This is a genomic window from Microbulbifer sp. TYP-18 (assembly GCF_040932045.1).
Lineage (GTDB): Bacteria > Pseudomonadota > Gammaproteobacteria > Pseudomonadales > Cellvibrionaceae > Microbulbifer.
This window is the reverse complement of record NZ_JBFRBC010000005.1, coordinates 1-57,671: the sequence shown is the minus strand read 5'-3', so window position 1 is coordinate 57,671 and position 57,671 is coordinate 1. Positions and strand designations below refer to the sequence as shown.

Annotated in this window: 55 protein-coding genes (1 of these 55 running past the window's edge); 28 read left to right on the top strand and 27 right to left on the bottom strand. The window is 59.5% G+C overall.

Annotation, left to right across the window (positions count from 1 at the left end; translation table 11 throughout):
• From ABVT36_RS06835 to ABVT36_RS06800, 8 genes are all read left to right on the top strand, one after another.
• A protein-coding gene (locus tag ABVT36_RS06835) for a F0F1 ATP synthase subunit B (protein ID WP_368455890.1) crosses the window boundary here: on the top strand, positions 1 to 347 show its 3' portion. 124 nt of this gene lie to the left of the window's left edge; 347 of the gene's 471 nt are visible here — the last part of the coding sequence; its start codon lies off the left edge, out of view; it ends in the stop codon at positions 345 to 347.
• 12 nt (positions 348 to 359) lie between these two features.
• Positions 360 to 896, top strand: coding sequence for a F0F1 ATP synthase subunit delta (locus ABVT36_RS06830; protein WP_367150950.1), 537 nt, complete (start codon positions 360 to 362; stop codon positions 894 to 896).
• Between the two features lie 52 nt (positions 897 to 948).
• Complete coding sequence (gene atpA / locus ABVT36_RS06825; RefSeq protein ID WP_367150951.1) at positions 949 to 2,493, top strand: F0F1 ATP synthase subunit alpha; 1,545 nt, start codon at positions 949 to 951, stop codon at positions 2,491 to 2,493.
• Between the two features lie 62 nt (positions 2,494 to 2,555).
• Positions 2,556 to 3,416 (top strand): F0F1 ATP synthase subunit gamma, encoded by an 861-nt coding sequence (gene atpG / locus ABVT36_RS06820; RefSeq protein WP_368455889.1) that lies wholly within the window; start codon positions 2,556 to 2,558, stop codon positions 3,414 to 3,416.
• A 36-nt stretch (positions 3,417 to 3,452) separates the two neighbouring features.
• Entirely contained in the window at positions 3,453 to 4,853 is a 1,401-nt protein-coding gene (atpD, locus tag ABVT36_RS06815) for a F0F1 ATP synthase subunit beta (RefSeq protein WP_367150953.1), read from the top strand.
• Between the two features lie 74 nt (positions 4,854 to 4,927).
• Positions 4,928 to 5,347, top strand: coding sequence for a F0F1 ATP synthase subunit epsilon (locus ABVT36_RS06810; protein ID WP_367150954.1), 420 nt, complete (start codon positions 4,928 to 4,930; stop codon positions 5,345 to 5,347).
• A 544-nt stretch (positions 5,348 to 5,891) separates the two neighbouring features.
• A complete protein-coding gene (locus tag ABVT36_RS06805; RefSeq protein WP_368455888.1) occupies positions 5,892 to 9,164 on the top strand; it encodes a TonB-dependent receptor in 3,273 nt (1,090 codons plus the stop codon).
• Between the two features lie 95 nt (positions 9,165 to 9,259).
• Complete coding sequence (locus ABVT36_RS06800; protein ID WP_368455887.1) at positions 9,260 to 11,212, top strand: alpha/beta hydrolase family protein; 1,953 nt, start codon at positions 9,260 to 9,262, stop codon at positions 11,210 to 11,212.
• 167 nt (positions 11,213 to 11,379) lie between these two features.
• Here the strand turns inward: ABVT36_RS06800 and ABVT36_RS06795 are convergent, their stop codons facing one another.
• Positions 11,380 to 13,308 carry a di-heme oxidoredictase family protein gene (locus tag ABVT36_RS06795; protein WP_368455885.1) on the bottom strand — a complete coding sequence of 643 codons (1,929 nt, stop codon included), beginning with the start codon at positions 13,306 to 13,308 and terminating at the stop codon, positions 11,380 to 11,382.
• A 1,102-nt stretch (positions 13,309 to 14,410) separates the two neighbouring features.
• On the opposite strand from ABVT36_RS06795, the gene ABVT36_RS06790 reads away from it, so the two are divergent.
• Positions 14,411 to 14,704, top strand: coding sequence for a hypothetical protein (locus ABVT36_RS06790; protein ID WP_368455884.1), 294 nt, complete (start codon positions 14,411 to 14,413; stop codon positions 14,702 to 14,704).
• 113 nt (positions 14,705 to 14,817) lie between these two features.
• Entirely contained in the window at positions 14,818 to 15,384 is a 567-nt protein-coding gene (locus ABVT36_RS06785; RefSeq protein WP_367150959.1) for a CBS domain-containing protein, read from the top strand.
• Positions 15,385 to 15,555: 171 nt separating this feature from the next.
• Here the strand turns inward: ABVT36_RS06785 and ABVT36_RS06780 are convergent, their stop codons facing one another.
• The 7 genes from ABVT36_RS06780 to ABVT36_RS06750 all read right to left on the bottom strand — a co-directional run bounded on the left by ABVT36_RS06780 (position 15,556) and on the right by ABVT36_RS06750 (position 24,614).
• A complete protein-coding gene (locus tag ABVT36_RS06780) occupies positions 15,556 to 16,314 on the bottom strand; it encodes a VIT1/CCC1 transporter family protein (RefSeq protein ID WP_368455882.1) in 759 nt (252 codons plus the stop codon).
• Between the two features lie 172 nt (positions 16,315 to 16,486).
• A complete protein-coding gene (locus ABVT36_RS06775) occupies positions 16,487 to 17,242 on the bottom strand; it encodes a hypothetical protein (protein ID WP_368455881.1) in 756 nt (251 codons plus the stop codon).
• 32 nt (positions 17,243 to 17,274) lie between these two features.
• On the bottom strand, positions 17,275 to 18,417 hold the full coding sequence (locus tag ABVT36_RS06770; RefSeq protein ID WP_368455879.1) for a PQQ-dependent sugar dehydrogenase: 1,143 nt from the start codon (positions 18,415 to 18,417) through the stop codon (positions 17,275 to 17,277).
• 126 nt (positions 18,418 to 18,543) lie between these two features.
• Complete coding sequence (locus tag ABVT36_RS06765; RefSeq protein WP_368455878.1) at positions 18,544 to 20,436, bottom strand: DUF885 family protein; 1,893 nt, start codon at positions 20,434 to 20,436, stop codon at positions 18,544 to 18,546.
• Positions 20,437 to 20,600: 164 nt separating this feature from the next.
• Positions 20,601 to 21,194: a DNA-3-methyladenine glycosylase I gene (locus ABVT36_RS06760; protein ID WP_368455877.1), complete on the bottom strand. Its 594-nt coding sequence runs from the start codon at positions 21,192 to 21,194 to the stop codon at positions 20,601 to 20,603.
• Positions 21,195 to 21,308: 114 nt separating this feature from the next.
• On the bottom strand, positions 21,309 to 22,328 hold the full coding sequence (locus ABVT36_RS06755) for an SDR family oxidoreductase (protein WP_368455876.1): 1,020 nt from the start codon (positions 22,326 to 22,328) through the stop codon (positions 21,309 to 21,311).
• Positions 22,329 to 22,502: 174 nt separating this feature from the next.
• Positions 22,503 to 24,614, bottom strand: coding sequence for a prolyl oligopeptidase family protein (locus ABVT36_RS06750; RefSeq protein WP_368455875.1), 2,112 nt, complete (start codon positions 24,612 to 24,614; stop codon positions 22,503 to 22,505).
• Between the two features lie 100 nt (positions 24,615 to 24,714).
• Between ABVT36_RS06750 and dtd the strand changes: the two genes are divergently transcribed.
• Positions 24,715 to 25,152 (top strand): D-aminoacyl-tRNA deacylase, encoded by a 438-nt coding sequence (dtd, locus tag ABVT36_RS06745; protein WP_368455874.1) that lies wholly within the window; start codon positions 24,715 to 24,717, stop codon positions 25,150 to 25,152.
• On the opposite strand, the gene ABVT36_RS06740 is transcribed toward dtd, so the two are convergent.
• A complete protein-coding gene (locus tag ABVT36_RS06740; protein WP_368455873.1) occupies positions 25,059 to 26,252 on the bottom strand; it encodes an aminopeptidase in 1,194 nt (397 codons plus the stop codon). The genes dtd and ABVT36_RS06740 overlap by 94 nt on opposite strands.
• A 30-nt stretch (positions 26,253 to 26,282) precedes the next feature.
• On the opposite strand from ABVT36_RS06740, the gene ABVT36_RS06735 reads away from it, so the two are divergent.
• Entirely contained in the window at positions 26,283 to 26,540 is a 258-nt protein-coding gene (locus ABVT36_RS06735; protein WP_368455872.1) for a hypothetical protein, read from the top strand.
• Between the two features lie 291 nt (positions 26,541 to 26,831).
• The gene (locus ABVT36_RS06730; RefSeq protein ID WP_368455871.1) at positions 26,832 to 26,966 is read left to right on the top strand and encodes a DUF3149 domain-containing protein; all 135 of its coding nucleotides are present in this window, start codon (positions 26,832 to 26,834) and stop codon (positions 26,964 to 26,966) included.
• A gap of 6 nt (positions 26,967 to 26,972) precedes the next feature.
• Here the strand turns inward: ABVT36_RS06730 and ABVT36_RS06725 are convergent, their stop codons facing one another.
• The 9 genes from ABVT36_RS06725 to ubiE form a co-directional block, all read right to left on the bottom strand.
• The gene (locus ABVT36_RS06725) at positions 26,973 to 27,737 is read right to left on the bottom strand and encodes an esterase/lipase family protein (RefSeq protein ID WP_368455869.1); all 765 of its coding nucleotides are present in this window, start codon (positions 27,735 to 27,737) and stop codon (positions 26,973 to 26,975) included.
• Positions 27,730 to 28,467 carry a twin-arginine translocase subunit TatC gene (gene tatC / locus ABVT36_RS06720; protein WP_367152384.1) on the bottom strand — a complete coding sequence of 246 codons (738 nt, stop codon included), beginning with the start codon at positions 28,465 to 28,467 and terminating at the stop codon, positions 27,730 to 27,732. Before tatC ends, ABVT36_RS06725 begins: the two co-directional genes overlap by 8 nt.
• Positions 28,464 to 28,916, bottom strand: a complete 453-nt coding sequence (gene tatB / locus ABVT36_RS06715) for a Sec-independent protein translocase protein TatB (protein WP_368455868.1) — start codon at positions 28,914 to 28,916, stop codon at positions 28,464 to 28,466. The genes tatC and tatB overlap by 4 nt, the downstream gene beginning before the upstream one ends.
• Positions 28,917 to 28,931: 15 nt before the next feature.
• Complete coding sequence (tatA, locus tag ABVT36_RS06710) at positions 28,932 to 29,186, bottom strand: Sec-independent protein translocase subunit TatA (protein WP_367152398.1); 255 nt, start codon at positions 29,184 to 29,186, stop codon at positions 28,932 to 28,934.
• 69 nt (positions 29,187 to 29,255) lie between these two features.
• Positions 29,256 to 29,591: a phosphoribosyl-ATP diphosphatase gene (locus tag ABVT36_RS06705; RefSeq protein WP_367152382.1), complete on the bottom strand. Its 336-nt coding sequence runs from the start codon at positions 29,589 to 29,591 to the stop codon at positions 29,256 to 29,258.
• Positions 29,584 to 29,985, bottom strand: a complete 402-nt coding sequence (hisI, locus tag ABVT36_RS06700) for a phosphoribosyl-AMP cyclohydrolase (RefSeq protein ID WP_368455867.1) — start codon at positions 29,983 to 29,985, stop codon at positions 29,584 to 29,586. The genes ABVT36_RS06705 and hisI overlap by 8 nt, the downstream gene beginning before the upstream one ends.
• A gap of 71 nt (positions 29,986 to 30,056) precedes the next feature.
• Positions 30,057 to 31,667, bottom strand: a complete 1,611-nt coding sequence (gene ubiB / locus ABVT36_RS06695; RefSeq protein WP_368455865.1) for a ubiquinone biosynthesis regulatory protein kinase UbiB — start codon at positions 31,665 to 31,667, stop codon at positions 30,057 to 30,059.
• Positions 31,668 to 31,669: 2 nt separating this feature from the next.
• Positions 31,670 to 32,296, bottom strand: coding sequence for an SCP2 domain-containing protein (locus ABVT36_RS06690; protein WP_368455864.1), 627 nt, complete (start codon positions 32,294 to 32,296; stop codon positions 31,670 to 31,672).
• A 24-nt stretch (positions 32,297 to 32,320) separates the two neighbouring features.
• Complete coding sequence (gene ubiE / locus ABVT36_RS06685; RefSeq protein ID WP_368455863.1) at positions 32,321 to 33,070, bottom strand: bifunctional demethylmenaquinone methyltransferase/2-methoxy-6-polyprenyl-1,4-benzoquinol methylase UbiE; 750 nt, start codon at positions 33,068 to 33,070, stop codon at positions 32,321 to 32,323.
• A gap of 311 nt (positions 33,071 to 33,381) precedes the next feature.
• On the opposite strand from ubiE, the gene ABVT36_RS06680 reads away from it, so the two are divergent.
• From ABVT36_RS06680 to ABVT36_RS06670, 3 genes are all read left to right on the top strand, one after another.
• Positions 33,382 to 34,275 (top strand): CHAD domain-containing protein, encoded by an 894-nt coding sequence (locus tag ABVT36_RS06680; protein WP_368455862.1) that lies wholly within the window; start codon positions 33,382 to 33,384, stop codon positions 34,273 to 34,275.
• A 131-nt stretch (positions 34,276 to 34,406) separates the two neighbouring features.
• On the top strand, positions 34,407 to 34,868 hold the full coding sequence (locus tag ABVT36_RS06675; protein WP_368455861.1) for an NfeD family protein: 462 nt from the start codon (positions 34,407 to 34,409) through the stop codon (positions 34,866 to 34,868).
• A 167-nt stretch (positions 34,869 to 35,035) separates the two neighbouring features.
• Positions 35,036 to 35,881 (top strand): SPFH domain-containing protein, encoded by an 846-nt coding sequence (locus tag ABVT36_RS06670; RefSeq protein ID WP_368455860.1) that lies wholly within the window; start codon positions 35,036 to 35,038, stop codon positions 35,879 to 35,881.
• Positions 35,882 to 35,958: 77 nt separating this feature from the next.
• On the opposite strand, the gene ABVT36_RS06665 is transcribed toward ABVT36_RS06670, so the two are convergent.
• From ABVT36_RS06665 to ABVT36_RS06635, 7 genes are all read right to left on the bottom strand, one after another.
• A complete protein-coding gene (locus ABVT36_RS06665; protein WP_368455859.1) occupies positions 35,959 to 37,587 on the bottom strand; it encodes an alkaline phosphatase in 1,629 nt (542 codons plus the stop codon).
• Positions 37,588 to 37,604: 17 nt separating this feature from the next.
• Entirely contained in the window at positions 37,605 to 39,140 is a 1,536-nt protein-coding gene (locus tag ABVT36_RS06660) for an alkaline phosphatase (protein ID WP_368455858.1), read from the bottom strand.
• Between the two features lie 224 nt (positions 39,141 to 39,364).
• Positions 39,365 to 39,739 carry a gamma-butyrobetaine hydroxylase-like domain-containing protein gene (locus ABVT36_RS06655; RefSeq protein ID WP_368455856.1) on the bottom strand — a complete coding sequence of 125 codons (375 nt, stop codon included), beginning with the start codon at positions 39,737 to 39,739 and terminating at the stop codon, positions 39,365 to 39,367.
• Entirely contained in the window at positions 39,739 to 41,055 is a 1,317-nt protein-coding gene (gene hslU, locus ABVT36_RS06650; protein ID WP_368455855.1) for an ATP-dependent protease ATPase subunit HslU, read from the bottom strand. The genes ABVT36_RS06655 and hslU overlap by 1 nt, the downstream gene beginning before the upstream one ends.
• 40 nt (positions 41,056 to 41,095) lie before the next feature.
• Positions 41,096 to 41,635 carry an ATP-dependent protease subunit HslV gene (hslV, locus tag ABVT36_RS06645; protein ID WP_367149910.1) on the bottom strand — a complete coding sequence of 180 codons (540 nt, stop codon included), beginning with the start codon at positions 41,633 to 41,635 and terminating at the stop codon, positions 41,096 to 41,098.
• A 158-nt stretch (positions 41,636 to 41,793) separates the two neighbouring features.
• Complete coding sequence (locus ABVT36_RS06640) at positions 41,794 to 42,384, bottom strand: SPOR domain-containing protein (protein WP_368455854.1); 591 nt, start codon at positions 42,382 to 42,384, stop codon at positions 41,794 to 41,796.
• A 118-nt stretch (positions 42,385 to 42,502) separates the two neighbouring features.
• Positions 42,503 to 44,746 (bottom strand): primosomal protein N', encoded by a 2,244-nt coding sequence (locus ABVT36_RS06635; protein WP_368455853.1) that lies wholly within the window; start codon positions 44,744 to 44,746, stop codon positions 42,503 to 42,505.
• A gap of 267 nt (positions 44,747 to 45,013) precedes the next feature.
• Here ABVT36_RS06635 and ABVT36_RS06630 point away from each other — a divergent pair, with 267 nt between their 5' ends.
• The 10 genes from ABVT36_RS06630 (at position 45,014) to rsd (ending at position 52,622) form a co-directional block, all read left to right on the top strand.
• On the top strand, positions 45,014 to 45,586 hold the full coding sequence (locus ABVT36_RS06630; protein WP_368455852.1) for a hypothetical protein: 573 nt from the start codon (positions 45,014 to 45,016) through the stop codon (positions 45,584 to 45,586).
• A complete protein-coding gene (locus tag ABVT36_RS06625; RefSeq protein ID WP_368455851.1) occupies positions 45,583 to 45,879 on the top strand; it encodes a transcriptional regulator in 297 nt (98 codons plus the stop codon). The genes ABVT36_RS06630 and ABVT36_RS06625 overlap by 4 nt, the downstream gene beginning before the upstream one ends.
• A 168-nt stretch (positions 45,880 to 46,047) precedes the next feature.
• The gene (gene rpmE / locus ABVT36_RS06620) at positions 46,048 to 46,260 is read left to right on the top strand and encodes a 50S ribosomal protein L31 (protein WP_367149905.1); all 213 of its coding nucleotides are present in this window, start codon (positions 46,048 to 46,050) and stop codon (positions 46,258 to 46,260) included.
• 28 nt (positions 46,261 to 46,288) lie between these two features.
• Positions 46,289 to 47,110 carry a thermonuclease family protein gene (locus ABVT36_RS06615; protein WP_368455849.1) on the top strand — a complete coding sequence of 274 codons (822 nt, stop codon included), beginning with the start codon at positions 46,289 to 46,291 and terminating at the stop codon, positions 47,108 to 47,110.
• A gap of 129 nt (positions 47,111 to 47,239) precedes the next feature.
• Positions 47,240 to 48,493 carry a malic enzyme-like NAD(P)-binding protein gene (locus ABVT36_RS06610; RefSeq protein ID WP_368455848.1) on the top strand — a complete coding sequence of 418 codons (1,254 nt, stop codon included), beginning with the start codon at positions 47,240 to 47,242 and terminating at the stop codon, positions 48,491 to 48,493.
• A gap of 105 nt (positions 48,494 to 48,598) precedes the next feature.
• The gene (locus ABVT36_RS06605; RefSeq protein ID WP_368455847.1) at positions 48,599 to 49,057 is read left to right on the top strand and encodes a hypothetical protein; all 459 of its coding nucleotides are present in this window, start codon (positions 48,599 to 48,601) and stop codon (positions 49,055 to 49,057) included.
• 62 nt (positions 49,058 to 49,119) lie between these two features.
• Entirely contained in the window at positions 49,120 to 50,706 is a 1,587-nt protein-coding gene (gene gshA, locus ABVT36_RS06600; protein WP_368455846.1) for a glutamate--cysteine ligase, read from the top strand.
• 21 nt (positions 50,707 to 50,727) lie between these two features.
• A complete protein-coding gene (locus ABVT36_RS06595; protein WP_368455845.1) occupies positions 50,728 to 51,330 on the top strand; it encodes an ACP phosphodiesterase in 603 nt (200 codons plus the stop codon).
• Positions 51,327 to 51,842, top strand: coding sequence for a disulfide bond formation protein B (locus tag ABVT36_RS06590; protein WP_368455843.1), 516 nt, complete (start codon positions 51,327 to 51,329; stop codon positions 51,840 to 51,842). Before ABVT36_RS06595 ends, ABVT36_RS06590 begins: the two co-directional genes overlap by 4 nt.
• A 312-nt stretch (positions 51,843 to 52,154) precedes the next feature.
• The gene (rsd, locus tag ABVT36_RS06585; protein ID WP_367149898.1) at positions 52,155 to 52,622 is read left to right on the top strand and encodes a sigma D regulator; all 468 of its coding nucleotides are present in this window, start codon (positions 52,155 to 52,157) and stop codon (positions 52,620 to 52,622) included.
• A 115-nt stretch (positions 52,623 to 52,737) separates the two neighbouring features.
• On the opposite strand, the gene ABVT36_RS06580 is transcribed toward rsd, so the two are convergent.
• A complete protein-coding gene (locus tag ABVT36_RS06580) occupies positions 52,738 to 53,532 on the bottom strand; it encodes an FKBP-type peptidyl-prolyl cis-trans isomerase (RefSeq protein WP_368455842.1) in 795 nt (264 codons plus the stop codon).
• A gap of 464 nt (positions 53,533 to 53,996) precedes the next feature.
• Here ABVT36_RS06580 and ABVT36_RS06575 point away from each other — a divergent pair, with 464 nt between their 5' ends.
• Positions 53,997 to 54,899 (top strand): histidine kinase, encoded by a 903-nt coding sequence (locus tag ABVT36_RS06575; RefSeq protein WP_368455841.1) that lies wholly within the window; start codon positions 53,997 to 53,999, stop codon positions 54,897 to 54,899.
• Positions 54,900 to 55,070: 171 nt separating this feature from the next.
• Here the strand turns inward: ABVT36_RS06575 and ABVT36_RS06570 are convergent, their stop codons facing one another.
• Positions 55,071 to 55,559 (bottom strand): TIGR02444 family protein, encoded by a 489-nt coding sequence (locus tag ABVT36_RS06570; protein WP_368455840.1) that lies wholly within the window; start codon positions 55,557 to 55,559, stop codon positions 55,071 to 55,073.
• A gap of 62 nt (positions 55,560 to 55,621) precedes the next feature.
• Between ABVT36_RS06570 and ABVT36_RS06565 the strand changes: the two genes are divergently transcribed.
• A complete protein-coding gene (locus ABVT36_RS06565; RefSeq protein WP_368455839.1) occupies positions 55,622 to 57,529 on the top strand; it encodes an ABC-F family ATP-binding cassette domain-containing protein in 1,908 nt (635 codons plus the stop codon).
• Positions 57,530 to 57,671: the final 142 nt, after the last annotated feature.

Below are 57,671 nucleotides of genomic sequence, written 5' to 3'. Positions count from 1 at the left end.
CCGGATTGGAAGAGGCCGAGCGCGCGGGCAAAGACCTGGAGTTGGCCCAGCGCAAAGCCGCTGACCAGCTGCGCGAAGCCAAGGAACAGGCGGCGGAAATCATTGAAGGCGCCAACAAGCGTGCCAATCAGATTGTCGATGAAGCCAAACAGGCCGCGCTGGACGAGGGCGACCGCCTGAAAGCTGCCGCCCAGGCGGAGATAGCACAGGAAGTTAACCGTGCCAAAGAACAGTTGCGCAGCCGTGTCGCGGCGCTGTCTGTGGCCGGCGCGGAGAAAATTCTTGCGGTCAATATCGACGCTGCGGCGCACGATGGCCTGATCGAACAACTGGCAGCGGACCTATAACCGAGGAACCCCATGGCGGAACTCAGCACTCTGGCCCGGCCCTATGCCAAAGCCGCGTTTGCCAGCGCCAGTGAAGCCTCCGACCTGAAGGGTTGGAGTGCGGGTCTGGCGACGGCGGCGGCGGTCAGCCAAAGCCACAAGGTTGGCGAACTGTTGGACAATCCACAGCTTACCAGCGAAGCGCGCGCAGACAGTTTTCTGTCTGTCTGTGGCGACAAACTCAGCGAACCCGGCAAGCGCTTCATTCGGCTGCTGGCGGAGAATCACCGCCTGCGGCTGCTGCCGGAAATTTCCTCCCTGTTTGAGGAGCTGAAGGCACAGGCGGAAGCCACCCTGGATGTGGAAGTGGTGTCTGCGCACCCGCTGAGTGAAGCACAGGCACAGCGGCTAACCCGGGCTCTGGGCGAGAAGTTTGCACGGGAAGTGCACCTGCGCAGTTCAGTGGACGAGAGTCTGCTGGGGGGCGCGGTCATCCGCGCCGGTGACACAGTAATCGACGGCACTCTACGCGGTCGTCTGACCAAACTCGCCGAGGCGATGAACTCCTAAATTGCTTTCCCGGACGGCGCATGCCGCTGCCCGGGAGTTTGAGGAACAGAGCATGCAGCAACTGAATCCCTCTGAGATCAGTGAAATTATCAAGAGCCGCATCGACAGTCTCGATGTGAGCACCCAGGCCCAAAATGAGGGCACCATTGTTTCCGTATCGGACGGCATCATCCGTATCCACGGCCTGGCCGAAGCGATGTACGGCGAAATGATCGAGTTCCAGGGCGGTGTCTACGGCATGGCGCTGAACCTGGAGCGGGACTCCGTCGGCGCGGTTATCCTGGGCGACTACAAGTCCCTGGCGGAAGGCCAGAGCTGCCGCTGTACCGGGCGTATCCTGGAGGCGCCGGTCGGTCCGGAACTGCTGGGCCGGGTGGTGGATGCACTGGGCAACCCGATCGATGGCAAGGGGCCTTTGAACAACAAGCTGACCGACGCGGTAGAAAAGGTGGCGCCCGGCGTTATCGCCCGTCAGTCTGTGGATCAGCCGGTGCAAACCGGTCTGAAAGCCGTGGATACCATGATTCCCATCGGCCGCGGCCAGCGCGAGCTGATCATCGGCGACCGCCAGATCGGCAAGACCGCCGTTGCCATCGATGCCATCATCAACCAGAAAGGCACCGGCATTAAGTGTATCTACGTCGCTGTCGGACAGAAGCAATCCTCGATTGCCAACGTGGTGCGCAAGCTGGAAGAGCACGGCGCCATGGAGCACACCATTGTGGTTGCCGCCGGCGCCGCCGATCCGGCCGCCATGCAGTTTCTGGCTCCCTATGTGGGCTGCACCATGGGCGAGTACTTCCGCGACCGCGGCGAGGATGCCCTGATCATCTACGATGATCTCACCAAGCAGGCCTGGGCCTACCGGCAGATTTCCCTGTTGCTGAAGCGCCCGCCGGGTCGGGAAGCCTACCCGGGTGACGTTTTTTACCTGCACTCCCGTCTGCTGGAGCGGGCCGCCCGGGTCAACGCCGAGTATGTGGAAAACTTCACCAAGGGGGAGGTGAAAGGCAAAACCGGCTCTCTGACTGCCCTGCCGATCATCGAAACCCAGGCCGGTGACGTTTCCGCGTTTGTACCCACCAACGTGATTTCCATCACCGATGGCCAGATCTTCCTGGAAACCGATCTGTTCAACTCCGGTATCCGCCCGGCAATCAACCCGGGTATCTCCGTGTCCCGTGTGGGTGGTGCGGCGCAGACCAAGGTCATCAAAAAACTGTCCGGCGGCATTCGTACCGCTCTGGCCCAGTATCGCGAACTGGCGGCCTTCTCCCAGTTCGCCTCGGATCTGGACGAGGCCACCAAGGCCCAGCTGGATCACGGCCAGCGGGTGACCGAGCTGATGAAACAGAAGCAATACTCGCCCATGTCTATCGCCGATATGGCTGTTTCCGTGTACGCCGCCGACAAGGGTTACCTGAAAGATGTGGACGTAGCCAAAGTGCTGGATTTCGAGTCCGCCCTGCTCGCCTACATGAACAGCGAACACGCAGAGCTGATGGCAAAAGTGAACAGCAGTGGCGACTACAACGATGAAATCGAAGCCGGCTTCCGGGCTGCTGTCGAGAAGTTCATCGCCACCGGCAGTTGGTAAACACGACTAACGGTACGGCGTGTCTCCATAAAGACCGCCGTGCCCCGGCAGGGTAATCAACTATGGCAGGCGGAAAAGAAGTACGCACAAAAATTGCCAGCATCAAGAGCACGCAGAAAATCACCTCCGCGATGGAAATGGTTGCTGCCAGCAAGATGCGCAGAGCTCAGGACCGCATGGCACTGGGGCGCCCCTATGCCCAGCGCATTCGCGCAGTCATCGGCCACGTGGCCAACGCCTCGGCGGAATACCAGCATATCTATCTGCAGGAGCGTGAGGCCAAGCGGGTGGGTTACATTCTCGTATCCACCGATCGCGGCCTCTGTGGCGGTCTCAACATCAATATGTTCAAGGCCGCCATCCGCGATATGCAGGCCTGGTCTGAACAGGGTGTGGATGTGGAGATTTGCGCGGTGGGCAACAAGGCCGCCGGATTCTTCAACGCTATCGGCGGCAAAGTGGTGGCTGCACTTCGGGATGTCGGTGATCAGCCCCAGGCAAACAAACTGATCGGCTCGGTGAAGGTCATGATGGACCGTTTCGCCGCCGGTGAGATAGATCGCCTGTTCCTGGTATCCAATGAGTTCGTCAACACCATGTCGCAGAAGCCGCGGGTCGAGCAGCTGCTGCCGCTGCCCAGGGACGAGAGCGAACAGCTCAAGCACGAGTGGGACTATCTCTACGAGCCGGGCCCGGTTGAACTGCTGGACGGACTCCTGGCGCGTTACATTGAGTCCCAGGTCTACCAGGCGGTTGTGGAAAACAAGGCCTGCGAACAGGCCGCGCGCATGATTGCGATGAAAAGCGCCACCGACAATGCCGGTGAACTGATCGACGCACTGCAACTTGTGTACAACAAGGCGCGCCAGGCCGCTATCACCCAGGAACTGTCCGAGATTGTCGGCGGAGCCGCCGCGGTTTAAGAGCGGCCGAAAGAATTTTGATTTGAGGATGCGTAAATGAGTAACGGGCAAATTGTGCAAGTAATCGGAGCGGTTATCGACGTGGAGTTCCCGCGCGATTCTGTGCCGAACGTATACGATGCGCTGGTGTGTGAGGACAAGGATCTCACCATGGAAGTGCAGCAGCAGTTGGGTGACGGCGTGGTTCGCGCCATTGCCATGGGCTCTTCTGAAGGGGTGCGCCGCGGCCTGGCAGTGACCAACACCGGTGCCCCTGTGTCTGTACCTGTGGGCCACGAGACCCTGGGACGCATTATGGACGTGCTCGGCAACCCCATCGATGAGTGCGGCCCTATCGGAGAAAAGGAACGCGCTTCCATCCACCGCCCTGCCCCCACCTATGAAGAGCAGTCCAGCTCCACTGAACTGCTGGAGACCGGCATCAAGGTCATCGACCTGGTGTGCCCCTTCGCCAAGGGCGGCAAGGTAGGCCTGTTCGGCGGCGCCGGTGTGGGCAAGACCGTCAATATGATGGAACTGATCAACAATATCGCCACCGAGCACTCCGGCCTGTCCGTCTTCGCCGGTGTCGGTGAGCGCACCCGCGAGGGCAACGACTTCTACCACGAGATGCAGGAAGCCGGCGTGGTCAACGTGGAGGAATTCTCCAAGTCCAAGGTGGCGATGGTCTATGGGCAGATGAATGAGCCGCCCGGCAACCGCCTGCGCGTGGCACTCACCGGTCTCACCATGGCGGAAAAATTCCGTGACGAAGGCCGCGACGTACTCCTGTTCGTGGACAATATCTACCGTTACACCCTGGCCGGTACTGAAGTGTCCGCACTGCTGGGCCGTATGCCTTCTGCAGTGGGATACCAGCCCACCCTGGCGGAGGAAATGGGGGTTCTGCAGGAGCGTATCACCTCCACCAAGACCGGCTCCATCACCTCTATCCAGGCGGTCTACGTGCCCGCGGACGACCTCACCGACCCCTCGCCGGCCACTACCTTCGCGCATCTGGACTCCACTGTGGTACTGAGTCGCGATATCGCCGCCAAGGGTATCTACCCGGCCGTGGATCCCCTCGACTCCACCTCCCGCCAGCTGGACCCACTGGTAATCGGACAGGAGCACTACGAAGTGGCCCGCGGCGTGCAGTCAGTGCTGCAGCGTTACAAGGAGCTCAAGGACATTATCGCCATCCTGGGGATGGACGAGCTGTCCGAAGAGGACAAGCAGATAGTGGCGCGCGCGCGCAAGATCGAGCGCTTCCTGTCCCAGCCGTTCCATGTCGCCGAGGTATTTACCGGTGCCCCGGGCAAGTATGTGTCCCTGAAGGAAACCATCCGCGGCTTCCGCGGTATTCTCAACGGCGACTATGACCATATGCCAGAGCAGGCTTTCTATATGGTCGGCACCATCGACGAGGCGGTGGAGAAAGCTGAAAAAGCCAAGTAAGCGCAAAGGCCCGCCAGCGATGCTCCGCCCAGGCGGGTCTTTCGAGCCAACTACCACAAAATGAGGTAGCCTAGATGGCTATGACTGTACATTGCGACATTGTAAGCGCTGAGGAATCCCTCTTCTCCGGACTGGTGGAGATGGTGGTCGTAAGCGGTGTCGAGGGCGAGCTGGGCATCTCCTACGGGCACGCCCAGCTGCTGACCATGCTCAAGCCGGGACCGGTGCGCATCATCAAGCAGGGTGGCGAAGAGGAAGTCCTTTTTGTCAGCGGTGGCTACGCAGAGGTGCAGCCGAATATGGTCACCATCCTCGCCGACGTCGCCGAGCGCGAGATCGATGAGCAGGCCGCACAGAAAGCCCGCGAAGAGGCGGCACACGCCCTGCACCAGGCACCGGCAGAAGTGGACTATGCACGGATCTCCGCCCAGCTGGCGGAGGCCGAAGCGCGGCTCCGCACCCTGCAGGCCATCCGCAAGGCCGCCGGCAAGTAAGCCATAATTTTCCCGGTGATGGATTGAATCGCCAGGTGGTAAAAAAGCAGCTTCGGCTGCTTTTTTATTGCACTTAATTTATTAACCGGGCATTCCAATGCAGGATTTCTCATCGACTGGATTGCCATCCCGAAAGGCTGCCCAATTAAGTGGAGTTGATTGCTTTTCACAGCCCGGGGTAGCGATCCAGACCGGAAACCGGCTGCGACACTCCGAGCATTTACACGTTTGATTTGCCCCCCGAACACTCATATTCGAGACGGCGGCCTGCAAGCCCCGGCTAATCAACCTTCAATGTAATCCCCTGCTCTAATTTCACCACCCCTCACCTTACCTTCTGGTCGAATTGCGAATAGAGAAATTCGCGACACAAATTTAAAAATAACACTCTGAAAAGTAATCCGCGCCATTTTGTCAACCCATTATTCAGGTTGTTTTGTCTTTAGGCGTCAAATAATAGTCCCATAAGCGTCACAAAAGTTTTAGAGAGGAGGTTGAAAGGTACCTCTATCACAAAACAAATAAACCAAAGGGGTTGGTGAAAATGATCAGGAAAAAATCAGATAACGACGCAACACTACCGTTTTTGACGAGTGTATCCACAGCGGTGCTTGTGGCGGTGCTCAGTCCATGGGCCTTGTCCCAGGAGACAGAAGGAACCGCGTTAAGTGAAGAGGAGGTGACCGCTGAATCGCAGGGATCGACGGGGGCCGGCACTATACAGGATGGTGATATAGAACAAGTGGTGGTCACAGGTTCCAGGCTGAGGCGCGATACTTTCTCCAGCATTGCGCCGCTTCAGATCATTGATGCGGAGGGGGCCCGGGAGGCCGGAGCCATAGACACCTCCACGATTTTACAATCCAGTGGCGTCGCCACTGGCCAGCAGATAGACCTGACTTTTGCCGGCTTTGTGCTGGATAACGGCCCTGGCGCATCCACGGTAGATCTGCGTGGTCTCGGTGCCGGGCGCACTCTGGTGTTACTGGATGGGCGCCGCTTGGCGCCGGCCGGCGTGGAGGGTGCGCCGGTTGCGCCGGATCTCAACCTCATACCGGCGTCATTGGTACAACAGTACGACCTGCTTCTGGACGGCGCTTCTTCGGTATATGGCTCCGACGCGGTGGCGGGCGTGGTAAATGTGATCCTGAAAAAGGATTTCGAAGGTGTGGATTTCGAGGTGTTTAGTGTTAAGCCGCACCAAAGTGCGGGGGAAGAAAACACTCTCAGTTTTAGTTGGGGTGAGAACTTCGATCGCGGTTTTATCGGAATGGGGCTGGAGTATTTTCGCGCTAATGCAGTGACTTTGGCCGACCGCGAGTGGACTGACGGCTGTAGTGTCAACCGTGAAATCGGCACCGATGGCAGAATCTATACCGACGAGGCCTTCGATAGGGAGGTCTATGGTATGGAGACCGGCGGTTGCGGGCGCGGGCTACTGGCTGGAAGGGTGATAGTGCCGACGGTAATTGGAGGTAGTATCTACTCCACACCCGGCAGCAGCAATGGTGGCTGGCCGGGCTTCTCCGAGAGCAACTTCTCGAGCGCGTTTGGCGTGGACGGCGATGGCGACGGGGTCACCGATATCAATTTTCACGACTACGATCTTAACGGCCGGGATCTGTTTTCCCATCTGCTGCCGGAGCGGGAGCGCGGCAGCTTTATGGCCTATGGGGAGTATACTTTCGATGGTGAATTCAACCTGACCCCCTTCTTTGAAACCCTCTACGCCAAGCGCGAGAATTTTATCGATTCCGGACCGCCCCAGCTGTTCCCTTGGGTGCCGGCGGACAACCCCTTCAGCATCTGCAACCCGGATGGGGTGCGGGGCGTCGACTGTGGCCTAGCCTGGGATGCGTTGATGACCAACCCGAATTTTGTTGCCCAGTATGTGGACGCATACGGTGTCACTCCGGAAGAAGACGGCCAATTGGTCGGCGCCGTGGGGCCGCTCCGCATACGGCCGGTAGTGGCGGTACAGGGTGATCGCAATCGGACGAATGTGGAGGTTGCGCAGCTGAGGTTTGTGACTGGCCTCCGCGGTGACCTGCCGATGCTGAACGTGGGCACTCTGTCTGACTGGTCCTTTGAGCTTGCGGCTTCTTTGACCAAGTCGGACGGCAAAGCCAGCCGTATTGGTATTCGCGAAGACCGTCTGGATCAGTCGCTGGAAACCACTATCGAGGACCCGGACAACCCCGGCAATTTTATCTGCACACCCCTGCCTGGCGAGAGCACCTGCGTACCGGTGGATATGTTTGCCGATTCTCTCTACCAGGGGATTCTCGGTGATTTTGCCACCCAGGCAGAGCGGGATTATTTGTTCGATAGCCGGGACTTTGATACCCGCTACTACCAGACGATTTTCAGCGCCTACGCGAGCGGCAAGGTACTGACCCTGCCCGCCGGGGATGTGATCCTCGGTTTGGGCCTGGAACATCGGAATGACCGCATCAAGTCCCTGCCGGACGATATAGCGCGGGATGGCCTGTTTTTTGGTTTCTTTTCCGATGGTGGCGCCACCGGCAACAAGGATACCAGTGAAGCCTATGTGGAGATAGAGGTTCCAGTACTGGCGGGCAGGTTTTTGGCTGAGGAGTTAAAAACCAACGTGTCTGCCCGCTATACCAAAGATGAGCTTTACGGCGGCGCCTGGACCAATACCACCAAGCTGGCCTATCGCCCGGTAGATTCATTGCTGTTGCGCTCTACCTATGGCACCTCCTACCGCGCACCGAATCTGCGGGAAAATTTTCTGCGAAACCAGACCGGCTTTGGTGGGGTCTTCGATCCCTGTTTAATTCCAGATAGAGCGCTGGATCCGCGTACGGGAGGCTATATACCTGAACTGGACAACCGAGCGGACTATGTATTGGCAAATTGTCGCGCCAGCGGAGTTGACCCCACCAGCTTTGAAAACAGCGGTTTTAACACATATAGCGTAGAAGTGGGGGAAGGGGGAAGTCTCGACCTGGAAGAGGAAACCTCCGAATCCTTTACCGTCGGCTTTTCCTATGAGCAGCCGTTTTTTGATGATTTTAATCTGACATTTGGCATGACCTACTATGATATAGAGATTGAAAACTCCATTATCGAGCCTTCGGCCCAATTCCTGATTAATGACTGTTATAACGATGTGCAAGGAACCAGTGCTTTCTGCTCCCAGCTGGTGCGTGGTGCTGATGGCTTCCTTGACTTCATTGATGCGGCATTTGTTAACCGCGACAGTGAAATCGCACGGGGCATAGACTACAACCTGCGCTATGAACAACCGGTTACGCTGTTTGGTGCGCCTCTGGATCTGTCCGCCAATTTGATCTTTAACCGGGTTCTGGAGCGTACCCTCACCTATATCGATGATGAAGGGGTAGCGGATATCGACCGATTTACCGGTACATTTGGCTTTCCTCGCTGGCAGGGGCGCGGTGAATTCCGGGTGGAATACGATAACTATCGCTTTACTTGGACTTCCCGATATATCGGTAATGTAGAGCAGGATGACATTGATATCGACGAGTTCAACGATATTTTCGATAGCGCCGATACAGGAGAGCCTTCCGATAGCTGTGTGGGTCCTGCAGAAGGCGGGGTTGACTGCCGGGATATAGGATTTGCCGACGACTATGTGGTTCACTCGGTCTCGCTGTATTATTACGGTGACAACTGGACCGCGGGTTTGGGCCTGAATAATGTGTTCGAAAAGGAACCGCCCCAGGTGGATGGCAATGAGATACTGGCCGTCAACAATACCCCTATCGGCTATGGCTATGACTTGCAGGGGCGCACTCTATTCCTGAACCTGCAAAGAAACTTTTAGTTGACAACAAGTACTGAAGAGCCCGCTTTTGCGGGCTTTTTCGCTAGTTTCTATCGATGGTTGTGATAAACGTCTGGTTTGATTGAGAAAGGATTATGCAACTAGGAAGATACTTTCTGCTGACAGTTGGGGCGTTGCTTGGCTTTACAGCTTTAGCTATGGAGGACAAGCCCTATCCACTGGATTACTGGGCCCTGCGCCATGTGATCAGCAATGTGGCGATTTCCCCCGATGGCAACCATGTCGCCCTGATGAAAATACCCACCAAGGATGGAGACCCGATTATTGAAGTCTATCGGACCGATAAACTCGATGGGGAACCCTACCGAATCAACTCGGATCCCATGGAGATCCAGCAATTCTTCTGGGTGGGCAATGATGTATTGGGGATGCGTTTACGACAAAAGGTACGTGATAAGATAGAGGGTTTTAACCAGGGGGTCTACGAATATTTGCTGGCATCGGTGGATATCAAGCGACAGAAACTAAAAAAGTACGATCAACTTGGTGCGGAAATAGAGAATGTACTGCCGGGCAAAAAAAACCGTATCGTGTTCTCTTATCTCCCCGGCGGTGAAAAAAGCAAACTCAAGGCCGCTTTCCGGCCCCGCACCTACTATGAGTTAAATGTAAAGACGGGGACCAAAAAGCTGTTGCTGCGCGGCAAGCTGGATATGGGACAAATGGAGTTTGACGGCGACGGCGATCCCTGGCTGGCGCGCGGCTTTGATATCGGCGAGGGCGAGTTCGTCTGGTACCAGCGCCTGACGGACCCGGCCAGGTGGAATGAGTTTTATCGCCAGAGCGAAGACTCCTTCGAGACCTTCACGGTATCGGGTTTCGATACCGAGGACCCGTCGATTTTGTTTGTAGTGGCCCACAATGGTGATGACAAGGCGGGTCTGTGGGAATTCGATCTCGATTCCAACAGCTTTGGCGAACTTGTATACCGGCGCGGCGATGTGGATGTATCCGGGGTGCGCTTTCACAGCAACGATTGGCAGCACGCGGACAGTGTAGTCGGTGTGGTTTACCAGGCGGGGAATGTGGAAGTTGAATACTTTGACGAAGTGGAAATGGCGACCCAACAACAGTTGGAACAGGTGGTTCCCAACGCCCACTATGTGCGAATCAACAGCCGCTCCCGGGATGGCAAAAGCCTCACCATCTACAATGTCGGACCCCGGGATCCGGGTACCTATTACCTGCTTCACAGTGGCAAGCTGACCAAACTCGGCAGTCGCCAGCCATTGCTGGAGGCGGACCGGCTGGCGGATGTGCGCTATATCAAATATAAAGCCAGAGACGGCCGCACTATACCCGCCTATATGACTATCCCCAACGGCAAGCCGCCATTCCCGGCCATAGTGATGCCCCATGGGGGCCCTTTTGTGTCTGAACTGGCCCTGTACGACGAATGGGCGCAGATGCTAGCCAACAATGGCTACCTGGTGTTGCAGCCCCAGTATCGTGGCTCCCGCGGCCTGGGTTTGGAGCACTACCAGTCGGCCTTTATGGACGGCGGCCAGGGCGGCAAAAAGATGCAGGATGATAAAGACGACGGTATGCTGTACCTGGTAGACCAGGGTTGGGCTGATCCGGAGAGGTTGGCGATCTTTGGCTGGTCCTACGGTGGCTATGCTGCGCTTGTTGCCGCGAGCAGGGAAGCACAGATTTACCAGTGTGCCATTGCCGGTGCGGCCGTATCCGATAACCAAATGCAGGTCAATTACTATCGCTCGCGGCTACGCGGCGCGGGCAAGATAGAACAGCTGCGCATGTGGGATGACAGCCTGTCCCCCCTGGAGGAGGTGACCAAGGTCAATATACCCATTTTGCTGATACACGGGGATGTGGATCAGAGAGTGCCCCCGGAGCATGCGGAGAAATACCGTCAGGCCCTGGCGAAATCCAACAAGTCGTTTGAATATGTGGAACTGGAGGGGGCGGACCACTTCAGCAACACTCTTTTCTACCGCCATCAAAAAAACCTGTATGAGTCGATGATTGCCTATCTCAAGGGCAGTTGTGGTCCCGACGGACTTTAGAAGTCACCCGGCGGCCAGATAAGTTGCCGGATGAATGGGCACCAGGCAGCCTCATGGGCCCACTAAAGGTCAAGCTGAGCGGGAAGCGGCGGACGCCGCTTCCCGCTCAGCTATTTGACAGCTACCAGGGGGCTGGTAAAAACCCTGCAAAGGAAAATCTTCCCCTACTATTCCGCCCCTTCAGTTGGTATTTGAAACAGTGCCCCCAGGTTAATGGAGCCGTGTTCCGCTGGATCCTGGGGATTATTGGTGCCGGGATTGCCGGGGTTCAGGTTGGAGGCGGTGTCGTCCGGGGGAAACAGCACCAGTGTTTGCAGGAATTCGCGCAATTGTGCCTGCTGGTCCTCCGACAGTCCCACATAGGCGTTTCTGGCCAGCTCCGCTTCACCCCCGTGGCGCCTGATAACCTGGTCCAGGTTGATACTGCGGCCATCATGCCCGTAGGGTGCGGTGGAACCAACGCCCCACAGGGGCTCGGTTACAAAATGGGTTACCTTGGTGCCATCGTATTCCCGCTCGTGGAAGGCCGGGCCGAGATCGTGCCGCTTTAAATCGGAGAAAAAGTTTTCCACCACAAAGGGATTCTCCTCCGGCAGTAGCAGGGGATAGAGGTCGCCGTCATCCACCTGAAAAAACCTGGTGCTTGCGGTGGAGAACAAACTGTTAAAAATGCCCTGGAAGGGGTCGTACTGGGTTTCCACATCGGCCACACGCCGGTCGGCGTCGACGGTGAGTTGTCGTGTATGGCAGCCGGTACAGCCTATATCGTCCATCAGCTGGCTGCCGGCCTGGGTTCTGGCGCTGGTCTTGTACTGGCCGGGTTTGAAGTAATTCAGCAGGTAGAACTCCATATGATCCAGCAGTGCGGCGTCTACCTCGTTGGTTTTGCCATCGCCGTCCGGGTCGGCACCGGTACTGCAGGTTGGGGGTCTCTCAAAAGTGTCTGCGGCGGGATCGTACAGGAAGCCAGACGGACTGAGCATGACCTGGGGATTCGCCGGGTCGGTGACGGCGCAAAGGATCGGGTCCACCGTCTGCATACCCATTTCATCGTTGAAGGCGCCGACAATAAACTCACGCATGGATACGGTGCCGCCCTGGGCAAAGAAGGGGCGGATACGCAGATCGTCGTTGACTCCTACTACACCACTGGTGTCCACACTGCCATCCGCGAAGGCGGTGATGGAGCCGAACTCCACACTTTTCGCCAATAGATCCTTGGTAACGGTGCCGGGGCCGCTGGCGGGGATAGATACCGTTGCCCGGCCATAGCTAATAAAAGTGACTTCGTCATTAAAGGTCTTCTTATTATTGGAGCCACCCAGCACCACCGTATGCTGTCCTGCGGACAGGGTGCGGCTTAGTGATCTGCTTGTGATGCCGGTATTCATGTCCCCGCCGCCATTGCCATTTCCGCTGAAGGAAGCGAGTACCGTCTGCTGTCCGTCAATGGCGATAATTGCGTTGGAGACCTCATCGCTTTCATATTCGGACGACTGGATCAATCGAAAGTCAAAGTCAAAGACCACCTCAGCGGCGGCGGTCAGAGTAAAGGTGGTGGACCAACCACCCGACATACCCGTCACGAACGCATCGTCGATACCGCCCAAGACGGTAACCGCGCGTGTATCGGTGCCGTCGACGGACAGCTGACCGGAACTATATCCAGGTTGGTTGGTGCCAAACGGGTCATCCACGAACTGGAAGCCGTCGGTGCCCCCCTCGAAGTCTGCTTCGACAAAGGTCTCTCCAGGCACGCCGTTGACGGCTTCGTCGATTGCCATGGCTCTTATAGCGCGCAATTCGGCGGTCATTTCATCGGCCAATTGCTCCATAAGTCCAAGTCCAAACAGATGTGGGGCATCGCGGCTGTCCGGCCTGGTGGCCACGTCGCCGCCAAATCCGGCGGCTCCTCTGGGTCTGCCGTGGCAGGCGGCACAGCTGTCGGCCAGCCCGGCGCCCAGTGCCCGCATCTGGGTGACGTCGCCGTTCGATGCCGGGTTGACGCGTGGCCCGATGCCTTCCGCGATGGAGAATTTGCGCTGAAACAGCTGACGCCCCCGCCTGATCGAGCGGGCGGGATCGCGTTTGATCAAATATATGGATGACCCTGGGATATCGACGGCACCCTGGCCTGCGCCAATTTGGCCTTGTAATGATTTTCCGATAGTACCGCCCGGGGCCTTAATGTTGTTGTTTTCATCTACCAGCGATTTGTCGAGCAGTTGGGCGAACGCCGGCTGAGTGATTAGTGCAGCGAAAATCAATGGCGTGAGTTTTCCCATATGCATATAGGATTCTCCTAAATCTGTTCTGGCGGTAGCGCACCACGACAGCGATTGCACGGGTAATACGCGACTGATACAAAGCGATAGATTGCGTACGGCTGGCCCGGAAGCAATAGAGGTATCGCCACCAACCAATATGTTGGGTAATTTAAATGGGGACTGCGTATTGGGTATTTATATTTGCTTTTATTTTAAGTGCGCAGTTCAGATAGCAGCTGCAAGCGGGTTCATTGTTCGGACCTGGCCAGGTGGCCGTTGGTCAAATGATTGAATTTTTATTTGGTGTACGAATCATTAAGGGCGCAACGATTGCGATACGTCTCTTTCGATAGCATTCAGTGCACACTTGTGTCGCTGGCATAGAAAGGCTCAGAAGTTGCCAGCGGACACTACTCGGATTACCCCATACCTGTTACCGGAACTCACAGCTTCCGGCACCACCCTCAATGGAGGGGCATCCAGTCTGTGAAGATAACGGTTGGCGAAATACAAGGGAAGGGCTGCAACTAAAAGTGGCGCTTGCCTTGCTCACTTCGTTGCCACCTATGGTGTGGATGAACTAGTGACCAAGCGAGGACCTGGTCGCCTATCATCAATGACCGACGAGTCATTATCCCGGGAGGGGACGACAAAATTGAAGGAAAGCACTCTGCAGCAAGTTACCGGTCACTATTAACCCGGAAGTTTATAGAGTTGCCGACTTGATGATCTTGTGAAATGACCAAGTCTCCGTTGTTGTTCAAGAAACGCCAGGGGTGGAAACTGGACGGCGGGAAGAAAAAGGCGCAAGATGCTTGTAACTATGAAGCTGATGTCACCGCATCCTGGGTGATGGCCGGACGGGAACCCTGCAAAGGCAATTGCAGTCTACTGTCACAGGTCCCTTCCCCTGCACTGTAGGAAAGCTTTCATGCGAAGTTGGCTCCTTTTACTCCTGGTATCGCAATCGCTGCTGCTGGTTGACGCGGTGCGCGCGGAGACGGGCCTGCTCGACTCGCGGGACACAATCGCTTACACAGGCTCTCAGCAGACCGAAGAGCGGTTTTCCACCCCCCGCAATGAGGGTGTTGAGGACAGCCCTCCGGCCACTGTTTTCAGCTTCCAGCGCCCCTGCAAATTCTGTCCATATACTCTCCCTTATAACCGCCCCACCCTGCCCGCCTCTCGGGGCAGCAAGGCCATCAGGGCTCCTCCCCTGGCGTAACCCCATCTATAGACACAGCAGCCGCGCGGTGGCGTTCCCCACCGTTGGCAACCATTGTGCGCGCTGTCGGAGCGACGCTTAGGTCGCAGAATCGAATGATGTGAGTTAACGCCATGAAAAACTTGGATTTTTTACAACTTGAAGACCTTGATCAACTGGTTTACCCGGAGAATTTCAGCGAACTGTCCCTGGATTCCCCCGCACTCAGCTTTGTCACGGATTTCAAAGATCACCACCCGCCATTGTTGACCCCGTCCGTGGCCGCCGCCGATGCCGCCAAAGTGATGCAGGCCGGGCACCTGAACACCGTGCTGGTGGTTGATAATGAGGGCCGTTTTAGCGGCTTGCTGACTGCGGAGGACATCAGTTCCCAGCGTGTCATGCAATTTGTGGCGGCGGGCATGAAGCGGGATGAGCTGACGGTTGCTGACCTGATGCGTCCCCGCAGTCAACTGAAAATGCTCAGCTACGAACAGGTGTCTAAAAGCAGGATCCGCGAAGTACTGGGGGCTATGCGCCGGGATGGGCAAAAGGACTGCCTGGTGGTGGATACAGAAATGCACCATGTGCGCGGATTGATCAGTGCTGCCGAGACAGGCCAGCGTCTGCACGCGGAGATCAATATCGACGAGGCGCCCACAGTGGCGGGTATTTTGCGCGAATTGGCACCGGTTCACTGATTGCCCTTTCGGCTCCTGGCTGAGGGTTTCAATATAGAGCCGCCCTACAGTTGGCCGTTATTGGTAGGGGGGAATCATACCGACCTGAGGCTGCTAAGGTTCCGTCAAACGCGCCCTGCCAATGGGATCCCAACGGCAGGGAGGGATAGACAGCTAAACCACTGCTGCCGCTCAGATGGGCGCGGGTACCGCCGCGCGTACCAGAAAGCCGACCAGGTAAGCCAACCCAGCCGCCGCGCCGCCCAGTAAAAGCGTCTTGAGGCCGGCGGTAACAACATTGGTTGCGTATACCAGGCTCTTGCACATACCGGTCAGGAAGAACATGGCGGCGGCCAGTACGCAGCTGCTGAGAAACTGTTCCCGTGGTGTTGCTGTGGACAGGAAATAGGGGACCAGCGGCATAGCGCCGACGGTGACAAATGCGAAAAAAGTCACCAGGGCGGAGCCCAGTGGGCTGCTGCGGGAGCGCCCTATTCCGTACTCTTCGCTCAACATGGTATCGATCCACAGGCGCCGGTCAGCGGTGATGGTGGCGACTATTGTTTCCAGGGTGTGACCGTGAAACCCCTTGCCGGCAAAAATCTGCCGGATTTCCTCGCGCTCCCCTTCCGGTACCAGTTGGATATGCTGTTCCTCCGTGCGTCGCGCAGCTTCCGCATGGGCGAGTTCGGCGTCCACCGCTTCGTAATTGCTTACCGCCATACTAAAGCCATCGGCCAGCAGGTTGGCCAGGCCTAGAACCACCACTACGGTCGCGGAGAAACCGGCACCGAAAGCACCGGCGACAATCGCAAAGGTGGTCACGCAGCCGTCGATGGCACCCAGTACCAAGTCGGAGATTTTTGGCGAGGGCGGGGGCTGCCGCAGCCGGGCGGCGATATTTTCAGGTCTGTGAGCGCGTTGCAGGGCCTCCGGGCCCAGTTTTTTCATGGCACTGTTCCGCTGGGGTATGGAGTATCCCCTAAGCCTAGCCAATTACCTGGAGGCCCTCGCTTTCCTGTATCACATTAACCCGCGAATCTATTCAGTTGCCGGGTTAACAGCGGCTTGCCCCGCCCGCCCTGGTGATCGGGCCCGCTGGAAGTATCCTCACTGGGTTGTGCTAGCGCACGATAAAGCTCACCTGGTCGACACCCGTATTGCCGGTTTTCGGGTCATAGGCGTAGACCAGCAATTGATAGACACCGGCGCCATCGGTTTGCAGCGACGCGGTAAAAGTGTTGTCACCGTCCATTTTCATTGGAATTGTGCCGAAAGGGGTTCCATCTTTTTGCACCATCGCCGCGACTTCCAGGGTTTCGCCATTCCACAGTCCCCCGGGCGTGATGGGACATCCGCACATCATTACCACATTGGCGCGAATCTCGAACGGAGCCTCGTCCAGGCTGGTGTACCTGTGGGTCTGCGGGCTCAGCAGATCCACGATCAGGCCCGGCACTTCCACAGTGATGCCATCTCCGTCGATCGGTTTGCCCGGGATCAGCCAGGTTTGGGTCTGGGACAGCACCCGGGCCTGCTTCTTGATATAGGGTGCAGCCACCTCGATGGTTATAAACACTGGCTCACTGATGTCCAGTGTCGCAGTGAAGGACGCCGCGCCCTCGGCAATGGATTCGAAGCGGCGGTGGGGTTGTCGCATGATTTTGTCGGTACTGCCGGTGCTGCCCCGGGTCAGGCCTTCGGCGAGCAGCTCGCCAGTGTCCGCCGCGCGGATACGCACCATGGCCCCACCAATGGAAGTGCCGATAAATTTGGCATCCCTGGCTTTGGCCCGCACCACGATATCCGTGGGCTCCGCGCTGGCAACGCCAGCGACGGCCATTAGCAAACCCAGCAGCAGAAACTGCAGTTTTTTCACAGTTAGCCTCCCTTTGACGGCTGTGGTTTTAATTATTCGACCGGTTCCAGGCGATAGAGACCGCCGTCGGTGCGGTCGGTAAGTAGGTAAATATAACCATCATGGCCCTGGCGCACATCCCGTATACGCCCCAATTGTCCCTGCAGTAGGACTTCGGAGTCTTTTATCTGTTTGCCATCGAGCGCGACCCGCAGCAGCTTTTCACTGCCGAGGCCGCCCGCCAGCAAATCGCCGCTCCAACTGGAAAACTGTTCACTCTCCACCTGGTCCAGACCCGAGGGGGCGAAACGGCCGTCGTAAATGAGTTCCGCATCGCGCACACCTGCCATAGACGGTACGCCAATGGGTTCCCTTGTGCTGTAGTCCTTGCTGCGGGTGACCTTGGGCCAGCCGTAATTGACACCGGCCTGAATCAGGTTCAGCTCGTCTCCGGTCAGGGCCCCGTGCTCACTGGCCCAGATATGCCCGTCGGCGGTTACGGTCAGCCCCTGAATGTTGCGGTTGCCAAAACTGTAGAGTTCATCCGCCCCGGGCACATCGCCGGCAAAAGGGTTGTCATCGGGCACGGCACCGGTTTCGGTCATTCGCAGCACACTGCCGGCGTGGTCGTTGATATCCTGGGCCCGCGGCGGCTCCACGCCGCGATCGCCGATGGTCATCAGCAGGGTGCCGTCCGCAAGCCACGCCAGGCGCGAACCGTAGTGGCGCCCGGGGCTGGAGAAACGATTCTGTACGAAGACCTCCTCAAAATCCGTCAGGGTGCCATCCCCCAGGCGCGCCCGGGCCACGGCGCTGGCGGTACCGCCTTTTCCGGGCTTGGAGAAGGTCATGTATATCCAGTCGTGCTCACCGTCCCCATATTGCGGGTGCAGCACCACGTCCAGCAGTCCGCCCTGGCCCAGTGCGGATACTTCGGGCACACCCTGGAGATACTGCACTTTGTCGCCTTCCATCAGCGCCAGTTTGCCCCGCCGCTCGCTCACCAGAAAGCGGCCATCGGGCAATTGCGCCACTGCCCAGGGGTGGTGCAGGTCGCCGGCCAGGCGCACAACCCGGAACGCCTGCCGGTCACTGTCGATACGGTCCAGGATCACATCGGCCGCGGTTGCGGTGCCGCAGGCGAGCATAAGGATGGCCGCGAAGCCGAATCGCGATAAGGCCAGAGTTTGCTTCATGACAGTGGACTCCATTGTTGATTAATAAGCGGATGCTAACGGCGCACACAATAAAAGACAAAAGGGGGCACAAAAAAAGCCGGAGTGATAAACCCCGGCTTTTTATGCTTGCAGGTATGGGAGGGGTTAGGACTGCTGTACGCTTTCCACCCAGTGGTTTACCCGCTCTTCCAACATCGGCAGCGGCAATGCCCCGCCACCCAGGACGGCGTCGTGGAAACCGCGAATGTCGAACTTGTCGCCGAGGGTTTTCTTGGCCTTGTCGCGCAGTTCGAGAATTTCGAGCATTCCAATCTTGTAGGAGGTGGCCTGGCCGGGCAGAGTCAGGTAACGGCGCACCTCGGACCGCACCGCGCTCTCGGGGACCGCGGCATTGTCGAGGAAGTACTGCACCGCCTGTTCCTGGGACCAGCCTTTTGCGTGCAGACCGGTATCCACCACCAGGCGGATGGCCCGCCACATCTCCGCCGTCAGGCGACCAAAGTCCTTGTAGGGGTCCTGGAATTGACCCATCTCCTTGGCGAGTTTTTCAGAGTAGAGTGCCCAGCCCTCGATGTAGGGTGTGAAGAAGGCCTGGGTGCGGAACTGGGGAATGTCCTCCAGTTCCTGGGCGATGGAAATCTGCATATGGTGACCGGGCAGGCCCTCGTGATAGGCAGTGGTCTCCATATCGTTTTTCGAGTAGGCGCTCATATCCGACATGTGCACATAGTAGACACCGGGACGCGAACCGTCCGGAGTGCCGGGCTGGTAGTGCTGGGCTCCACCGTCCACTTCGCGGAATGGCTCCACCCGCTTAACCTCCAGCTTGGCTTTTGGCAGTATGCCGAAGTAATCCGGCAGCTTGTGCTCTATCTGGCCGAGGAAGGCACGGGTGTCGTTCAGGTAGCCGTTGCGGCCCTCGTCCGTGTTGGGGTAATAGAACTGGTCGTCGTCGCGCACAAAGGTGAAAAATTCCTGCAGGCTGCCCTCGAAGCCCACCTGCTCCTTGATGGCCTCCATCTCCTTGCGGATGCGGGCGACCTCGTCGAGACCAATCTGGTGAACCTGGTCGGCAGTCAGGTCGAGAGTGGTGTAGTTGGCCAGGCGATTATTGTAGAAGGCTTTGCCGTTGGGCAGGCTGGATACGCCTTGGGGTTCCTCGCTGGCATTGTCGCGGTCCTCCTGTACCCAGCTGATATACGCATCGTAAGCCGGCTTAAACCGCTCCATCAGGCTCTTGCGCACCTGGACTTCCAGGTCTTGCGCGGTCTTCTCATCTATCTTGCCGTCTTTTTTCAGCGCTTCGATCTTGCCTTTGGCGTCGGCATACAGCGGCGAATCGCCTTCGCCCTGAAACGGTGCTCCGGTAATGACTTTCTGTGCCCGCTCCATGGCCAGATCGTAGGCGAAGCGCGGCGGACGGATGCCGTCAGCGGCAGCCAGCTTGGCACGCTCCAGCAACTGCTCCATGGCCCGCGAGATACCGTCGAGACGGGACACGTAAGCCCGCATATCCTGTTCGGAATCGACCTTGTGAATATTGATCAGGAAGGTGGGGAGGTCCGCTTCCGGGCCACCCAGCTCACCGGCGAAATAGGAATAGCGTTTAAAAGGTTCCGCGGCTTTGGCCTGCTTGTACTGAAAAATCCACAGATCGTAGGATTCCTTGCCGATGTCCGACAGCTCGTTATAGTCGAAGTCCCGCTTCAGGTCCTCGACGGTCTTGCCATACCAGGCCAGCCGGCGGGCCTCCGCGGCCTCACTCATATCGTCGATCTGGTCGTACTTCTCCTTGCGGCCCAGATAGCTGAGTTGTATGGGGCTGAACTGCAACTGCTCCTCGTAACGCTCGTCCAGCCATTTGGTCAGGCGTTTGCTCTCTGCGGCGGGATTCATCGCAGCGGTGGTCTCGGCGACGAGGGTGCTCTCAGCCGGTACAGCGTTGCTGTTTTGGGCAACCTCATCACCCTGGCATCCACTGAGGATGGCGAGTGCGAGCAGACTGGGGATCAAGGGGCTATGCAGTTCTTTAAGCATGGGTGTATCTCGGTCAAATTGTGCACACGGAAAAACGTGGCTACTCTGACACGAAACAGGGTTGACGTCGACCCAAAGCCGGGGCTGTGCAAGTCACTTGCGTCGAGGCGAAGGAATCCCGGGACCAGCGATTGCCCCCTGTGTTGCGCAGTTCCTGCAGCGACTCAGAGAAGGTTTTTTGCCCTCGCTTCCTCTTTGCAGCGACGGTGACCGGGACAGGTGACCAGGTGATCGTTCACCATACCGGTGGCCTGCATATGGGCGTACATAATGGTGGAGCCGACAAAACTGAAGCCGGCTTTCTTGAGAGCGCGACTCATGGCATCGGATTCCGGGGTGGACGCGGGTACATCCGCAAGGCTGCGAAACCGGTTCACCTTGACGCGCCCGTCGCCAAACTGCCACAGGAAGTCAGCCAGGCTGGTACCAGCATCGCGCAACGCAAGGTAGGCCCTGGCATTCCCAACCGCCGACTCCACTTTGCGACGATTGCGGATGATACGCTGGTCCTGCAGCAATCGCTCTATTTTACGCGGCGTATAGCGTGCGATCTTCTCCGCATCAAAATTGTCGAACAACTTGCGGTAACCCTCCCGCTTGTTGAGCACCGTTATCCAGGATAAACCGGCCTGGGCCCCCTCAAGCAGCAAAAATTCAAACAGAGTGGCATCGTCGGTTACCGGACGGCCCCACTCTTCATCGTGGTACTGCTGATACAGAGGCGTGGACAGACACCAGCCACAGCGTTTATCTGCCAAAGAGTCATCTCCCTTCAGTTGGGTCCGGTCATTGTCCGGCGGAAAAAAAATAGTGCTGGATCAGCTGCAAAACCAGCAGCAGCATTACCAGGACAAAAATGATGTTTCCCCGATTCAATGAGAGGTCTCCTTTACGGTTTCGTTTTCGTCAGACGGCAACAGGCCCCGTGTGAGCAGCCAGTCGCGGCTTTCGCGCAACATGGTTTCGAGAGGCACGTCGCCGCTATAGCCGAGCTCGCGGCGCGCTTTGTCGCAGCGGGCGATAAGACAGCGGTTGACCAGTGCGGCTTTCTCAGGGGTTATCGCCGGTTCGCGGCCGGTAAAGCGCGACACAAGATCGGATAGCCAACCAAGCCCGTAAATTGCGGCGGCAGGTGTGGTGCGTTTTGGTTCCGGCTTGTTCAGCAAACGGGCGATGGTGGCAAAAAACTCCAGAAAGCTGGCGTCGATGCCGGCCAGAATATAATTGTCCCCACAGCGCCCCCGGGCAAAAGCATCGATATGCGCCTGTGCCACTTCCGCCACATGACAGAAAGAGCCACTGCCGGGCGGTACCCCGGGAAGCTGGTTTCCGGCCATCAGGAGAAAAGTCTGCGCCCAGCCGGTCACATCGTACTTGCCCACTATGGCACAGGGGTTCAGGAAAACCGCATCCAGCCCCTGCTCTATCTCCTTGCGAACGGCGATTTCGGCCCTTTTTTTTGTGTAGAGGTAGCCGTGGCGAGGATCATCAGCCAATTGTGGACTCTGCTCATCGATAGGGTTTTTCTGATAGCCATAGGCGGAGATGGAGCTGGTCACTATCATTCGCCCGGCGTTTTTCTGCCGCGCCACCCGCGCCAGAGTGGCCGAGCCCTCCACATTGTCGCGCCACTGCTGGGCCCGCCTGCCCCGCCACATGCTGGTATTGGCGGCCAGGTGAAATACCGCATCGATATTTTCCGGCACCGCCCGCTGCAGGGAACTGATGTCCGCCAAAGAGCCCTCCACCAGCTCCGCGCCAAAATTGTGCGCCAGTCGGGTGTCGGATTCGGGGCGATGCAGGGCTGTGACCTGCCAGCCGCACTCAATCAGCTGTTCAATCAGGTTGGCACCGAGAAAGCCGGTACCGCCTGTCACGAAAGCGTGCTTCATCCTCTTCGCACTCCACTATTTTTCTTATATTTCCCTGCACTCGGGATAGTGGCGTGATAACAGGATGGACGCAAGTGGTGGCATCAGCGAGATACCACCACTGCCTTCATCTCATGGGTGAAGATCATCGTATGTGGAGAAGGCCTTCCTGTCAGATCAACCTAAGATGCTGCTCTAGTCGAGTTTCAACCCCAGTCGGTCTGCCAGAAAACTATACTGGTTGGTAAAATCCTCCACCTGCATCCACACCGGTTTGCCGGCGCCGTGCCCGGCCCGGGTTTCCACCGCCAGGTAGATGGGCTTGTCGCAGCCCTGGTCCCGCTGCAACGCGGCGGCGAACTTGTAGCTGTGCCAGGGCACTACCCGGTCGTCGCGGTCGGCGGTGGTAATAAGAGTGGCTGGATAACACTTGCCCTTATGGGTGTTGTGTACTGGTGAATAGGCGTACAGGGCCTCGAACTCCTTCTCGTTCTCGCTCAGGCCATAGTCGCTGGACCACTGGCGCGCGTTGGCGGAGGCGGTGTGATAGCGCAGCATGTCCAGCACACCCACAATCGGTAGAGCGGCCGCAAACAGGTCGGGTCGCTGCACCAGAGTGGCGCCCACCAGCAGACCGCCGTTGGAGCGCCCCATAATGGCGAGTTTCTGTGGTGAGGTGACCTTCTCGTCAATCAGCCACTCTGCTGCAGCGATAAAGTCGTCGAACACATTCTGCTTTTCGGTCTTGGTACCCGCTTTGTGCCAGGCGGCACCATACTCGCTGCCACCGCGCAGGTTGACCATCGCCAATGTGCCTCCCATATCCAGCCAGCCGGCAAAGCGGGTGTAGAAACGTGGCAACTGTGCGGAGTTAAATCCACCGTAGCCATACAGCAGGGTGGGGTTGCTGCCATCGCGCTTCATACCCTTGCGGTGCACCAGAAACATGGGTACCTGGGTACCGTCTTTGCTGGTGAAGAAGTGCTGGTCCACAGTGAAGCCGGCAAAATCCGTCGGGTAGTCCGGCGCCCTAACTTTTTTGCTTTTTCCGCTTTGCACGTCCAGTTGATAGATGGCGGGCGGCGTGAGGAAGTTGCTGAAGGCGTAGTAGGTCTCCGTATCGTCCGGCTCGCCGTAGAAACCGGTTACAGTGCCCACGCCGGGCAGCTCCAGTTCATACTGCTGTTTGCCGTCGAGGTCGGTCACCAGTACTTTGGACCTGGCATCCTCCAGGTAGTGCAATACCAGTCGCTCACCAATCAGGCTGGCACCCTGCAGGGCATTTTTCTGCTCCTTGACCAGCTCTTTCCAATTGGCTTTTTCCGGCTTGTCGAGGTCAATGGCTACTATGCGGCCATTGGGCGCGTCGACGTTGGTTTCAAAGTAAAAAGTCTTGCCGGTGTTGCCCAGATAAGTATAAAGACCATCCCAGTTATCCAGCAGACGAACGACTTTCGCCTCTTTTTGGCGCAGATCGCGATAGTAGACGCCGTTGCTGTTGTAGCCGTCGAAAATGGTCAGCAACAGGTAGTTGCCATCGTGGCTCAACTCGGCGCCGGGGTTGCGGGTTGGGTGGTCCGTGATCTCGTAGACCAGTGTGTCACTGTCCTGGGGCTGTCCCAGCTTATGGAAGTAAACGGCGACCTGCTGGCTGTCGTCGGCGCTGCCGTCGTCATTGAAGGGGTAGCGGCTGTAATAGAAGCCGGATTCGTCCTCGGCCCAACTGACACCGCTGAACTTGATGCCGGTGAGCAGATCCCTGAGATCCCTGCCGGTGTTGAGGTCACGCACATGGTAGTCGGTCCAGTCGGTACCGCCGTCTGAGGTACCGTAGGCCAGATAGCGCCCCTCGGGACTCACCGCATAGCGCTTGGCGGCGATGGTGCCGTCTTCGCTGAGTTGACGTGGGTCCAGTACCACACGGGCTTCATCCCGCCCCAGGTCCTCGGTACGATAGAAGACATTCTGATCCCAGCTGCCATCGTTGTACTGGTAGAAGACTTTACCGGCTTTTTTGTAGGGTACCCCGTAGCGTTCGTACTGCCAGAGGTCGGTGAGGCGCCGGTTGATTTTCTCCCAGTTGGGCAGTGCCTTGAGGGTGGGCAGTGAAAGCGCATTTTGGGCCCCCACCCAGTCCTTTACCTGTTTCGAATCCTGTTGTTCGAGCCAGCGATAGGGGTCCGCCACCCGGGTGCCAAAATAGTCGTCCTGTTGCGCGACTGTTGCAGTGTCGGGGTACTTCTCGGTGGCGAGCGCCACACCGCACATCAGTGTGCCGGCGGCCAGTGCGACTATTGATTTTTTCATACCATTGGTTCCGGTTTCTTCTCTTTGGACAGTTGGCTAATCTAGGGGATTTGCGCCGCCTGATCCAGAGTGCGTGCGATGGCTAACGGGGAAATTTGCGTTGAGGGGATTGATACAAAGGGTTCAGCACGCGCGGGTGGAAGTGCATGGCGAGGCGGTGGGCGCTATCGAGCGGGGGCTCTTGTTGCTCCTGGGGGTGGAGGCGAAGGACAACCGCGAGAGCGCGGATCGACTGCTGCGGAAGGTACTCTGCTACCGGGTGTTCGGCGACGACAATGGCCGCATGAACCTCAACCTGCAGCAGGCGGGTGGCGGCCTGCTGGTGGTGAGTCAGTTTACCCTGGTGGCGGATACTGACCGGGGCCTGCGCCCCAGTTTCAGTCGCGGCGCCGATCCCGAACAGGCGCGGACTCTGTACGAGTATTTCATCGACCGCGCGCGGACTCAGTTCGCACCGGTGGCCAGCGGTGTATTTGCCGCTGACATGCAGGTGTCGCTGCTGAACGACGGCCCTGTGACCTTCCTGTTGGAGAGCTGATAGGTGGCTCCCAGCGCCTGCAGGCGCGCATCGCGGGCTTTTTTATTCTCCCCACCCAGCCTTTCGACTGCCCGATAGAAGTCCTCCCAGCCCCCGGATTGCAGATACAGCTGGCGAAACGCCGGCACCAGGGAGCGATATTCCTCCACCAGTGCCAGGGTGGCATTGTTGGTCTTGTCGATATAGGTCTGGTAGCGCGCCGGGTTGGGCCAGCTGGCGCTCATTTGGCCATAGCACTGCCGCAGGCGGGCCAGTATGTTGGCTTTTTGCCGCCGTTTGGAGTCGTCACCCATATCTCTGCCGTACAGAAGTTGCAACTGCTTGCGCGCCTGTAGCAGGAGTTGGTTGAGCTGCCGTCGCTCGGCTTCTCCACCGCTAGCGGGACCGGGCAGCCCCCGCTGCCGGCGCCAGTCCGGCAGCGCCAGTTCCGCCACGGCAGTGGCAAAGCTTTCGTTGAAACGCGTGTCACCAGAGATGTACACACGCCGGTGGGCCAGTTCGTGAAACAGCAATCTCGCCAGCCGGTCCGCCGGCCAGGTGATGAAACTCGACAACACCGGGTCGTTGAACCAGCCCAGGGTGCTGTAGGCGGGTACCGGACCCAGGTAGACGTCGTAGTCCTCTTCGGTCAGCTGGCGGGCCTTTTTCAGGGCGTCGTCCCGGTGGAAATAGCCGCGGTAACTGGCGCAACCGGCGATGGGGTAGCACCACTGCCTGGCCTTGAGGGAAAACTCCGGTGCTGCCAGCACGTTCCAGATGGGGTAGGCGCGATCCAGCTGCACATAGGTGGCATAGGCCCGGCCCACGGGCAGGTGGAGCTGGTCGCGGGCATAGGTGCGGATGGACTTTACCAGCCGCAGTTGTCGCTCCAGCTGTTCGTCTGTGTCCGGGGCAGCCAATACCCGGTCGATGGGCTCCCGGGCGGCGAGGATACGCAATTGGCCAGCCACTGCCTGGGAGTAATAGCCCGCCGTCTCGCAACCCTGAGTGAGAATTGAAACCAGGGCTATGACGACCAACCTGCCGGTCAGAGGCCAGGGCAAAAGCCTGGGGCATGGCTGGCTGTTATACACTGTGGATGCCGACCTTTGAATTTTCAATCACTAGCACCGCTCTGGGGAGAAGCCGCCATGGAGCCGGTAACGGGTGCCGCGGGGCTGTCACCGGTCGCCGCAGTACTGACTATCTTTGCACTGATTTTTACCGCTATCGGTTGGCTGCGTCTTCTGCGCACCAGTTTTCACCAAAACCTGCTGCAGGGCTGGCTCGCGATCTTCACACCGCCGCTGGCGCTCTTGTTGCTGGCGCCCCATTGGCGACGGGAAAAGGAGCTGTTTGCGCTCGCCCTGGGGGCACTGGGCTTTTTCAGCATAGCCGCATTTCTCTGACGGCAGAACCCACTGACAGTTTTCTCTGCAGCCGGTTTCCAGCGGGCGCTTGATCTGGGTCAACCCCCTGGCCGGACCTGGCCATAAACTGGGAACCTGACAGGTTGTTGAAAAAGCCCTGCCTGGCTTTCCTCAACCCGGGTTTGCGGTGTGTCCGCAAACCCTCCACGGCAAACCAGGCAGTTACACGCTTGGTTTGCGCCCCGAACAGCCCTGTTCGGCACAACAGGCTGTTGAAAACCACGCCTGCTAAACCAACCGCCAGGATTCGCGCCTGTGGAGGAACCATAAATGACCGCGCTGATCGATTTATTTACCAGCTTTTCCGGCCTCCTGAGCCTGGGCATTATTGGCTTCGTATGTCTGATGGCGGCGTTTTTTATTCGCCTGGTGCTGCGCAACATGGAGCAGAGCGCCACTGAATAATCAGCTTCAGTGGTGGCGCGCCGGGCAGTCGAGCAGCAGCGCGCTCTCACCGGTGAAGTAGCCGTAGCGCAGGAATCGCAGCACTTCCTCCATAGCGGTGTCATTTGCCATGATATTGCCGTGACTCAGCGGCAGAGTCATAAAAGCGCACATGCCTTTTACCTTGGCGCTTTCGACAGTGATGCGCCCGTCGTCGGCACCGCGCAGAATGGCTGAAGCGATGGGATTGCGGGAGCGGTTGCCGGCGATAATACCCAGGTCAAAGCTTACCGGGCTCAACTGCAGGGGGACACTGGTCTTTCCTGTTCCCATCTGACGCCCAGCGGGCCCGTTGACCTGCTTGATCCAGGGAATATGGTCCAGCCAGTCGCCGATACGGCTGCCCTGATTGGGGGGTGCCAGCATCACAACGCGATGGGGTGCCGGTATCTGCTGATGCTCGTAGAAGTACCGCACCAGCAAACCGCCCATGGAGTGGGTAACGAAGTTGACCGGTTGCGCCTGTGCCCGGGCGCACCGGTTGAGCCCGGCCTCTACCGCCAACGAGGCCAGCTCCTGGATGGGTTTTTCCCGCGATGGGTAATCCATATTGGCCACATAGTAGCCGGAAGCGATGAGGCGTTGTTGCAGGGGTTCCAGGCTGCTGGAGTCCTTGGTGAGTCCGTGCAGGAGAATGACGCACTGTGTGCCCGCCAGCGCTGTGGGAGCTTGGATGGCTGCGCCCCACAGCACTATGGCCATCACTATCTGCCGCCATTCCCGGCTAGGCATGCTCGTTGTTGCCGGAAAATTTAAACCAGCGCCCGAACAGAATCCCCACCTCGAATAAAAGCCACATGGGCAGGGCCAGTAGCGACTGGGAAATAACGTCCGGGGGCGTCAGCAACATGCCAATCAGAAAACAACCCACGATCACATAGGGGCGCTTCTGTGCCAGAGTCCCGGCATCTACCGCGCCACTCCCGATCAGCAGCACCGTGGCAATCGGGATTTCAAATGCAAAGCCAAAGGCAAAAAACAGTTTCAGCACCAGGTCCAGATAGCGGCTGATATCCGGCAGGACCTTGATGTCGGCGTGAGCCGAGCTGACAAAGAACTCGAACAACAACGGGAAGACAACATAGTAGGCAAACGCCATGCCCGCATAAAACAGCAATACGCTGGAAACGAGAATGGGAATCGCCAGCCGCCGCTCATTCTGGTACAGACCCGGCGCGATGAAGGCCCAGGCCTGATAGAGGACGAAAGGGATGGCGATAAAAAATGCCAGCACGAAACTGGTCTTAAACGGCGTAAAAAATGGGGACGTTACCTCGGTGGCGATCATACCGGCGTCGCCCACCAGTCGCGCCTGCAGTGGTTCGGCGACGAAGTCGTAAATCTCCGCGGCAAAGGGCACCATGCACAGGAAGATGACTACCACCAACAGCAGTGTCTTGAGCAGCCGGTCGCGCAACTCTACCAGGTGCTCGATAAACGGTTGGGAAGTCTGCTCACTCATTGCGGGCTTTCTTTCTTTTGTGCCGGTGCTTGCTGTTGATCCGATGGATCCTCTTTGAGGTCCGGATCACCGTGGTCGTGCCAGTGCTCCGGGTATTCCGGGTCTGCCAGCTCTTCGCCCGCTTCGTCCTGTTCCGGCATGTATTCTTCGGCTTCGGTACTCGGATCGTGAGACTCGCTGGCGGGGCTTTCTGTTCCGCTCAGGGTCTGCTCCATTTCGCGGCGGCTCTCCTCCAACTCGCGCATAATGCGCTCGTTGTGCAGTTCGCGGCGAATCTCGTCCGCGCCGATTTCGCGTTCCAATTCCTCGCGGGCCTGGGACAGGGACCGCCGAATGCCGGACCACCAGCGGGTACTGGTGCGCACCACATCCGGGAGGCGTTCCGGCCCTATCACCAATAGGCCCACCACTGCCACCAGCAAAAGCTCAAAAAAGCCGATATCAAACACCGCGCAGCACCCGCACTATTTGTCCTGGGACTGCTTCTGTCGTTCGGTCGTTGGGTCTTCTTGCTGTGGCTTGTCGCTCTCCTCGTGGGCGATGCGCTCCTGATTCTCGGGTTTGGTCTCGCGCTCCTCATCTTTCATCGCTTTGCGGAAGCCCTTGATCGCCCCGCCCAGGTCGCCACCGAGATTCTTCAGCCGCTTGGTACCAAACAGCAGCAACACAATCACCAGAATAATCAACAGCTGCCAAATGCTAATGCCGCCAAAACCCATGTTTTTCTCCCGTTTATTGCTGTGGAGCGACCTCCGTCGCACCGGTTCTCTAAATGTTTGCCCCTGCGGTCAGTCACCGCTGCGGGATGCCTTTTCCTCCAGTCCGGACAGGCCGAAACGGCGCCCCAATTCTTGTACAACGTCGTCGGAGCAAGCGTTCAAGTGGGACAGCATCACCAGCGAATGGAACCAGAGATCTGCGGTCTCGGCGATCACAGCCTGTCGGTCGCCGCTGCGTTCGGCATCTTTCGCGGCGAGGATGACTTCAGTAGCTTCTTCGCCCACTTTTTCCAGAATCTTGTTCAGGCCTTTTTTGTGTAGGCTCGCCACATAGGAGGAGTCCGCATCGGCGTCGAGCTTGCGGAGGCGCAATACTCGGTCAAGTTCCCGCAACAGATCATTCATAGATTTGTTCTGGATCTTTAATTATCGGCAGTACAGGCTGCCAGCCGTCATCCTGTAGCACCCGATAGAAGCAGCTGGCGCGTCCGGTATGGCAGGCAATGCCACCTAGCTGCTCCACCAGGAGTAACAGGGTGTCGCCGTCACAATCCAACCGCAGTTCGCGCAGTCGTTGCACATGGCCGGAGGATTCACCCTTGCGCCACAGTTTGCCCCGCGAGCGCGACCAGTATACGGCCTGCCCCTCGTCGATGGTCAGCTGCAGTGATTCCCGGTTCATCCACGCCATCATCAGCACGCGACCGGATTGAAACTCCTGGGCGATGGCCGGTACGAGGCCGTCCGCGTCCCAGCTCACCTGGGCGATCAGGTTGGTATTGGCACTGACTTGTGTCACAGTCTGTTTCCGAATTCCCACTCTATAACTCGGCATAATAGCGCAGCCTGACCGGGCTACCGGGGCAGGCCCTAGGGCCACAGCAGCAATACCAGAGCGGCAAGTCCCATCACCCAACCGGCCGGGGGCAGCTGCGCCAGCCACTGTGGCGATGCCAACGCCAGGGCACCTATGGCTAGCAGTACTCCCGCCCCACGGCGTAGATACTGGCGGCGCCCGCACTGTTGGCCGCGCGCCAACTGCTGCTGAATGCTATGCAATTGTGGTGCTATCTCCCGCGATTGGTCCAGTGCCGCATACACCATTTGCGGTAGCTGGGGGAATTTCTCCAGCCACTCGGGACCGTAGCGCTGGATTTCCCCCAGAAGGGTGCGCGGATGGATACGCTCGCGCATCCAGCGTTCGAGAAATGGATGGGCAGTCTGCCACAGGTCCAGTTGTGGATAAAGCTGTCGGCCGAGTCCCTCTATGTTGAGCAGGGTTTTTTGAAGTAGTACCAGTTGTGGTTGCACTGCCATATCGAAGCGGCGCGCTGTCTGGAACAGGCTGATAAGCACTCGGGCAAAGGAGATTTCCCCCAGGGGCTTCTCGAATACGGGTTCGCACACTGCGCGGATGGCCGCCTCGAAGGTGCTGATGGGGGTATCGGCGCGCACCCAGCCACTCTGCACATGCAGCTCTGCCACCATGCGGTAATCGCGGCGGAACATGGCCAGCAGATTGCGGGCCAGATAGTACTGGTCCTCCCGCGACAGGCTGCCGACGATGGCCGTGTCGATGGCGATATACTGCGGGCGCTGGGGGTGGTCGCGGGACACGAAGATATTGCCCGGATGCATGTCGGCGTGAAAGAAATTGTGCTCGAACACCTGCTTGAAAAAAATTTCCACGCCGCGCTGGGCAAGCAGCGGCATATTGGTGTCCTGGGCCCGCAATTGCGACAGATCCGTTACCGGGATACCGTGGATGCGCTCCAGCACCAGCACATTGGAGCGGGTGTAATCCCAGTACACTTCCGGTACATACAGCAGGGGTGAATTGGAGAAGTTGCGTTTGAGTTGCGTGGCGTTGGCGGCCTCGCGCACCAGGTCCAGCTCTCCCTGGATGGTGTGTCGGTAGTCCTCCACCACCTCCAGCGGCCGCAGTCGGCGGCCGTCGGGCACAAAACGCTCTATCCAGCGGGCTATCCACTGCAGCAGGTGCAGGTCCTGCTCTATGACACCCTCGATGCCCGGGCGCAGCACCTTGACCACCACCGATTCGCCGCTGAACAGCTGTGCCCCGTGAACCTGGGCCACCGAGGCGGACGCCAGGGGTGTGCGCTCGAATTCCGCAAACAGGTTGTCGACACTGTTCCCCAGTGCAGCCTCGACGCGGGCGATGCACTGGTCGGCGGGAAAGGGCGGCACATTGTCCTGCAGGTGGTCCAGTTCTGCGACTACATCCGCGGGCAACAGATCCGGGCGAGTGGACAATAGCTGGCCGAATTTGACGAAAATCGGCCCCAGTTCCTCCAGGGCGCGGCGCAGGCGCTCGCCCCGCGCCATGCGCGGTTGTGGCAGCAGTCTCAATGGTGACCAGGCGATACTCAGCCACAGGGGCCGCCTGGATTTCGGCAACAGCTGGTCCAGTCGGTAGCGCAGGAAAACCCGCGCTATGGTGAAGCTGCGAGTGACCGGCACCTTCAGTGTGCCTCTTGCCTGGAAAATTTATCCCGCAGCAGTTGCAGGCGGGCGTCGAGGCGGTCGCTATCCAACGACAGTTCAGCGATGTCCGCAGCAAAGGCTTCGAATTGTGCCAACGGCGGTGTCAGGTGCCACTCCTCACTCAGCGCTTCGGCAGCGGCGGATGGCGCCGCGCGCAAATTGTCCCGCAACCAGCCGCAGGCGGAGCGCAGTGCCCTGCCGGCCGTATGCGCTGGCAGGTCGCCCACCAGCCGGGCCAGCGGCGCCTCCCAATCCAGGTCCAGATCCCGCAGAATCGACTGCAGCTCCGCCAGCAGCGCGCTGGAGCCGCTAACGCTCACGTCCAGTTTGGCGGGAGTGGCGCCGGGATCGCAGAGCAGGCGCAACATGGCGATGGCGGAGCCGGTCAGGCGCGTGGACACCTCCCCGTCCCACTGCTGGCCCACCCCTACCCGGTCGCCCTCGATCCACAGATACAGCGACAGGCGCGGTGCAGTGAAATCCAGGGCCAGGGCGCGGCCGTCCAGTTGGGCCAGGCGTGCGCGGGTCGCTGGATCGCATGCCAGTGCCCCGTTGACAACGCTTTCCAGCGCGGCGGCAAAGCCGGTGCGGAATGTGGGGTCCAAGTGCTTTCCTTCAGTCCCGGTTAGTCAGGGTTTGATGCCCTTGTGGAGTGCGACAATGCCGCCGGTCATGTTGTGGTACTCGCAATCCACGAAACCGGCGTCACTCAACATCTGTTTGAGGGTTTCCTGGTCCGGGTGCATGCGGATGCTCTCCGCCAGGTAGCGATAGCTGTCGGCATCGTTGGTCACCAGCTTGCCCATGAAGGGCAGCACGCGGAAGGAATATTGATCGTAGATCTTTTCCAGCAGTTTGGACTCAGGCTTGGAAAACTCCAGTACCAGCAGGCGCCCACCGGGCTTGAGCACCCGTAACATGGAACTCAGCGCCAGATCCTTGTCGGTGACGTTGCGCAGGCCGAAGGCGATGGTGATACAGTCGAAGGTGTCGTCCGCAAAGGGCAGATACTGGGCATCTGCCTGCACCGGCACCACATTGCCGGCAATACCCCGGTCCAGCAGTCGGTCGCGGCCGACCCGGAGCATGGACTCGTTGATGTCCGCCAGCACCACCTGGCCCTCAGAGCCGACGATGCGGGCAAAGCGCGCAGTCAGATCCCCGGTGCCGCCAGCGATATCGAGAATCGTCTGCCCCGGGCGGGCGCCGGACAGCTCGATCGTAAAACGCTTCCACAGCCGGTGGATACCCCCGGACATCAAATCGTTCATCATGTCGTAACGCGCCGCGACGGAGTGAAACACTTCCGCCACGCGACCGGCCTTTTCCTCCACCGGAACCTCTTGGTAGCCGAAGTGGGTGGTCTTGCGATCCTTCATGTCCTGCCTGCCGAACCAAAACTGTAGGCACTATTGTACATTGGCAGGGCGAGCCGGGCACTGGCTAAACTGCTAATGTCAACGGGCCCTAGCAGGTTGTTGAAAAAGCCCTCCCTGGCTTTCCTCAACCCGGGTTAGCGGCGCATGTCCGCAAACCCTCCACGACAAATCAAGCAGTTACATGCTTGATTTGCGGCCCGAACATCCCTGTTCGGGACAGCAGGCTGCTGAAAAACACTTTTTCAACAGCCTGCTAGTGCGGCCGCCGGCGGCCGAAAAGCTGGCGGGGACGAGCAGGTGCAGAGATTATTGTGCCGGCTTCCGGTTTGTTACCGGCCCGCTGGATTCGTGGGCACGGATTGGGCAACAGCGAATACATGGCTTATCGACTGAACAGCAGGGAGACATTTGCTGCCGCCATCAAGGCCGCGGCCCAGGCCGAGGTAACCGCTGCCGCCACGGCTTCCGGGGAACTGCCGGAACCGGAGGCGGTGCACGAGCTGCGCAAGCATTGCAAGAAGATGCGCGCCCTGCTGCGCCTGATACGGGGCGGGCATGAGGCGCTGTACCGGCGCGAGAATGCCCACTACCGCACCCTGGCCCGCCGTCTGGCCGCCAATCGCGATATGGTGTCGGTTTGCGACGCCTATGCCGCCATTGCCACACCGCAGGATTTTCCCCGGATCCACACTTTTATTGCCGCGCGCAGCGGGCGGCGGGACAGGGCGGCATTGGCGCAGGCCGCTGAGTCGCTACGCCGGGGGGCCGGGCGGATACCGGACTGGCCCTTGGCGGATTTGCGCTGGAGACAGGGCAAACGCGGATTTTTCCGCGCCTATGAGCGTGCCCACAAATTAAAAGCCAGGGCGATTCCCCGGGGGGCTGCCGGGGCGCTGCACGAATATCGCAAGCGGACCAAAGACCACTGGTACCACTGCCGCCTGTTGCAAGAGCGCTATCCATCCCTGGCTGGCCGCTGTGCCCCGTTGGAAGCGCTTTCCCAGATGCTGGGGGACTGGCGCGACCTGCACCTGCTGTGCGAGCTGCTGGCAGCGGAGAGGGAGATACCGCCGGGTGAACTGGTGCCATTGCTGGAGATTGCCGGACAGCGCGGGGCCACCCTGTACCGAGGGATTCAGCGGCTGAGTGCGGATCTGTTTCCGGTTGGAAAAACCGCACTGCCATTAACCCGGGGGCACAAATAGGTCGCGGGTTGATGCGGGTGTGCCCGGTGGGTAGCGTGCACCCCCAAGCAGCAGCCACAGGCCAATGCATCGGCCGTCGATAATTTTTGGCATAATAAGCGCCACGAATAAATAACAGGGTGAAACAGGCCATGCTGGACTGGTTGAATACACATATCGCCTACTGGCACTGGCTGGTACTGGGACTGCTGTTGGTAACTGCCGAAATCTTCGTGTCCGGATTCGTTTTGTTTTGGTTCGGGCTGGCGGCGCTGTTGATGGGGGTGCTGCTGCTGGTGGTGGATATGCCTATCGCCCTGCAACTGTTGCTGTGGGCCGCAGCTTCCATAGCCGCGCTGCTGCTGTGGCTGAAGTTTATCAAGCCCAAATGGCGCGATCGCACCACTGCCGGCATGGCCGCGGAGGCGCTGTATGGGCAGGTGGGTATGGTGATTGAATCCAACGCGGGCAAAAGCCGCGGCAAGCTGAAATTCCCGGCGCCCATTCTCGGCGAAGAAGAATGGCTGTTTATTTGCAGCGACGATATAGCGGTCGGCGAGCGGGTGAAGGTCGGCAAAATTTCCGGCAATACGCTGATTGTTACGGCTGCCTGACTATTTATGACTTTTCTTAGCCGGGGTTTGCGGCCCAGGTCCGCAAACCCTGCGCGACAAATCAAGCCGTTACACGTTTGATTTGCAACCAAAAAGTCCCAGTTTGGGGCAGCGGCCCGTCAGGGGCCCATACAAAAATCGCTTTAGCATCCGGGGAGGAGAAACTGGTGGAAGGTTTATATGTTGTTCTGGCGCTGGTGGCACTGGTGGTCATCACCATCGCCAAGGGGGTACGTATTGTGCCGCAGGGTTTCAAACACATCGTTCAAAGGCTGGGTAAATACCACAAGACGCTGCCTCCGGGCATGAATGTGGTTATCCCCTATATCGATCAGATTCCCTTCAAGGTCACCACCAAGGACATAGTGCTGGATATACCGTCCCAGGAGGTTATCACCCAGGACAACGCCACCATCATCGCCAACGCGGTAGCCTACATCAACATCATCTCGCCGGAAAAAGCGGTTTACGGTGTAGAGGACTACACTATCGCCATCCAGAATCTGGTGCAGACGGCACTGCGTTCCATCGTTGGCGAAATGTCCCTGGATGCGGCGCTGTCGTCGCGGGAGCTGATCAAGGCGAAACTCAAGGAGGGGATCTCCGATGATATCGCCGACTGGGGTATCAATCTGAAAACCGTGGAAATCCAGGATATCAACCCCTCGTCAACCATGCAGACGGCGATGGAGGAGCAGGCGGCGGCGGAGCGCCAGCGCCGCGCGACCGTGACCCGGGCCGAGGGGGAAAAGCAGGCGGCGATTCTGGAGGCGGACGGCCGCCTGGAGGCCTCCAGACGCGACGCCAAGGCCCAGGTGGTGTTGGCTGACGCCAGCCGCGAGGCCATCGAGCGGGTGACCCAGGCCATTGGGGAGCAGGAAATGCCGGTGATGTATCTGCTCGGTGAGCGCTATATCGGCGCCCTGTCCGAACTCTCCCAATCCGACAATGCCAAGAACGTGATTTTCCCGGCGGATCTGCCCCAAGCGGTGAAGGGGCTGTTGAACCGCTAGTGCAAACGATACCGGCGGCGGACTATCCACCGCCGGTGTTACAGGAAGCTGGTAGAACAGGTTGACCAAAGCCCCGTTTAGTTGGCAGCTCCCTCCAGCAAACCACCGGCACGGGCCATTACGTGGAACAGGTAGCTCTGCTCGTTGGTGCCGCTGACCAGGTGGGCTCCGGGACCCCGCGCCCAGACACCCACGTCCTCGCCCGCATGGGATTCACTGCCCAGAGGCACCAGGGCATCCTGGCGGTAGTCCACGGCGGTAGTATCAATGCTGGTCAGGTCTTTGCGCCCGCCGTTGTCGTCGGAGCTGTAGCCGGGACCATTGGCGTAAGTCAGCGTGGTGTAGGGGAGGCCGTCCCCCGCGAGGGTATGGGCAGTTTCCGCCTCACCACTGGCGTCGTTGCCTATGACCTTGCCGAGGATTGGATTGCCCCGGGTCGGGTAGCCGGCGATAGTCATTACATGGCTGTGGTCGGCGGTAACGATGATCAGCGTGTCCTCGGCGCTGGTGTGGTCCATGGCGTACTGGATGGCCCGGTCGAATTCCACCGCGTCCGTGAGGGCGGTATAGGCGCTGCCGGCGTGGTGACCGTGATCGATACGGCCGGACTCCACCATCAGCAAATAGCCATTGCTATTTTTCTGCAGCAGCTCCAGACCCTTGGCGGTCATTTCGGTGAGGGAGGGCTCGCCGGCAATGTCGTTGCCGCGGTCCACCTCGTAACGCATGTGTGAACTGTTAAACAGGCCCAGCAGTTTATCTGTGGAGGCCGTGTCCACAGCCGCGAAACCAGCGCTGTCCTCGACATAGGCGGCATTGGTGACGCCGTCGTTATAGCGCGCCTGCCACTCCTGGACCAGGTTGCGGCCGTCCTCACGGCGGCCTTCCCCGCCCTCCAGGTCGGTGACATCCACGGGCAGGAAGTTGCGCCGGCCCCCGCCCATGGCCACATCGATACCATCGCCCGCCTGCAACTCGACAAATTGTGCCGCGATATCGCGGCAGCCCTCGGGGGCGGAGGCCTCCCAGCCCCGCTCGGGTACCTTGGCATAAGTGGCCGCCGGTGTGGCGTGCGTAATCCGCGCGGTGCTGATGATGCCGGTGCTCTTGCCCAGATCTTCGGCCAGTTCGATGGCGGTGGTCAGCTGGCGATCCAGACTGGCGGCGCAGTCCCCCCGCGCCACATCCTCCGCCACACTCAATACACCGGCCTTGGTTTTCACACCGGTGACCAGCGCGGTCATGGTGCCGGCGGAGTCGGGGGTCTGCTGGTTGGTGTTATAGGTTTTCACCAGCCCCGCAAACGGCATCCGCTCAAAGCTCAGCTGGTGCTCCTCACCCGGGCGACCCTGTTGTTGCCCCGCCAGGATCCGCGCTGCGGTCACGGTGGAGATGCCCATGCCATCGCCAACAAACAAAATAATATTTTTCGCAGCGCCGGGAGTATTGTTAATGCGCTGGGTCTGGGCTGCGGCCAGGGCCTGCTGCCCCGCCTTAAACCAGTCGCTGTCGCGCTGGGCCGGTGACAGGCTCAGCGCCTGTGCCTGTGCCTGTGCCTGTGCCTGTGCCTGTGCCTGTGCCTGTGCCTGTGCCTGTGCCTGTGGCTCCGACGGCCGGGTAGGTTCCGGGTTGGTATTGTCATCACTGCAGCCAGCGGCGATCAGGGCCACAGAGAGGGCCAAAGCGGTCTTAGAGAAAACTTTCATGGTGCATTACCCCTAATTTATTCTTCAGTCACCGATAAGGCTGTTGCGCCGGCCATCAAGTGGAAAACAACGCTTTGTTCGAGACTTCCCTGCACCAGTTCGGCGCCGGCGCCGATGGCGTGCAGGCTGATATCTTCACCGGCGTGACTCTCCGCACTCAAGGGCACCAGGGCTTCCTGGTGGTATCCGGACGCCACTGTGTTCACCCCGGTGAGATCTTTGCGCCCATTGTCGGCGGCCAGACCGTAGCGGTGGTCCGCATCGGTATTGTCACCCAGCTCGGCGAAACCCAGGCCGTTGGCGTAGACCAGGGTCGTATAGGGCTTGCCGTCGGCCGCGGTATCCGCCTGGGATTCCGCCGCACCGCTGCTGTCATTGCCCACTACTTTTCCGAGAATCGGATTGCCCCTGGTGGGATAACCGGCGATGGTCATGACATGGCTGTGATCCGCCGTCACCAGGACCAGCGTACGGTTCAGATCTACTTTGTCCAGCGCGGTTTTTACCGCGTTGGAAAAGGCCAGCGTATCGTGCAGGGCATTGTAGGCATTGCCGGCGTGGTGCGCATGGTCAATGCGGCCGGACTCCACCATCAGAAAGTAACCGTTGTTATTTTTTTGCAACAGATCGATTGCCGCTGCGGTCATTTCGGCGATACTCGGTTCATCGCGACCGCTGGCGGTGCGGTCGGCATGGTAACTCATATGGCTGCTGGTAAAGAGACCCAGCAGCTTTTCCGTGGAGGAGAAGTCGACGGCGGCCAGCTCGGAACCGGTCTGCACGTAAAGCGCATTCTGCTGGCCTTGGTAGCGCTGCAGCCACTCGCTGGTGAGATTGCGCCCATCCTCGCGCCGGCCCTCCGCACTGGTGGGCGTAAAACTGCGGCGGCCGCCGCCGAGCATTACGTCGATACCGTCGCCATATTCCGACTCCACCATTTGTGTGGCGATATCCACACAGCCTCCCTCGGCACTGTACTCCCAGCCGCGCTCCGGGCTGCGCGCATAGGTGGCGGCGGGGGTCGCGTGGGTGAGACGGGCGGTGGACACTATGCCGGTGGACCTGCCGCGACTCTCCATCAGTTCGAGAAAGGTATGGAGTTCTTTACCCGCACTGCCGGTGCAGTCAGCGCGCTGAGCCCCGCCATCAATATTGATCACCCCGGCACGGGTCTTCACCCCGGTCATCATCGCGGTCATGGTCCCGGCGGAATCCGGGGTCTGCTGATTGGTGTTATAGGTTTTGATCAGCGCACTGTAGGGAAACTGTTCAAACGCCAGATAATTCTCCTCCCCCGGCTCACCGCGCAGCTGCCCCTCCAGGATACGCGCGGCGGTAAGGGTGGATATGCCCATGCCGTCGCCCACAAACAGGATGACATTTTTTGCTGTTTTGCCCCGGCCGGACAGAGAGGCGCGCTCTTTCAGGCGCTTACTGCCCTCGGTGAACCAGTCGCTGCTGGTCTGATAGTCGGGCAGTTCTGCGGATAACAGGGCTGGGGTCAGGGGTGTCAGGCACAGGGCGCCGAGTGCGCGGACAAGTTTTTTTGCCACGATGGTTCTCCGAAACTCGTGAATTTGGCGAGCATTAGAGTCCGGAAATATGACAGCGGTATGATGTATCGATCAGGCCTGGGAATTCTTTTGCGAAGCCGGCCGCCTCCGGGCTGAAAAACGCGAGTGCAGGAAGGTGCTACAACCAGGGTTGTTGGGGGCGACGGTACAGCCTGTGTCTATTGCACGATTTTCCCACCGGTCCAGCGAATAAGGCAGTGATGTCAGCCCATCCATTTCACCGCCTGTTCATCCGGGTCGCGCCCCTTGCCGGCGGCGCGCAATCGCTGCAGGTAGTGGTCCCAGTTGGCTACATAATCGATAGCCAGCCTATGCAGGTATTGCCAGGTGTAGATACCGGTATCGTGGCCATCGTCAAAATCGATTTTCAGTGCATAGCGCCCGGCGGTCTCGATTCTGTCGATCCCCACATGCATTTTTCCGCTGACCAGCTTGGGTTCACCGCCGCCGTGACCGCGCACCTCGGCGCTGGGGGAGTAGACGCGCAGGTACTCTGCCGGCAAGGTAAAGTCGCCGTCATCAAACAGCAGCCACAGGTTTTTCTCTGCGCGATTCAAACGGATTTTGCGGGGTTTCATTACAGAATAAAACGCGACAGGTCCTCATTTTGGCTGAGTTCGCCCAGGTGACTGTCCACGTAAGCGGCATCCACAGTCAGGGAACCCTGGTCGTCGCTGGCATCGAAGGAAATTTCCTCCAGCAAACGCTCCAGCACTGTGTGCAGGCGGCGTGCACCGATATTCTCCGTGCGTTCATTGACTTCGCAGGCCACCTCGGCGATACGGCGGATACCATCTTGGGCAAACTGTAGTTTTACCCCCTCGGTGGCCAGCAGGGCCTTCTGCTGTTCGGTCAGGGACGCCGACGGCTCGGTGAGAATGCGTTCGAAATCCGCAGAGGTGAGTGAACTCAGCTCCACGCGGATGGGCAGCCGCCCCTGCAGCTCGGGGATGAGATCCGACGGCTTGGCCAGGTGGAAGGCACCTGAGGCGATAAACAGGATATGGTCTGTCTTGATCATGCCGTATTTGGTGGTCACGGTGCTGCCCTCAATGAGCGGCAACAGGTCGCGTTGCACCCCCTCGCGGGACACGTCGGCACCCCCGCCCTCCTGGCGCTTGGCCACCTTGTCCAGTTCGTCCAGAAACACAATGCCGTTTTGCTCCGCGGCCTGGATGGCGCGGCTTTTAATCTCCTCGTCATTGATCAGCTTGCCTGCCTCCTCGTCACTGAGCTGTTTCAGCGCCTGCTTGACGGTGAGTTTGCGTTTGCGGGTCTTGCCCTGGGCCATATTGGAGAACATGCCCTGCAATTGATTGGTCATTTCCTCCATGCCCGGCGGCGCCATGATCTCCACCCCGATGGGGGAGACGGCCAGGTCGATTTCAATTTCCTTGTTGTCGAGGTCACCTTCGCGCAGCTTTTTGCGAAACAGCTGCCGGGTACTGGAATCTTTTTCCGACGGCTCGCTGCCGCGGGCGGGGGGCAGCAGAGCGTCCAGGACGCGTTCCTCGGCGGCATCCAGAGCCCGCTGCTGCACCGATTCCATGGCCTTTTCCCGCTCCAGTTTGACCGCCATTTCCACCAGGTCGCGCACTATGGATTCCACATCGCGGCCCACATAGCCCACTTCGGTAAATTTGGTGGCTTCCACCTTGATAAAGGGTGCGTTGGCCAGCTTGGCCAGACGGCGGGCTATCTCGGTTTTTCCCACACCGGTGGGGCCGATCATAAGAATATTCTTCGGGGTGATTTCCGCGCGCAGCTCTTCACTCACCTGCATACGGCGCCAGCGGTTGCGCAGCGCTATGGCCACGGCGCGCTTGGCGTCCTGCTGACCGACGATATGGCGGTCGAGTTCCTGCACAATTTCACGGGGGGTCATTTGGGACATAAGAATTCTCGGTAACCTTGACTGCGAGGCGGGGAGCCACTCAATAGCTCAATTCCTCGATGGTGTGGTTCTGATTGGTGAAGACGCAGATATCTCCGGCGATCTTCAGGCCCTGTTCAACAATGGCGCGGGCTTCCATATCAGTGTTGTCCAGCAGGGCACGGGCAGCGGACTGGGCGAAGGGGCCGCCGGAGCCGATGGCGATCAGGTCGTCTTCCGGCTGAATTACGTCACCGTTGCCGGTAACCACTAGACTGGCGCTAGCATCGGCGACTGCCAGCAGTGCCTCCAGCCGGCGCAGGGCGCGGTCGGTGCGCCAGTCCTTTGCCAGCTCCACCGCAGCGCGGGTCAGCTGGCCGCCGTGGGCTTCCAGTTTGGCCTCGAAACGCTCGAACAGGGTAAAGGCATCGGCGGTACCGCCGGCAAAACCGGCGATAACCTGGTCCTTGTACAGGCGGCGCACCTTGCGGGCATTGCCTTTCATAATGGTGTTTCCCATAGACACCTGGCCGTCGCCGCCAATAACGACCTTGCCATTGCGACGGCAGGAGAGAATGGTGGTTCCGCGATACTGTTGCACCTGTGCGCCCCTCTTAAATTGCGTATCGACTAGCATAGGTGAGGTCGATGGCCCGGCTTTTCAACACAGGGTCGGCAAAAGGCCGGGACCGGGGGGGCGGTTGGCGGTGTGAGCCGATTGTCGCCCCACCCGGGTATTGCAGGGGGCGCCGGAGGGACTCAGGAGTCGTGCGGGCGTTTGAGTACCAGAGGCATCAGGCGGTGGTCGGCGAGCACCTGGCGGGCTTTCGCCATCTGTGAGCGGCTCCGGTAGGGGCCGACCAGGACCCGGTGCCAGGTGCCGCGGCTGTCGGTAGCTGTCTCCACCTTGACGTCGAGATTGGCGAGAGTCAGCCGCGCGCGCAGTTTTTCCGCTTCCTTGGCATCGCGAAATGACGCCGCCTGGAGTATGTAGCTGTAGTTGGGATTTACTCCGACGGGCTGTGCCGGCTGCGGGGCTGGATTGCCGGCACCATTGCTGCTGCCGCCATCCAGGCGACGCGCCGGTCTGGCGGTCTTCGGCGGTGGCACGCTGACTTCGCTGTCCCGCAACAGGGTGTAGAAATCGAAGCGCGTCTGCTGTGGCTGCTGATCTGTCTGTTGTCGCGGCTGGGCGCCGGACTGGGCCGGCGCGCCGGGGCGGGTGGCCGGCTCCAGTCCGCTGACGAAGATCATAAACACCGCGAAGCCGCCCACAAAATTACCCAGTACGAACCAGACCCAAGGGGGCTTGCCCGCAGGACTGCGGCGGCTGGCATTGCGACGGCTCATCGGCTTCTCTTACGGTTCTCTAGTGGTGGATTCTAGTGGTGGATATTGTTCCCGGCGCAGCATTGTACCGTTTATCACCCGCACCCGGAGCCCAAACAAGAAATTCCCGGCGATAGGTTCAGGCGAGCTCCTGCGCATCCATGTCCACTGCCCAGCGCAGGCGGCGGTTGCTGCTGCCCTCGGCCCACTGACACAGGCGCGCCAGCAGCGGTTGCAACTGACTGCGTTGCCCGGCCGTTATCTGAATATAGAAGCGAAACCTGCCGGATTTGCGCTCCAGCAGTGCCGGTACCGGTCCGAGGTAGCGCAAATCCGCTGAGGGCGGTGCCAGAGATTGCATAAACAGGCGCGCATCCCGTAAAAAGCCCTCGGCCCAGGACGGTTCCTCGCACTCGGCGCGCACCAGGGCCATGGCGCTCATGGGGGGCAGCTGTGCCGCAGCGCGCTCGCGCAGCAGCTGGCGGGCAAAAGTACTGTAGCCCTTTTCCAGCAACGTCTGCAGCAGTGGGTGTTCGGGGAAGCGGCTCTGCACCAGCACCCGCCCGGGCAAACTGCCGCGGCCGGCGCGACCGGCCACCTGTTCCAGCAACTGGCCGGTGCGTTCCGGTGCGCGGAAGTCTGCGCTAAACAGACCGCCATCGGCATCCTGAATCACTACCAGGGTTACCCGCGGCAGGTGGTGTCCTTTGGCCAGCATCTGGGTCCCAAGCAACAGGCAGGGCTCGCCATTGCGGGCGGGTGCCAGCAGTTGGTCCAGTGCCTGTTTGCTGGCTGTGGTGTCCCGGTCGACGCGGATCACCGGATAGCCCGCGAAACGCCGAGCCAGCAGTTCCTCGCTGCGTTCGGTACCGCCCCCCAGCGCTGAGATTGAGCGGCTGTGACACTGGGGACAGCTGTCCATCAGGGGGCGGCGGTAATCACAGTGGTGACAGCGGAGCTGGCGCTGGCGGCGATGCAGCGTCAGCTTGCTGGAGCAGTGCGGGCAGTCGGCGATCCAGGCGCACTCGTCACAGATCAGTGCCGGTGCGAACCCCCGCCGGTTGATGAACACCAATACCTGCTCACCCCGCGCCAGGGTATCACCGATATGGCGCAAAACCTGCGGCGCAAACCCTTCCTCCAGTGGCTCCCCGAGGGTGGGTACCAGGTGGATCTGTGGCGCGCGGGCTCCCCCGGCGCGGCGGCGCATACGCAGGTGCTGGTAGCGGCCGCTCAGGGCGTTGTGCAGGGTTTCCAAAGCGGGCGTGGCGGAGCCTAACAGGACCGGCACGTCGGCTTTGCGTGCCAGCACCAATGCCAGGTCGCGGGCTGAGTAGCGCACACCATCCTGCTGTTTAAAGGAGGCATCGTGTTCCTCATCCACCAATACTGCGCCGAGCCTGGGCAGTGGAGTCATAATTGCCGAGCGGGTACCAATGACGATATCCGCCTGTCCGGCTGCGGCGGCCAGCCAGGAGCGGGCGCGTTCCCCCTCGGCCAGACCCGAGTGCAGGGCGGCGATACTGTGCCCGGGAAAGCGCGCGGCGATACGGCGTAGGGTCTGGGGCGTGAGACCGATCTCCGGCACCAGCAGCAGCGCCTGGCGCCCCGCCGCCAGGACCCCCTCCACCAGGCGCAGGTAGACTTCCGTTTTGCCACTGCCAGTGGTGCCCTCCAGCAGCGTTGCGGAAAAACTGCTGCAGTTCACCGCGTCCAGTGCCAGCTGCTGTTCGCTGTTCAGTTGTGGCGCCGGGGAGGGCTCCACCTCTGGCATTGGCGGCGGCACCGTGGGGCCCGCCACCCACTCCACCAGGCCGCGTTCCTGTAGGGCGCGAACCGTCGCCGAGCCATGCTTGCGGGTTTTCAGGCAGGTGCGGCTCTGTCTGCCCTCGCGCAGCAGCAGCTGCAGCAGTGCCTGCTGCCTGGGGGCGCGCGCCAGCGCCGAGTCCGGCAACCCCTTGCCGTCCGTCGTCAACTGCAACCACTGTTCGGCCCAGTGGTGGGCAGATTTGCCTTTGCGCAGCGCGGCGGGCATTGCGGCCGCGTAAACCTCACCCAGGGGAGCCTGGTAATAGCCCGCGATCCAGCTGAGAAAACTGCGGCTGCCTTCATCGAAGAGTACGGTGCGGTCAATCAACTCTTGAGCTGGTTTCAGTTCCGCCAGTGGTGATTCTTGCACTATCTCCACCAGCACCGCCACCAGCCTGCGCCCGGCAAAGGGCACCCACAGGCGCTGGCCCGGCGCTAGAAGCTGGGGGTCCAGACCCTCCGGCGGCAAATAGTCGAACAGCCGCCGCAGTGGCACCGGCACTGCCAGCCTCAGGATGACCCCCTGTGGAACCGCCTGCTGCACCCTACCTCCGTCGAAAATCTTAAAAGTCACTGGGCCCTGCTGTCCCGAACAGCGATGTTCGGGCTGCCAATCCAGCGTGTAACGGCTCAATCTGTCGTGGAGGGCTTGTGGACACAGGCCGCAAACCCGGGCTGAGAAAAGCCAGGGAAGGCTTTTTCAGCAGGCTGCTAGTGTAGCGGCTGGCTCGGCCAGGTACAGGGAGGGCGACTTCTGCTTGCACACTCTAAATATTAGAGTATTATGAATAACAACTCTATTATTTAGAGCTATCTATTAAAACAAGCGAGTGATAGTGCCATGACTGACGTGGATAGAATCAAGGACAACCTGGATTACGTTACCTGCGCGGTGCGCAACGGGGAGGTGCGCGGGGGCATACCGGCTCTCTATTTTCTGTGGGGCCCGGTGATTTTTATCGGTTTTACCCTGGTGGACCTGGCGCCGCGGTTTACCTCCATCTACTTCCTGGTGGCGGGCACCGCGGGGGGCCTGTTCAGCTGGTGGCTGGGCACCCGCAATGAACGCCGCAGGGGCATCAACAACACTGCTCTGGGGCGCCGATACGGATTGCACTGGCTGATAACTGGTGTCGCCCTCCTGTTGGCCTTTGCCTCCATGATGAGCGGATCTGGCTGGGGCGGACCGGAGCTGTTTCTGCTGGTTGCCGGACTGTCCTACAGTCTGGCTGGCGTCCATCTGGACCGGCCGCTGCTCTACAGCGGCTTTTTGATGTTGGCTTGCTACGGTGTCATGGTACTCCTCTCCCCGCCCTACGCCTGGACACTGACGGGAGTGCTTGTCGGCTTTGCGCTGGTGGGCAGCGGCATTGCCCAGCGCGTAGCGAACCGGCCTTCCGGAACTGCACAGTGAAGGCTCTGAAACAGTTGGACCCGGTCCTGGAACACCGGGTACGGCTCGCCGTCTGTGTGCTGTTGGCACAGCATGAAAAGATCAGCTTTTCCCGCTTCAAGGAGCAGTTGGAAGTCACGGATGGCAACCTGGGCGCCCAGCTGCGGCGCCTGGAAGAGTGCGGTTATATCGGTCTGGACAGGGACTTCGTCGAGCGCCGCCCCGTCACCTGGTACCACCTCACAAGCGATGGCAGCCGGGCTTTGCAGCGGCATCTGGAGGCAATGCGGCAGCTGATCTCGGCGGCGGATTGAAATTGGGGCTGAGGCGGCAAATCCGGACTTGAACCACGGCGCCGATCTGATAGTATGCGCCGACTTTTTAACCAGCCCGGAATCCAGGTGGCAACACCGAAGTTCCTGTACCAATGACGACTCCGTGCCCGGCAATGGATCGGGTGGCGGATTCGAAAAGAGGCAATCATGAAAGCAGATATCCATCCCGCCTACACAGATATTACGGCCACCTGTTCCTGCGGCAACGTGATCAAGACCCGTTCCACCCTGGGCAAAGACCTGCAGCTTGACGTCTGCTCCCAGTGCCACCCCTTCTACACCGGCAAGCAGAAGCAGGCCACCACCGGCGGCCGTGTTGACCGTTTCAAGAAACGTTTCGGCAGCCGTATCTCCAAGTAGAGCCGCCCGGCAACCGGGTGCCGCAGACGTGGCTCCCGGCACAATGGGCTCGAGCTGGTTTGGGGCCGCGTTGCGGGCCTGTCTAGGTGCCCTTGCCTATCTCCTGCTGCCGGTATTGCCGGCCGCTGCCGACTGTGTGTTCGCACCGGCGGATGAGCTGGTGGCCCTGCGCCAGGTGCGCGATGGCGACACGCTGATATTACAAGACGGGCGCCGAGTGCGCTTGATCGGCGTGAATACACCGGAGCTGGCGCGGGCCGATGCTCCGGCACAGCCGTTGGCACAGGAGGCCAAGCGGTTCAGCGAGCGCTTTCTCGGCAACGGGGGCCTGGAACTGGTGTTCGACCAGGAGCGTTACGATCGCTATGGGCGATTGTTGGCCCATGTCTACAACCACCGCGGTGAAAGCCTGGAGTCGGCACTGCTGTCCGCCGGGCTGGCCTTCCATATAGCGATAGCCCCCAACCTGACACTGGCGGAGTGCCTGTCCCAGCGCGAGCAGCGGGCGCGCCAGAGAGCGTTGGGTGTCTGGGCAGCGGGGGCCTGGCCCCCGTTGCACGCCGCGGAGGTGGGCCCTGGTGATGGTGGCTTTGTGCTGCTGCTGGGCAGGGTGCAAAAGGCGGAGTACAACCGCTTTCTCTGGCTCCACCTGGATGGACCCGTGACCCTGCGGCTGAGCAACCCCGGGGAATATGGCCAGCTGACCCCGAGCGACTGGCAAGGGGCCAAAATAGAGGTTAGGGGTTGGCTGGTAGACAGGGGTGCGAAATATCTGTCCCAGAATTCTCACCAAAAGCGCTGGTTTATTGCGGTGGACTCCAAATTCTCCCTTAAAATTAGTAGGGACTAACGGTCCACATGCCGGTGCTCTCTTGTGGGTGCCAGTGGCCATCGGTTATTCTCCGGCCCCCGAAGTAGCCGGGCCCGCTAGCCGGCCGGCCGAGTATTTCAACCTCTGAATTTTAGAGACGGTCTCCAGATGAGCGACTCACTGCGCCAGGCGGCGCTCGACTACCACGCCCTGCCCACACCGGGCAAGCTCTCGGTGGAACTCACCACCCCTGCCCAGACCCAGGAGGACCTGTCTCTCGCCTACAGTCCGGGCGTGGCGGAGCCCGTGGGCGAGATTGCCAAAGACCCGGAGACGGCGTATCGCTACACCGGCAAGGGCAATCTGGTAGCGGTTATCTCTGACGGTAGCGCTATCCTGGGCCTGGGCAATCTGGGCCCGCTGGCATCCAAGCCGGTGATGGAGGGCAAATCCCTGCTGTTCAAGCGCTTTGCGGGTATCAATTCCGTGGACATTGAGGTGGATACCGACAGCCCAGAGCAATTTATCCAGACTGTGGCTGCCATCGCCAACACCTTTGGTGGCATCAATCTGGAAGACATCAAGGCGCCGGAGTGTTTCCATATCGAAGAGGTGCTGATTGAGCGCTGCCCGGTGCCGGTGTTCCACGACGATCAGCACGGCACTGCCATAGTGACTGTGGCCGGGATGCTCAATGCGCTGGAAATCCAGGGCAAGGAAATCAGTGGCGTGCGTATGGTGTGCCTGGGTGCGGGTGCCGCCGCAACCGCCTGCTGCAAGCTGATGCTGGCGGCCGGGATGCGCAAGGAGCAGATCACCATGCTCGACAGCCGCGGCGTGATTCACTCCGGGCGTACCGATATCAACGCCTATAAGGGGGAGTGGGCGCGGGATACCGACATGCGCACCCTCGACGACGCCATTGCGGGTGCGGACGTTTTCCTCGGCGTCTCAGGCCCGGACCTCTTGTCGGCGGAGCAGCTCCGCAGCATGGCGCCGCGCCCGGTGGTATTTGCCTGCTCCAACCCCAATCCCGAAATTGCCCCGGAGCTGGCCCACAGTGTGCGCGACGATCTGATTATGGCCACCGGCCGCTCCGATTATCCAAACCAGGTCAACAATGTACTGTGTTTCCCGTTTATCTTCCGCGGCGCACTGGATGTGCGCGCAGTGTGTATCAACGAGGATATGAAGCTGGCGGCAATAGAGGCTATCCGTGCCATAGCACACCTGCCGGTACCGGACTCGGTACGCGAGGGTTACGGCGGTGTCGAACTGTGTTTCGGGCCGGACTATATTTTGCCGAAACCCATAGATCCGCGCCTGCTGCCACGGGTGGCGGCGGCAGTGGCGCGGGCGGCAGTGAACAGCGGTGTGGCGCGCCTGCCCTATCCCGGGCACTACCCGCCGGAGCCGCGCTGAGCGATGGGGGGCCGCGGTGAAAACAGCGATTCGCCCACTTCTTGAGCTGTACAGCTGCCATCGCTACACTGCTCTCCTGTCACAGCATCAAAGTTGTTCCACCCCATGACCCACGTCTATGTGCTGACCAACCAGCACCAGCTTTTTCTGAGTAAAAGCAACGAATGGATCGATGGTCGCGAGGCCGGGCGCCTGTTTCGCAGCGCTCACAAGGATGTCGCCATCAACCAGATGTTCGAAGCCAACACCCGTGATGTCACCCTGCGGATCGAGTTACTGGAGTGCCCGCTGGACAGCAAAGGCTGGCCAAAGGTGCCGGAAGCTGCCCTGGGCGAACCCGTTCCGGGGGAGCCGGAGATACCTGCGGGTGTGCCGGAGGAGTTGCCAGCGGAGAGCAGCCCCGAGCTGAACCCCGAGCCGGCCCCCGAGGTGGAGCCCGCAGAGCATCCGGAAGTACCCCCGGGCCAGCCCCCCGAGGTGCCCCCTCTCCAACCCCCGGAGAGTGGCGACGACTACACTGCCGCCACAGATTTCGAATCCACCGCCGGAACCGCAGAGGTTTGAGAATTTAGGGCCGGCCAGCGCGCGTGGCGCCAAGACGGTACCGGCAACCCAAGGAGATTCGCGTGCCCAACCCCTATCTGGCCGCTCTGGCCCGACCCAGTTCGCTGCAATTGCTGAAGGGCATTCGCCGCGGTATCGAGAAGGAGAGTCTGCGCGTGACCGAAAGCGGTATGCTGGCGCAGTCCCCCCACCCGGCAACCCTGGGGTCAGCCCTGACCCACGACAGTATTACCACGGATTTCTCCGAGGCACTGTTGGAGTTCATTACTCCGCCGGTGGCGACGCCGGAAGAGGCCCTGCTGCAACTCGACCGCATTCACCGCTATACATACAGTCAGATCGGTGACGAACGGCTTTGGGTCAACAGTATGCCCTGCCACATTGGCACCGATGCGGACATCCCAGTAGCCCGCTATGGCCACTCCCATATCGGCACCATGAAAACCGTTTACCGGCTCGGGCTGGGCCTGCGCTACGGCCGCGCTATGCAGACCATTGCGGGCATTCACTACAATTTTTCCCTGCCACAGGAATTCTGGCTCTGGCTGCGGGAATTCGAGCAGAGCGCCGAGGAACTGGGCGAGTTCAAGACCCGCCGCTACTTCGACCTGATCCGCAATTTCCGCCGGCACTACTGGCTGCTGGTCTACCTGTTTGGCGCCACCCCGGCCGTGTGCAGTACCTTTGTCCAGGGACGCCAGCACAGTCTGCAGCGATTCGATGGCGATGCCTCCACCCTTTACAGTCCACACGCCACCTCGTTGCGCATGGGCGATCTCGGCTATAACAGCAACGAGCAAAAGTCCCTGATCGTCTGCTATAACGATTTGCCCAGCTACCTGTCGACCCTGTGTGCCGCCATTACCCGGCCCTATCCGCCCTACCACAGGCTGGGGGTGAAAGACGCGGCGGGGGATTACCAGCAGCTGTCCACCGGGCTGCTGCAAATCGAAAACGAGTTCTACTCGCCGATCCGGCCCAAAAATCCGGTCGGGCCGGGTGAGACAGCACTGGCGGCACTGGACAAGCGCGGTGTCGAGTATATCGAAGTACGCTGCCTCGACCTCAACCCCTATATGCCGCTGGGTATAGACGCAGCGCAGATGCGCTTCCTGGATATTTTTCTGCTGCACTGCCTGCTGGACAAAAGCCCCAAAGCCGATGAGGCGGACTACAGGTCGGTGCAGGAAAACCAGCGGCGTATTGTCTATGATGGCCGCGATCCCCAGTTGCAACTGATCCGGAATGGTGACGAAGTCCATCTCTCCGACTGGGCCGGGCGGCTGTTGGCGGAGATGGCTCCCCTGGCGGATCTCCTTGATCAGGCCTGGGACGGTGACAATTTCCAACGGGCACTGGAGGCCCAGAGTGCTGTGCTGCGCGGCGACGCACCCACTCCGGCAGCGCGGATACTCGACGACCTGGCCCGGAATGACCAGAGCTTCTTTAGCTGGGCCGCCGGCAAGGCGGAACAGCACCGCCAGTTTTTTCTCCAGCGGCCACTGGAGTCGTCCGCGCAGGATCAATTCGCCGCGGAAGCCCGGAGTTCGCTGCAGCGCAGGACCCAGTTGGAGGCCGCCGACGAGGGGTGTTTTGAGGACTTCCTCGGCAAATATTATGCCCAGTACATTTTTTGCCAGCGCCAGTGAGCGTTTCTCACTGATCCGACCGTGAACTATCTCGCCCACCTGCTGCTTTCCGGCCCCGATCCGGACTGGCGCCTTGGGGGACTGCTGGGGGATTTCGTCAAAGGACCCCTGCGCGGTGAGCGGCCGCAAGCCATTGAGGCGGGGATTCGTCTGCACCGGCGCATCGATGCCAGCGCGGACAGGCACCCGAGCTACCATCTGGCATTGACCAACCTGCATCCGCGGTGGCGGCGCCACGGGGGCATTATCCTGGATATCTGGTTTGACCATCTCCTCAGCCGCCATTGGGACGACTGGTATCCGCAACCGCTGGATGCGTTTTGTAGCCAGTGCTGGACGGATTTCCGGGCCCGCAAACTTTACATTCCACCCCCTGCCCAGGCATTTATCTGTCGTGCAGAACAATTTACACTGCTGCAGAGTTATTGCGACGAACAGGGGATTGCCCGTGTTTTAACGCGGGTTAGCGAGCGCCTTAGCCGTCCGCTGCCGCTGCAGCAGGCCCTGCCGGAGCTGATTGACGGACGTGTGGCGCTGACCGAAATTTTTAATGATTTGTTCAATTACCTACTGCTGGAAGCCAAGCGATTTCGACAGCAGTATCCAGGAGCCGATTCCCGATGATTCTTCCCAATCCGCGTATCACTTTCCTGCTGATGTTTGTCGCTGTCGTTGTGCTGCTCGGAGCCGCCTTTTATCTGGAGTATGTGGCGGGCCTTGAGCCCTGCCCCCTATGTATCAGCCAGCGGGTAATGTTTCTCGGTGTGGGCCTGGTCTCACTGATTGGATTTGTGCACAACCCGGGCACTGTGGGTCGGCGTATCTACGGCCTGCTGGTCTCCCTATGGGCACTGGGGGGGCTGTATTTTTCCGTTCGGCAGTTGTGGCTGCAGAACCTGCCGGAAGATCAGGTCCCCGCCTGCGGGCCGGGTATCACCTATATGTTGGATGCCTTTCCCCTGTATGACGTGGTGCGCACACTACTTACCGGGGATGGCAACTGTGCGGAAGTACAGTGGACTTTGTTTGGTATCAGCATCCCCGGTTGGGCCACCATTGGCTTCGTGGGACTGGTACTCTTCGGTATCTGGCAGGCATTTCGCACCGGCCGGGACAATAACGGCGGCTACCGCTAAGGGCATGGAGTGGGTGATTGCAGCGGCGATAGCGGAACGACTCCGGCCGTCCTGTTCGACCCCCGCGGCCCTGTAGACGCAGTTACCCGGAGGTGTGCAAGCGGTAACGGCGGCCTGCCCCCGGTCATGTAACTGCGCGCAGGGAGGGAATGGGGTGCTGAAGCCAGCCCCCGACCCCGTCAATCTGGCGCACCGTTTACCACTTATCTTGCCGGCGGCAAACGAATCTCCTATCTTTTATTATTAACCCGCCAACGCCAATAAAACTGTGCATAGCGGCTGGTGCAATAGGGCAGTAACAGGAAAAATCAGATGCTGGAGAATTGCAAATCTGCGCGCGAGCGCTGGGGTGGGGTAAGCAAGATCATTGATCGGTGGCTGCAGTCGCGTCAGACACTCCTGGTGTCCTTCTGTGTGCTGTCAGAGAAGAAAGGGTCTCTGCAGGCAACTGAACCCACTGGAGAAAAGGTACGGGAGCTGTGCCAGAACCTCATGGACTATGTGTCGGCGGGGCATTTCGAGGTCTACGAACAGCTGATCCTGGAGGGCAAAGCCTTCGATGACAAACAGGGGCTGGAACAGGCCCGGGGCCACTACCAAAAAATTGATGACACTACGGATACCGCCATCGACTTCAATGACAAGTACCTGGAGACAGATGACCTGTCCAGCCTGGTGCGCGATCTGTCGAAGCTTGGGGAGGCACTGGAAAGCCGTTTCAGCGCTGAGGACCAGATGATCGCGGTGTTACACACCGCCCACAAAAACCAGGCGGTCTAGTTTACCCGCCGCTGGCGGCAGCGGCGGATCTAAAAGCAGCACCGGTGAACTTGAGATGGGGAGACCCGGACCGACAGGCAGGCAGAGCCTTCCCCCTCCGGTCCGGAAGTCAATTTCACTCGGTTTCCGCCCCGCCTTCAGCCGGCTTTTCTTCCGCAGAATCGTTCCCGCTGTCATTGTCGACATTGGCCTTGTGGAGTTCCACTTCAAAGATCAGGGTGGCATTGGGGCCTATCAGACCACCCGCACCGCCCGGGCCATACGCCAGGTCTGAAGGAATGTAGAGTTCCCACTTGGCACCTTCCTTCATGAGCTGGAGGGCTTCTGTCCAGCCTTTGATAACGCCGCCTACGGGAAACTGCACCGGCTCACCGCGGGCATAGGAGCTGTCGAATTCGGTGCCGTCAATCAGAGTTCCCCGGTAGTCCACTTCCACAGTGCTATCGGCGTCTGGAGAATTTCCACTGCCTTCAGTAATAATCTTGTACTGCAGGCCGGAATCGGTGGTGATCACGCCGTCCTTCTTCGCGTTTTCTTCCAGGAAAGTCTTGCCGTCAGTCATATTCTTGTCAGCCTTTGCCTTGAACTCCTCCTCCTGCTTAGCCATCATTTCCTTCTGCTTGGCCTGGATCTTCTCCTGGAAGGCGGCTATCACCTGCTGCTTGTCTTCATCGTTCAGGCGCGACTCGCGGCCACTGGCGACGTCGTTCAGCGCCATCATCACTATCTGAGGGTCGAGTTGTACATCCTGAGACTGCAGGCGCCTGGCCATGTCCTCGGCTATGATGTAGCTGACTTTCTGTTCCTGGGTTTCAAGTGCCATTTCTGTCGCAGCACCCGATTCCTGTTTGTTACAGCCAACCAGCGCGAGGCCCAGTGCGACGGCTGCAGCCAAAGGGTATTTATTCATGGAGTTTTCTCTTCGTAATTGATACATTTTGATTTTTCGAGCGTGGTGGTTCGGCCAACGCAGACTGGCGGCGTATCTCTCTACACATAGACATAGCATAGAATTTTCTGCGCGAGAGTCGGCCCGCCGGTGCCCAGCAAGTCTAACCCAAGGCGGCAACCGGTGCCTACCGGTGGAGTTGATTAGCGCAAAGCAGTGCACAATAAGGCGAGGCTCCGCGACCACCGGACAAAAAAATGGCTGAGCGACGTGAAGTATGCACTCAAACGGCATACATTTTTGGAAAAAACAGCGCTATTATCTCTGTTCCGCCTATGATTGTGTCGGCGTGTCTGGGCTGGTCGAGCCGGTTCGAGGCGATCACTCAAAGTGTGGACCAGAGGAGCGGATATCAACCGCAAAGATTACCGGGCACACTCGCCCCGGGTACGCCGAATCCATAATAAACTTCAGGATATTTACTCATGGCTGCCAAACGTAAAGCTGTCAATCCGGTCGCAGAACTGGAAGCAAAAATCGCCAAACTCACCAATCAACTGGATAAAGCGCGAGCCAAGCAAGCGGCAGATGCCGGCAAGCAGGTGACCAAGACCGCTAAGGCGCTGGCCTCGGCCAGGAGCAAGCTGGCAGCGGGCAAAGCCAAACTGGTCGGTGCCCGTGCTGCGCTGAAAAAACGCAAGACGGCTGCGGCACAAAAGCGTGTGGAAGCTGCGGCTGCAGCTGTTCACAAGCTGGCTGATACCCTGGAGCAGGCCCGTGAAGCAGCCGCCTTTGCCAAGCAAGCCGAGGCCCAGGCCAAGCTGGAACTGAAGCTCGCCAAGGCAATAGACAAGGTCTCTGCCAAGGCTGAAAAGGCGGCCGCCAAAACCAAGAAGAAGGGCGTTGCGGCTAAACGGGCAGCGGGCAAGGTGAAGACCCCGAAGGCCGCGGCCAAGAAAGCGACTGCGAAAAAAACCCCGGCCAAAAAAGCTGCCACAGCGAAGGCGACCGCCAAGAAGGCCCCGGCTAAGGGCGCTGCTGCCAAAAAGACAGTAGCGAAAAAAGCCGCTGCAACCAAGGCCGCACCGAAGAAATCCGCCACCAAAACGGTAACCGCAGCCAAGGCCGCGCCCAAAAAGGCCGCACCAAAGAAAGCAGCACCCAAGAAGAAGGTAGCGGCACAGCCAGCGGTCAAAGCTGCAGTCCAGGTACCGCAGGCGGCAGCCAAGCCGGCGATGGAGCGACAGCCGGAGGCTAGTGCCGCACCCGCCGCGGATAAAACGCCGCCGGCCCCGCTTCCGGGTGCGGCTGCACCGACCGCACCGAGCATCACACCGGTTGCGCCGGCCAACAGCCTGTTTTCCAGTGAAGGTCCCGGCGACGAATAAGCGTTAAAGGCTGTCATTGTTCATCCGGCAATCCAATAGATGACCTCTCATCCATTGGATTGCCCCTTGTGAAAACCTGTGCAATTACGCGGAATCGTTTGCTTTCCAAGGGTTTGGGCAGGCCTTTGCCCAGCAGCACACCCCCTGCACCGCACTGACCCGGAAATTTGTTCAGTTGCCGGAAGTGAAGCTGTCGATCAGGCCCGCCCAGAGCGCCTGATCACTTTGCGTCAATCCATATCGCTGGCCCACAAGTTCGACCGGTGGACGATCCCCGGCCCAGGGTCTTGTCTGCAGGGTCCATAAAGCGGCAATCTGTCGCTGTTCCAATAGCTGTTCACAATGCTTGCAACCGGCGTAAATCCTCCGCGCGCGCGGACATGCCCTGCCCAGCCAGCGGCGCAGCTGCCTGATGCGCCGGATCACACGTCGCAACGGCGCGGCACCGCGATTGGCCGCCTCCCAGCTCTCGCCGCTCAGTTTGCCTCCGGTGGCGGCGACATGGCTGGCCCACAACATCAGGCATACATCCGCACCGTGGAGATCCTGGCACTCCAGCAAAAACCGCTCCACCTGTGGGTGGCGATAAAATTTCAGACTGAAGCGCCACAGAGGGTTTTGTCGTAGGTTCGACGAGGATGGAGGCGCACCATTTGTCACGATAGAATCTCCACCGTTTTTGTGTCTACAGCCCGGCGGCGCCGGGTATGCGAGGGTGACTGTTGATTAACTTACAGGGAGTTTCCCTGCAACTGGGGAGCCGGGAGCTGCTGCGACAGGCCGACTGCCGGATATCTCCCGGGCACAAGGTAGGCATTATCGGTGCCAACGGCTGCGGCAAGTCAACCCTGTTCAGATTGTTGCTGGGGCAGCTGGAGACCAGTGCGGGCAGTATTGGGGTCCCTTCCGGCTGGCGTATCGCACATATGGCTCAGGAGGTGGCCACTGGGGAAGGGACTGCGCTGAATTATGTGCTTGAAGGGGACCGGGAACTGCACGCCCTGCAAGCTGAACTGCGCGCGGCCGAGGCCGGTGCGGAGGGGCAACTGGGCGAACTGCATGAACGCATGGCCGCTATCGACGGCTATAGCGGTCCCGCCCGGGCCGCACAGCTGCTGCACGGGCTGGGTTTTTCCCACCCGGACCAGCAGCGGCCGGTGAGCAGCTTTTCCGGCGGCTGGCGGATTCGCCTCAATCTGGCCCGCACACTGATGTGTCCCGCTGACTTGATGTTGCTGGATGAGCCTACCAACCACCTGGACCTGGACGCCACACTCTGGCTGGAGCAGTGGTTGCAGCGCTTTGCCGGTACTTTGCTGATCGTCTCCCACGACCGCGATTTTCTGGATGCGGTGGTGGATACCATTGTCAGTTTCGAGCAGCAGAAGCTGGTGCTATACAGCGGCAACTACAGTGGTTTTGAGCGCACCCGGGCGGAGCGGTTGGCCCAGCAGCAGGTGCAGTTTGAAAAACAAAAAGCCGAGCGCGCGCATATGGAGGATTTCGTGCGCCGCTTCCGCGCCAAGGCCAGCAAGGCGCGCCAGGCGCAGAGCCGCCTCAAGGCACTGGGGCGGATGGCACAGATATCCCCTGCCCATGTGGATTCCCCCTTTCGTTTTTCTCTGCCGGCGGCGGAGCGGCACTCCGATCCCCTGGTGGATCTGCGCGAAGCGGATGTGGGATATCCGGACTCCAGCGGCAGTGGGCGAACAGTCGTGCAGAGGGTGCAACTGGGTATTCGCCCCGGCAGTCGTATCGGCCTGCTGGGTCCCAATGGTGCGGGCAAGTCCTCTCTGATCAAGACACTGGCGGGTGAGTTGCCGCTGCTCGCGGGTGAACGGCATTGCGGCGAACACCTGGCTATCGGCTACTTTGCCCAGCACCAGTTGGAGGCCCTGGACAGTCGTGCATCGCCGTTGCTGCATCTGCAGCGGCTGTCACCCCAAGCAGGTGAGCAGTCCCTGCGGGGCTTTCTCGGTGGTTACGGCTTTACCGGCGACCGGGTGTTCGAAGACACAGGGGGCTTTTCCGGGGGAGAGAAGGCGCGACTGGCGCTGGCTATCCTCGCCTGGCAGAAGCCCAACCTGCTGTTGCTGGATGAACCCACCAACCACCTGGACCTGGAGGTGCGCCACGCACTTACCCTGGCTTTGGCGGAGTTTCCCGGCGCCGTGGTGCTGGTGTCACACGACCGGCATTTACTGGCCAACACTGTGGATGAGTTTCTGCTGGTTGCCAAGGGTAGATTGGAGCCGTTTGCCGGCGATCTTGAGGATTACAAGCGCTGGCTGCTGGATTTCCGCCGGGATGGGGGAGATGAACAGGAAGTTGCATCGGACCCAAAGCCCGCCGACGGCAAAAGGGCTCAGCGGCGCGCGGCAGCGGCCACTCGGGAGCAGCTGAAGCCATTGACCGACCAGCTCAAGTCGATCGAGCGCGCCATGCTGAAGGTGGAAAACGAACTGGCGGAACTGGAACGGCAGCTGGCGGATGAAAGCCTCTACAGTAGCGCGGATCAGCGGCAGATCGCCGATCTCAGTCGCACCCGCGCGCAGCGGCGGGAACTACTGGAGGAGCTGGAAACACAGTGGCTCGACATTAGCGACCAGCTGGAGGCTGCGCGCGACTAGGGTCTGTTCACACTAACTGAGTTGGCCCTAGGGAACCTCTGAAAAACTGCTTCAGTCTGGCATAATTTACCCCATTTCCAACATACACAGATTCAATCATGAGCCAACTGACCTTCGCCGAAGCCGAATACACTATCAAGAA

Bases quoted from the DNA above. Each gene is read 5' to 3' on its own strand.
- ABVT36_RS06830 (WP_367150950.1), top strand. From the start codon at position 360: ATGGCGGAACTCAGCACTCTGGCCCGGCCCTATGCCAAAGCCGCGTTT.
- atpA (WP_367150951.1), top strand. From the start codon at position 949: ATGCAGCAACTGAATCCCTCTGAGATCAGTGAAATTATCAAGAGCCGC.
- atpG (WP_368455889.1), top strand. From the start codon at position 2,556: ATGGCAGGCGGAAAAGAAGTACGCACAAAAATTGCCAGCATCAAGAGC.
- atpD (WP_367150953.1), top strand. From the start codon at position 3,453: ATGAGTAACGGGCAAATTGTGCAAGTAATCGGAGCGGTTATCGACGTG.
- ABVT36_RS06810 (WP_367150954.1), top strand. From the start codon at position 4,928: ATGGCTATGACTGTACATTGCGACATTGTAAGCGCTGAGGAATCCCTC.
- ABVT36_RS06805 (WP_368455888.1), top strand. From the start codon at position 5,892: ATGATCAGGAAAAAATCAGATAACGACGCAACACTACCGTTTTTGACG.
- ABVT36_RS06800 (WP_368455887.1), top strand. From the start codon at position 9,260: ATGCAACTAGGAAGATACTTTCTGCTGACAGTTGGGGCGTTGCTTGGC.
- ABVT36_RS06790 (WP_368455884.1), top strand. From the start codon at position 14,411: ATGCGAAGTTGGCTCCTTTTACTCCTGGTATCGCAATCGCTGCTGCTG.
- ABVT36_RS06785 (WP_367150959.1), top strand. From the start codon at position 14,818: ATGAAAAACTTGGATTTTTTACAACTTGAAGACCTTGATCAACTGGTT.
- ABVT36_RS06780 (WP_368455882.1), bottom strand. From the start codon at position 16,314: ATGAAAAAACTGGGCCCGGAGGCCCTGCAACGCGCTCACAGACCTGAA.
- ABVT36_RS06770 (WP_368455879.1), bottom strand. From the start codon at position 18,417: ATGAAGCAAACTCTGGCCTTATCGCGATTCGGCTTCGCGGCCATCCTT.
- ABVT36_RS06765 (WP_368455878.1), bottom strand. From the start codon at position 20,436: ATGCTTAAAGAACTGCATAGCCCCTTGATCCCCAGTCTGCTCGCACTC.
- ABVT36_RS06755 (WP_368455876.1), bottom strand. From the start codon at position 22,328: ATGAAGCACGCTTTCGTGACAGGCGGTACCGGCTTTCTCGGTGCCAAC.
- ABVT36_RS06750 (WP_368455875.1), bottom strand. From the start codon at position 24,614: ATGAAAAAATCAATAGTCGCACTGGCCGCCGGCACACTGATGTGCGGT.
- ABVT36_RS06735 (WP_368455872.1), top strand. From the start codon at position 26,283: ATGGAGCCGGTAACGGGTGCCGCGGGGCTGTCACCGGTCGCCGCAGTA.
- ABVT36_RS06730 (WP_368455871.1), top strand. From the start codon at position 26,832: ATGACCGCGCTGATCGATTTATTTACCAGCTTTTCCGGCCTCCTGAGC.
- ABVT36_RS06725 (WP_368455869.1), bottom strand. From the start codon at position 27,737: ATGCCTAGCCGGGAATGGCGGCAGATAGTGATGGCCATAGTGCTGTGG.
- tatC (WP_367152384.1), bottom strand. From the start codon at position 28,467: ATGAGTGAGCAGACTTCCCAACCGTTTATCGAGCACCTGGTAGAGTTG.
- tatA (WP_367152398.1), bottom strand. From the start codon at position 29,186: ATGGGTTTTGGCGGCATTAGCATTTGGCAGCTGTTGATTATTCTGGTG.
- ABVT36_RS06705 (WP_367152382.1), bottom strand. From the start codon at position 29,591: ATGAATGATCTGTTGCGGGAACTTGACCGAGTATTGCGCCTCCGCAAG.
- ubiE (WP_368455863.1), bottom strand. From the start codon at position 33,070: ATGAAGGATCGCAAGACCACCCACTTCGGCTACCAAGAGGTTCCGGTG.
- ABVT36_RS06675 (WP_368455861.1), top strand. From the start codon at position 34,407: ATGCTGGACTGGTTGAATACACATATCGCCTACTGGCACTGGCTGGTA.
- ABVT36_RS06665 (WP_368455859.1), bottom strand. From the start codon at position 37,587: ATGAAAGTTTTCTCTAAGACCGCTTTGGCCCTCTCTGTGGCCCTGATC.
- ABVT36_RS06655 (WP_368455856.1), bottom strand. From the start codon at position 39,739: ATGAAACCCCGCAAAATCCGTTTGAATCGCGCAGAGAAAAACCTGTGG.
- hslU (WP_368455855.1), bottom strand. From the start codon at position 41,055: ATGTCCCAAATGACCCCCCGTGAAATTGTGCAGGAACTCGACCGCCAT.
- ABVT36_RS06640 (WP_368455854.1), bottom strand. From the start codon at position 42,384: ATGAGCCGTCGCAATGCCAGCCGCCGCAGTCCTGCGGGCAAGCCCCCT.
- ABVT36_RS06630 (WP_368455852.1), top strand. From the start codon at position 45,014: ATGACTGACGTGGATAGAATCAAGGACAACCTGGATTACGTTACCTGC.
- rpmE (WP_367149905.1), top strand. From the start codon at position 46,048: ATGAAAGCAGATATCCATCCCGCCTACACAGATATTACGGCCACCTGT.
- ABVT36_RS06610 (WP_368455848.1), top strand. From the start codon at position 47,240: ATGAGCGACTCACTGCGCCAGGCGGCGCTCGACTACCACGCCCTGCCC.
- ABVT36_RS06605 (WP_368455847.1), top strand. From the start codon at position 48,599: ATGACCCACGTCTATGTGCTGACCAACCAGCACCAGCTTTTTCTGAGT.
- ABVT36_RS06590 (WP_368455843.1), top strand. From the start codon at position 51,327: ATGATTCTTCCCAATCCGCGTATCACTTTCCTGCTGATGTTTGTCGCT.
- rsd (WP_367149898.1), top strand. From the start codon at position 52,155: ATGCTGGAGAATTGCAAATCTGCGCGCGAGCGCTGGGGTGGGGTAAGC.
- ABVT36_RS06580 (WP_368455842.1), bottom strand. From the start codon at position 53,532: ATGAATAAATACCCTTTGGCTGCAGCCGTCGCACTGGGCCTCGCGCTG.
- ABVT36_RS06575 (WP_368455841.1), top strand. From the start codon at position 53,997: ATGGCTGCCAAACGTAAAGCTGTCAATCCGGTCGCAGAACTGGAAGCA.